Here is a 57,671-nt window from a genome sequence, read left to right as displayed (position 1 = left end):
CCGACCAGCAGGTCAAGATCCGCGGTTTCCGTATCGAGCCGGGCGAGATCGAGGCCGTGCTCACCGCGCACCCGGCGGTCGCCGGCGGCGCGGTCGTCCCGCGCACCGCCGAGGACGGCCTGACCCAGCTCGTGGCCTACGCGGTGCCCGCCGAGGAGGGCCGGGTGGACCCCGCCGGGTTGCGGGCCCACCTGGCGGCGCGGCTGCCCGCCTACATGGTCCCCGCCGCCTGCGTGCTCGTCGACGCGCTTCCCCTGACCGCCAACGGCAAGCTCGACACGGCGGCCCTGCCCGCCCCCGACTTCGGCGGCAGCACGGGCGGCGCCCCGCCCGTGACGCCCGAAGAGCGCCTGGTGTGCGGTTTGTTCGAGGAGGTGCTGCGGCTGCCCGCGGACTCCGTCGGCACCGGCGGCAACTTCTTCGATCTCGGCGGCCACTCACTGCTCGCGACCCGGCTGCTGGCCCGGCTGCGGGAGCGGACCGGCACGGACGTTGCGATCTCGGCGCTCTTCGACACGCCGACCCCGGCGGCCCTGGCCGGGCGCCTCACCGCCGGAGCGGACGCCGGCCGGCCGCTGCCCGCGCTCACGGCGTCCGAGCGCCCGTCCCTGGTGCCCGCCTCCTTCGCCCAGGAACGCATGTGGTTTCTCAGCCGCATGGACGGCGCGGCGGCCACCTACAACATTCCCCTGCCCGTCCCCCTGCGGCATCCGCTGGACCCGGACGCGCTGCGCGCCGCCCTGGGAGACGTCGCCGACCGCCACGAGAGCCTGCGCACCGTCTTCGGGGAGGTGGACGGTGCGATCCACCAGCGGGTCCTGCCACCCGGCACGCTCCGGCCCGAACTGCACGTGGTGGACTGCCCCGACGAGGAACGCGCCGCGCACGTGGCCGCGGCGATGGGGCGCTCCTTCGACCTGACACGTGACAGCGCGCTGTGGGCGGGGGTGTTCGGTACCGGTGACACGCGCACCCTGCTGCTCGTTCTGCACCACAGCGCGGCCGACGGCTGGTCGCTGCGCCCGCTCGCCGACGACCTCGGCACCGCCTACGCCGCGCGCCGCGCCGGTGCGGCGCCCGACTGGGTGCCGCCGGCCCTCCAGTACGCCGACTTCGCGCTCTGGCAGCGGCGGGTGCTCGCGCCCGCCCCGGAGGGGCCGGGGCGGCTGGAGCGGCTGACCTCGTTCTGGCGCCAGGCGCTGGACGGGCTGCCCGAGGAGAGTGCGCCGCCCCCGGACCGCCCCCGGTCGGCGGCCCCGTCCGGGCGCGGTGGCGGCGTGACCGTGCCCCTGGACGCCGGGACGCACCGGAAGCTGCTGCGCCTGGCCGACCAGGAGAACGTCAGCCTCTTCATGGTGCTGCACGGTGCGCTGGCCCTGCTGCTGAACCGGTGGGGCGCCGGGGACGACATCGTCGTCGGCACCCCTGTGGCCGGACGTACCGAGCCGGCGCTCGACGAGGTCGTCGGGCTGTTGACCAACACCCTGGTGCTGCGCGCCGACGCCTCGGGCGACCCCACGTTCCGCGAACTCCTGGCCCGGGTGAGGGCGTTCGACGTACAGGCACTGGACAACCAGGATCTGCCGTTCGACCGGCTGGTCGAGGAGGTGAACCCGCGCCGCCACCCGGCTCGGCACCCGCTGTTCCAGGTGATGCTGGCCCTGCAGAACAACGAGCGGGCCGTGCTCACGCTCGGCGAGGACCGGGTGCCGCTGCGCCCGGCCGCGACCGGCACCGCCAAGTTCGACCTCTTCGTCGACGTCCTGGAGCGGCACGGCGCGGACGGCACCGCCGACGGGCTCGACCTGCACGTCGAGTACGCGGCCGACCTCTACGACCCGGCCACCGCCGAGAGGTTCGCGGACGCGCTGCGCGACCTGCTGGCCGTGGTCTGCGCCGACCCCGAAGTGCGGCCCGGCGCCCTGCCGCGGGCGGACCGCCCCTCCCCCGCCTCGGCGGACACCACCGCCCGGGCCGGGGCGCTGACCCGCGCCGTCCTGGAGGTACCCGGGGTGGGGGACGCGGTCGTCCTGCCCGGTCCGGACGGGGAGCCCGCCACGGTGTACGTGGTGCCGAACCGGACAGGGGCGGCGGACCGGACCGAGCAGGTGGTCTCCTCCCTTGCGCCGGGGACACGGGTCGTCGCGGTCAGCGGCCTGCCCCGTTCGGCCGAAGGCGGCCTGGACGAGGGCGCGTTGAAGGAGCTCGCCGTCGTCGACGCGGTGGCGGCGGGTGCCTGGCGGGAGCGACTCGCCCAACTGCCGGGCGTCCGCGAGGCCGAGGTGGTCCTGGAGGAGGTGCCCGAGGAGCTGGAGCGCCGCCACGTGGGGCGTCCCCGGCCCGCCGGGGCCGAGGCCGGACCGGACGCGCCGCCCGTGGAGCGTCCGGGGTCCGTCCCCGCGCTCAGTGAGGGTCCCGCGCTGCCCGAGCCGTCGGTCTCCGGCTGGGCCGAGGCGCTGCTGCGCGCAGCGGGCCGCCCGGACGGCGAGGTCGTGCACGTGCGCGCGGACGGATCGGAGACCCGGCGTTCGTACGCGAGTCTCGTCCCCGAAGCCTCACGTGCCCTGGCGGGCCTGCGCCGACGGGGCCTCAGGCCGGGTGACCGGGTCATCCTCCAGTGCGAGGACACCGAGGACTTCGTCGCCGCGCTGTGGGGCTGCGTCCTCGGCGGCTTCGTCGCCGTCCCGCTGACGGTGCCCGTCTCCTATGCCACCACCTCGGCCGCCGTCAGCAAGCTCGAAGGCATCTGGGAGATGCTGGACCGGCCCTGGATCGTGACCTCGGCCGCCGGTGAGCCGGGGCTGCGGGAGCTGGCCGCTCGCCGCGAGTGGTCCGGGCTCCGGCTCACCACGGCCGACGCGCTGCGCGAGGAGCCCGAGGACCGCGACTGGTACGAGGCCCGGCCCGACGACCTCATCCTCATGCTGATGACCTCGGGCAGTACCGGTCTGCCGAAGGCCGTGCGGCTCACCCACCGCAACGTACTGACCCGCGCCGCGGCCACCGAGGCGATGAACGGGCTGGGTTCCGGTGACGTCTCCCTGAACTGGATCCCGCTCGACCATGTGACCGGCGTCGTCATGTTCCACCTGCGCGACGTCTACCTCGGCTGCCGGCAGATCCACGCGCCGACCTCCTGGATCCTGGAGGACCCGGTGAGGTGGCCGGAATTGGCCGACCGCCACCGCGTGAGCGTCACCTGGGCCCCGAACTTCGCGTTCGGGCTCCTCGCCGAGCAGGCCCACCGCTTCCAGGACCGCGACTGGGACCTCTCCGCCGTACGGCTGGTGATGAACGCCGGTGAGGTCGTCGTGGCCTCCGCGGCACGACGGTTCCTGCACGCCCTCGCGCCGTTCGGGCTGCCCCAGGACGTCATGCACCCGGGCTGGGGCATGTCGGAGACCTGCTCGGTGGTGACCGACAGCGTGCTGGCCTCCGAGGCGCCGGACCACGACGAGGCGTTCGTCAGCTGCGGCCTGCCCTACCCCGGATTCGCCATGCGCGTCGTCGACGACCAGGACGCGCTGCTCTCGGAGGGCGACGTGGGCCGGCTCCAGGTCCGCGGGACCTCGGTGACACAGGGCTACCACGACAACGCGCGGGCCAACGCCGAGTCGTTCACCGAGGACGGCTGGTTCGACACCGGCGACCTGGCGTTCCTGCGCGCGGGCGAGCTGTACATCACCGGGCGCGCCAAGGACGTCATCATCGTCAACGGCGTCAACCACTACAGCCACGAGATCGAGGCCTGCGTCGAGGAACTTCCCAGCGTCGTACGGAGTTTCACGGCCGCCGTCGCCGTCCGGTCCGACGCGTCGGCCGCCACCGACGAACTGGCGCTCTTCCTCCGTCTGGCCCCGGGCCAGGACCCGGCCGGTGCGCTCCGGGAGATCGCCGGCAAGGTCACCCGGGAGATCGGAGTGAGCCCCGCGTTCCTGATCCCCGTCGAGGCCGAGGCCATCCCGAAGACGGAGATCGGCAAGATCCAGCGGACCAAGCTCCGCAAGTCCTTCGAGGCGGGCGAGTTCGACGGCACCGTCCGCGAGACGCAGCTGCTGCTCGGCACGGCCGCCACCCTGCCGGACTGGTTCCTGCACCCGGTGTGGCGGCCCGCCGAGAACCTGCACGGGGCCGCGCTTCCGACGGGCCACCGCGTCCTCGTCCTCGCGGGTCCCGCGCCGCACGCCCACGCGGTGGCCGAAGAGATCGCCGCGGCGGTGCGCGACACCGGCGGACTGTGCACGGTCGTCACGGAGGGCCCGGCCCCTGAGCGGAACGGCGCGGCCTCCTACGGCGTACGTCCCGGCGAGGCCGGGGATCTCGCGGCGGTGCTGGAGAGGCTGGACGCGGACGGACGGACGCCGGACACCGTGGTGCACCTCGCCGCGAGGGACGACACGGAGGACGGAGCGGTCCCCGGAAGCGACGTGTCGCTGCTGGTGCTGGCCCAGGCACTCGCGGGCCGGACCGGCGGCGAGCGGCCGGTTGACCTGCTGTTCGTGACCGACGGCGCCCAGGCCGTGACGCCCGAGGACCGGCCCACGGCCTCGCACGCCGCGGCAGGGGCGCTGCTCAAGTCGTTGCGCGAGGAACTGCCGTGGCTGCGCGGCGTCCACCTCGATCTCTCCGGCGGGAGCGACGGGGACCGGGCGGCGGCGGTGCTGGCGGAGGCGGCCGGGTTCCCGGCCGACACCGAGGTCGCCCGGCGCGACGGCCTGAGGTACGTGCGGCGGCTGGCCCCGCTGCCCGATCCGCCGCCCCGGACCGAACCGGACCCGGCCAGCGGTTTTCACCTGGTCAGCGGTGGTCTGGGCGGCGTCGGCAGCGAGGTGGCCGCCCACCTGCTGAAGGAGCCCGGCACGCGGCTGCTGCTCATCGGCCGCACCGGGCTGCCCCCCGAGGACACCTGGGAGCGGCACCTGGCCGACGCGGGTCCCGCCTCGGCCCGTATCGAGGCGTTCCGGAGACTGCGACGGCTCGGCGAGGTCCGTTACGAGACCGCCGACGTCACCGACGACGCGCAGGTGCGGGCGGCCGTGCGGCGGGCCGCCGACGCCTGGGGCGTCCCGCTGGTGTCGGTGCTGCACCTGGCCGGCGTCTTCGACGAGCGGCCCGTCCGGGAACTCACCCCGCAGGAGTGGCGTGCGGCGCTGGCGGCCAAGGTCGACGGGGCGTGGGCCCTGCACCGGGTCGCCGCCGGCCACCCCGTCACCTCGTTCGTCACCTTCTCCTCCGTCAACGGGTTCTTCGGCGGCGCGATGAACGCGGCCTACGCGGCGGCCAACGCGGCACTGGACGACCTCGCCCTCCGGCGCCGGCGCGAGGGCCTGCCGGGGCAGAGCCTGGCCTGGAGCATGTGGCGCGAGCGGGGGATGAGCCTCGGCTACCAGCTCACCTCGCTCACCGAGGCGCGCGGCTACCGGGTGCTGGACGCCCAGGCGGCCCTGCGCTCCTTCGACCTCGCGCGCACGCTGGACCTTCCGCACCTGCTCATCGGCGCCGACCGCACCGCCCCCTGGGTGCGCTCGCACGTCCTCGCACCGGTACGGCAGGTGCGGCGCACGGCCGCCCGGGTCGTCCTCGACGAGGGCACCGATCTGGGCGCCCTGTACGGCGCGGCCGCGCGGGCGGCCGGACCGGAGGGCACGTTCGTCCTGCGGTCGGCCGGCTCCGCCGACCGGAGCGACGACACCGGCGGCGCGGACGAACTGCGGCGGCTGGAGGGCGAACTGGCCGCGGTGTGGTGCACGGTCCTGGGCCGCGACCGGGTGGGACGGGACGAGAACTTCTTCGACCTGGGCGGGAACTCGCTGCTGCTCGTGGCGGCGCAGACCGCTGTCAACAAGGCCCTCGGGTGCGAGCTGGGCGTCGTGGACCTCTTCTCCCGTCCCACCGTGCGGGCCCTGGCCCGGCACCTTTCCCAGCAGGGTGCGGCAGCCGCGCCACGGGACGCCGCGTCCGGGCCGGCCCCGGACGCCCCCGCTCCACCGCCCTCCGGGCTGGAGCGGGCCAAGCAGCAGGCAGAGCGGCAACGGGCGGCGCGCAGCGCCCGCCGGTCCGCGCAGCAGAGGAAGGACCGACGCCATGGATGACCCGCAGGCCCTGCCGCAGGACGAGGCACCCGCCGTCGCCGTGATCGGCATGGCGGCGCGCTTCCCCGGCGCCGACGACGTCGACGCCTTCTGGGACAACCTCGCCCGGGGACACGAGTCCGTACGGCCGGTCAGCGACGAGGAGTTCCTGGCGGCGGGCGGTGACCCGGACGACCTCGACGACCCGTCCCTGATCCGGATGGCGTCGGTGATCGAGGGCATCGACCGCTTCGACTCGGGCTTCTTCGGGTACAGCCCGGCCGAGGCGGCGGTCGTCGACCCGCAGCAGCGGCTGCTGCTGGAGACGGCGTACCACGCGCTGGAGGACGCGGGCCACCTCGGCGAGGACACCCCGTCCGCCACGACCGGGGTGTACGCGGGCAGCGGCGACAGCCGCTACTACCCCGCGCACGTGCACCCCCGGTTCGCCGGGCAGCCCGGCTCGGTGGCCCTGGTCCACGCGGCCACCGCCAACTCGCTGGGCACGCTCGCCACCCGGGTCTCCTACGAACTGGGCCTGACCGGGCCGAGCCTGTCGCTCCAGACCGCCTGCTCCACGGGGCTGGTCGCGTTGCACACCGCTTTCCAGGATCTCGTCGAGTACCGCTGCGACACCGCGCTGGCGGCGGCGGTCTCGCTGAATCCCTCGGCCCACCTCGGCTACCGCCACGTGCCCGACGGTCCGTTCTCCCCCGACGGTCACTGCCGCACCTTCGCCGACGACGCGGCGGGCACCTCGTCCGGGGACGGCGTGGGCGTGGTGGTCCTCAAGCGGCTGGAGGACGCGCTGACCGACGGCGACCGCATCCGGGCCGTCGTCCGCGCCACGGCCGTCAACAACGACGGCCGCCGCAAGGTCGGCTTCACCGCGCCGAGCACGCAGGGCCAGACCGAGGTGGTGCTGGCCGCGCAGGCGCAGGCCGGGATCGACGCGGACACCATCGGTCTGGTCGAGGCGCACGGCACCGCCACCCGCATCGGCGACCCCATCGAGGTGGCGGCGCTCACCGAGGCGTTCCGCGAGAGCACCGACCGGCGCGGCTACTGCGCCCTCGGCTCGGTCAAGACCAACATCGGGCACCTGGGCGCGGCAGCGGGCATGGCCGGGCTCGTCAAGGCGGTGCTCGCGCTGGAGCACCGCCGAATCCCGCCGAGCCTGCACTTCGAGCGGCCGAACCCGCTGATCGACTTCGCCTCCGGCCCGTTCCGTGTGCCGACCACGCTGGAGGAGTGGCGGGAAGAGCCCGGCCATCCCCGGCGTGCGGCGGTCAGCGCCTTCGGGGTCGGCGGCACCAACGCGCACGTGATCCTGGAGGAGGCTCCGCCGGTCGCGCCCGCCCCGCCACGCCCCTCGGAGGACGGCCGCCGGCTCGTCCTGCCGCTGTCGGCGCGGACCTCGGGGGCCTTGCGCGGGCAGGCCGACGCGCTCGCGCGCCGCCTGGAGGAGCGGCCCGGGCTGCGGCTGGACGACGTGGCGGGCGCGCTGCGCGCCGACCGGCCCGCGCTGCGGCACCGTCTCACCGTGTCGGCGTCGTCGGTGCCGGAGGCGGTGGAGGCGCTGCGCGCGGCGGTGCCGGCCGTGCCGCCGGTGCCCGACGAGCCGCCGAAGGTGGCGTTCCTGCTGCCGGGCGGCGGCACCCAGTACGTGGGCATGGGCAGTGGGCTGTACCGGGAGAACGACGTCTACCGGGACACCGTGGACCATTGTTCCGCGGTCCTGCGGCCGGCCCTCGGCGCGGACCTGCGCACCGCCCTGTTCGAGGAGGTGGAGCCGGGCAGCACGGCCGCCTTCCTGGCGCTGTTCGTCACCGAGTACGCGCTGGCCCGCACGCTGATGGAGGAGGGGGTCCGGCCCGACGCCCTGATCGGGCACTCGCTCGGCGAGTACACCGCAGCCTGTCTGGCCGGGGTGATGGAGATCGACGAGGCGCTGCCGGTGGTCGCCGAGCGCATCCGGCTCATCGCCTCCTCGGGCGGTGCCACCGTCGGGGTCGCGGCCTGTGCCGACACCGTCCTCCCGCTGCTGGGCGAGGGGCTGTCGCTGGCGGCGGTCAACAGCCCGGTGGCGTGCACGGTGGCCGGCGACACCGATGCGGTCGACCGGCTGGAGGCGGAACTGACCCGCCGCGACGTGCCGTTCCGCCGACTGCGCATGCCCGCCGCCGCTCACTCGCACGTGCTCGACCCGATCCTGAAGAGCTTCGCCGGTCACCTGCGCACGCTGACACTGCGGCCGCCGCGCATTCCGTACGTCACGAACGTGACGGGCGACTGGGCCACCGACGCGCAGGCGACGGAGGTCGGTCACTGGGTGGACCACACCCGGCGCACCGTCCGGTTCGCCGACGGCATCGCGGCGCTGTGGGAACGGGAGCGGCCGGTCCTCGTGGAGATCGGGCCCGGCGACAGCCTCACGAAGCTGGCGCGGGCGCGGCTCGACGGCGAGGGCCCGGTGACCGTGACGACCATGCGGCACGCCAAGGCGCGGGCGGCGGACGGCTTCGTGCTGGCCGAGGCGCTGGGGCGGCTGTGGAGCGCCGGTGTGGACGCCGCGCTCCCGCACGTCCCGCGGCCGCCGCGCGGAGCGGGCCGGGTACCGCTGCCCGGGTACGCCTTCGAGCGCCACCGCCACTGGATCGACGCGCCCGGGGCGCGCGCCCCGGAGGGGTCCGGCACCCGGCCGGAGGAGCCGGCCCGGGGCGGGGGAACGGGACTCGCGCCGCGTCCGCACCTGGCGACCGCCCACGTGGCTCCCAGCACCCCGCGCGAGCGGGCCGTCACCGAGCTGTGGGAGGAGGCCCTGGGGATCGGTGGCATCGGGGTCCACGACAACTTCTTCGACCTGGGCGGCGACTCGATGCGCGCCGTGCTCCTCGTGGGCAGGCTGCGACAGAAGGGTGTGCTGGACGTGCCGGCCGCCTCCCTGCTGGCCGCGCCGACGGTGGCGGGCCTGCTCGCCGCCGACGAACCCGCGGAGGACGCCGCCGCCGGGCCGGGCGCGCTGGCGCCGCTGCTGCCGCTGCGTCCCGAGGGCGCCCGGCGGCCCCTGTTCTGTGTGCACCCGGGCGCCGGAGTCTCCTGGCGGTACTCCGGGCTGCTGCCTCATCTCGGCGCGGACCAGCCGGTGTTCGGCCTCCAGGCCGCCGGCCTGGACGGCGCCGGGCAGCCGGCCCGCGACGCCCGGGAGATGGTCGAGGGCTATCTCCACCTCGTCCGCACGGTCCAGCCGAGCGGCCCGTACCGGCTCCTGGGCTGGTCGTACGGCGGTTTCGTCGCCCACGCGATGGCGTGCGCCCTGCAGGAGCGGGGTGAGGAGGTCGAGTTGCTGGCGCTGCTCGACGCTCCGCTCCCGCACGGGAACGCGCACGACCCGGGGACCGCGGAGAGGCAGGTCGCGGGACTGCTGTCGCGGGTGGCGGGGCTGCCGGTCGGCGCGGACGGCCCGCCCGGAGTCGAGGACGTGCTCGACCGCGTCGGTGAGGCCCACACCGCCGGCTCCTCACCCGTCTCCCGCGACGAGGCGGCCTCCATCGCCGCCGTGATGCGCAACAACCTGCGGATCGCACCGGAGTTCACGCCCGGCGTCTTCCGCGGCGACGCGCTGTTCTTCAGCGCCACGCGGGACCTCGTCCCGGCCGCCGACGCCGGAGACCTCTCGCTCGCCGCCGGCAAGGCCGACGCCTGGCGCCCGTACGTGCGGGGCGCCTTCGAGGACCACGCCGTGCCCTGCGGCCACTACGACATGACCGAACCCGACCCGATCGCCCGCATCGGCGAGGTCGTCGCCAAGGCCCTGCGCCCGGCCTCCGGCTGATCCGGTGCCCCGGAACCGACCCGTCCGCCCCGCTCCAGAAGGACTCCCCGTGACCGTGACCAAGGACCTCTACGAACTCGGCGACGCCCCACCCCTCGGCACCGCGCCGAAGCGGATGTACGCCTCCCTGATCCGCCAGGAACGCTACGGCCGGCCCGTGGACGCCTTCCGTACCGAAGTGGTGGACGTCCCGCCCGTGGGCCCCGGACAGGTGCTCGTCAAGGTGATGGCCGCCGGCGTCAACTACAACAACGTGTGGGCGGCGCTCGGTGAGCCGCTCGACGTGATCGCGGCCCGCCAGAAGCAGGGGGCCACCGAGGACTTCCACATCGGCGGCTCGGACCTGTCGGGCATCGTCTGGGCGGTCGGTGACGGCGTGCGCCTGAAGCCCGGTGCCGAGGTGGTCGTCCTGGCCTGCCGCTGGGACGAGTCGGCCCAGGACATCCGGCTGGGTGCCGACCCGGTGACCTCCTCCACCCAGCGGGTCTGGGGGTACGAGGAGAACTACGGTTCGTTCGCCCAGTTCGCCGTCGTCGACGAGTACATGTGCCACCCGAAGCCGCAGCGGCTCTCCTGGGCGGCGGCCTCCTGCTACATGGCCACCGCGGCGACCGCCTACCGTCAGCTCTTCGGCTGGGAGCCGCACACCGTGCGGCCCGGCGACCCGGTCCTGATCTGGGGCGGCGCCGGCGGCCTCGGCAGTATCGCCATCCAGCTCGTGCGCCATGTCGGCGGGATCCCCGTGGCCGTGGTCTCCAGCGAGGAGCGCGGCGAGTTCTGTATGCGGCTCGGGGCGAAGGGGTGGATAGACCGGCGCGAGTTCGACCACTGGGGCCGGCTGCCGGACACCACCGACGAGGAGGCGATGAAGAAGTGGCTGGACGGCGCCCGCGCCTTCGGCCGCCGCTTCTGGGAGGTGCTCGGGGAGCGCCGCGCGCCGCGCATCGTCCTGGAGCACTCGGGTGCCGACACCATCCCGACCTCGGTCTACATGGCCGACAACGCGGGCATGGTCGTGATCTGCGGCGGCACGACCGGCTACAACGGCGACGTGGACCTGCGGTTCCTGTGGATGCGGCAGAAGCGCCTGCAGGGCTCGCACGTCGCCAGCGCCCGTGAGGCGCGCGAGATCACGCGGCTGATCGACCAGGGCGCGATCGACCCCTGCCTGTCGCGGACGTTCGGCTTCGAGGAGATCGGGCTGGCCCACCAGCTCATCCACGACAACCAGCACCCCTCGGGCAACATGGCGGTGCTGGTGAACGCCACCGGGTAGCGCCGGCCGGCACGTACGAGGGCCGGTACCCCCGGCGGGGTACCGGCCCTCGTCTCTTCTCCGGTGGAGCGGTGCCGGGGGGCTCAGGCGCGCAGCGCCTTCTTGAGGATCTTCCCGGCGGGGTTGCGGGGCACCCGCTCGATGAACTCGAAGGTCCGGGGCCGCTTGTACGGGGCCAGGTTCTCGCGGACGTGCGCCAGCAGGGTGGCCGTGGTCGTCCCCTCCTCGACGACGACGTAGGCGAGCGGGACCTCGCCGTAGTCCTCGTCGGGCACGCCGACGACGGCCGCGTCGCGGACCTGCGGATGGGACGTCAGGGCGCGTTCGATCTCCGAGGGGTAGACGTTCTGACCGGCCCGGATGATGACGTCCTTGCTGCGGTCCACCAGGTGGATGCGTCCGCCCTCGTCGACGAAGCCCAGATCGCCGGTGCGGACCCAGCCGTCGGCCGTGACCTCCTCGGTGGACTCCGGGTCGTTCCAGTACCCCTGCATGACGCCGGGTCCCCGGACGACGATCTCGCCGATCTCGCCGCGCTCCACCTCCCGCCCGTCCTCGCCGACGGCGCGGGCGGACATGCCGGGGACGACGCGTCCGCAGGGGATGCGCGCGGTGACGTCGCCGGGCTCGGGGTGCTCGTCCGGACCCAGGGTGACGAAGGGTCCGCCGACCTCGGTCATGCCGTACACCTGGCGGAAGCCGCAGCCGAGCCGTTCGACGGCCTCCGCGTACACGTCGAGCGGCATGGGTGCGGCGCCGTACAGGATCTCCCGCAGGGAGCCGAGGTCGGTGCGGTGGGAGCCCTTGGCCTGGAGCATGAACCGCACCATCTGCGGGACCATCCACATGTGGGTGGCCCGGTTCTCCTCCACCGCGGCGAGAGCGCGTTGCGGGGTGAAACCGGGCATCAGCACGATGGTGGCGCCCGCGGCCATGTAGGTCAGGGAGACGACCATGCTGCCGTGGTACAGCGGGCAGCAGTTGACCATCACGATGTCGTCCGTGGGGCGGGCGAGGACGAGCCAGCCGAGGGCGATGGCGCGGAAGGAGCCGCCGTCGACGGTGACGCCCTTGGCCTGTCCGGTGGTCGCGGAGGTGTGCAGGATCGCGACGGGGTCGGTGTCGGCGACCTCGGGCAGCTCGACGGGCTCGTCCACCGTGCCGAGCGCGTCGAAGACGGGCTTGTCCAGCGGCATCCGGATGCGCACGGAGGCGGGGAGCGAGGTGTGCCGGTCGAGCAGGGCGGACTCCCCGAGGACGGCGACGGCGCCGACCCGCTCGATGATGCCGGCGACCTCGGGGACGGCCAGACTGTGGTTGAGCGGCACGAAGAGCGCGCCGAGCCGGGCGAGGGCGAAGTAGCTCTCCACCACCTCGATCCGGTCCTGGGCGAGGACGGCGACCCGGTCACCGCGCCGGATTCCGAGGGCGGCCAGGCCCCGGGCGAGTTCGACCGTGCGGTCGTGGAACTGGGCCCAGGTGACGCTACGCCGCTCGTCGACGAGGGCGGTGCGGTCGGGGTGGCACTGGCGGTTGCGCTCCGCCAACTGGGTCAGCCACATCAGGCACCGCCGGCCGTCCCGGCCGTCGTGCGCTCGGCGACGAACCGCTCGTAGTCGGCGATGGTCCGCAGTTCCTCCATGTCGTCCCCGGTGATCTCCACTCCCGTGCGCTGTTCGACCAGGAGGACCAGGCGCACCAGGTCGCCCGAGTCGATGCCGCTGCCGGCCAGGTCGACGTCGTCACCGAGGGTCTCGGCGTACTCGGTGGTGCCGGTGAGTTCGACCAGCAACTCCCTGATGGTGCTCATGCCTTCTCCTCTTCACTCAGCCGCGGCCGTCCGCCGGTCCCGGCCACACACGCGTGTTGTCGCAGAGGAAGAGGCGCGAGGAGGCGGCGGCAATCCCCCGGCCCCGTGGTGACGCTCGTCACGCGCCGGATCGGGAGGGCGAGGGATAGCGGGCCGGGGCGGACGCCTCTTCCCGGGTACGGAGGTTCCCCCCTTGGCAGCAGAGGATGTGATGCAGGTGCCCAGGCAGCGCGCGCAGACCGCCGTCGCGGTCCGCGACACCGGTCCGGTGTGGCCCCGGCCCGGGGACGGGGCCGTATGACCGGCGCACCGGCGCGGGGGACGGCCTCCCCCGCCGCCGACGAAGAGGCGGCGTCGCAGGCCCGGCTCACCGCCGAGTTCGAGGCGCTGCTCGCCGAGGGGGAGACGGTCGAGCCCCGGGACTGGATGCCGGACGGCTACCGCCGCATGCTGATCCGGCAGATCGCCCAGCACGCGCACTCCGAGATCATCGGGATGCAGCCGGAGGGCGCCTGGCTGACCCGGGCACCGTCGCTGCACCGGAAGTCCGTCCTGCTGGCGAAGGTCCAGGACGAGGCGGGCCACGGCCTGTACCTGTACTCGGCGGCCGAGACGCTGGGCGTGGACCGCGCGGAGTTGCTGGCGGCGCTGCACCGCGGCCAGCAGCGGTACGCGGCGACCTTCAACCACCCGGCACTGACCTGGGCGGACACCGGGGCCGTCGCCTGGCTGACGGACGGCGCCGCGGTCATCAACCAGGCGCCGCTGTGCCACACCTCGTACGGGCCCTACGCGCGGGCCATGCGCCGGGTGTGCCAGGAGGAGGCGTTCCACGTGCGGCAGGGGTACGACCTGATGAAGGCGCTCTGCGAGGGCACGCCCGCGCAGAAGGCGATGGCGCAGGACGCGGTGGACCGCTGGTGGCTGCCGGCGGTGGCGCTGATGTTCGGGCCGCCGGACACGGACGCGGCGGGCGGCGACGCGAAATCGGCCGCGCTGGGGGCGGCGGTCTCCCGCCGGGCCATCGCCTGGGGCATCAAGCGGCACACCAACGACGAACTGCGCCAGCGGTTCGTCGACCACTGCGTGCCGCAGGCGGAACGCCTCGGCCTGACCCTGCCCGACCCCGGCATCCGCTGGAACGAGGAGCGCGGGCACTACGACTTCGGTCCGGTCGACTGGGAGCTGTACCGGGGCGCCCTGGGCGACGACACGCACACCGCCCGGCAGCGGCTGGCCCACCGGGTCGCCGCGCACGAGGACGGCGCGTGGGTCCGGGAGGCGGCCGCCGCGTACGCGGCGCGGCAGTCCGGTGCGGACACGGCGGGCACGAGCACGGAGGCGGTGGCGTGAGCGGGCCGGCGGAGGGCGCCCCGGCGTCCTGGGAGGTGTTCCTGCGGCCCCGCCGCGGGCTGTCCCACCAGCACGTGGGGTCGGTACGGGCGAGCGATCCCGACATGGCGCTCTCCCACGCCCGCGACCTGTACACCCGGCGCGGCGAGCCGCTGTCGCTGTGGGTCGTGCGCTCGGACACGGTGTACGCGGCGTCGCCGGACGAACGCGACCCGTTCTTCAGCAACGCGCCGCACAAGCCGTACCGCTACCCGGAGGAGTTCGTACCGCTGTCGGAAGGGGGCGAGGGCGATGACTGAGACGGTGACCGGGTCGACCCGGCAGGGTACGGACGCCGCGCTGGCGCGGTACGCGGTGCGGCTCGGCGACGACGCGCTGGTGCTCGCGCAGCAGCTGTGCCGGTGGATCACCAGGGCGCCGGCCATCGAGGAGGACCTGGCGCTCTCCAACATCGCGCTCGACCTGGTCGGCCATGCCCGGACACTGCTGACCCTCGGCGGGCGCCTGGACGGCACCGGCCGCACCGAGGACGACTTCGCGTTCCTGCGCACGGAACGGGAGTTCACCAACGCGCTCCTCGTCGAGATCCCGGACGGCGACTTCGCCGGGACGGTGGCGCGACAGCTCGCCTACACGCACCACGCCGTGCTCCTGTACGAGGCCCTGGCCGCGAGTACGGACCCGGAGCTGGCGGCGTTCGCGGTCCGGGCGGCCAAGGAGGTCGCCTACCACCGGCGGCACGCCGACGACTGGGTGGTCCGGCTGGGCCTGGGCACCGCGGAGAGCGCGCGGCGGATGCGGGCCGGGCTGGAGCGGGTGTGGCCGTGCACGGCCGAACTGTTCGAGGAGGACGCGCTGGTGCGCGGGCTCACCGCGGCGGGTGCCGTCCCCGCACCGGGCCCGCTGCGCGAACGCTGGCACCAGGAGGTGGCGGCCGTGCTGGAGCGGGCCGGACTGCCGCTCCCCGCGCCGAAGTGGCACGCCACCGGAGGCCGCGACGGCCTGCACACCGAGGCGTTCGGCCCGCTGATCGCCGAACTCCAGTCGGTGCACCGGCAGTTCCCGGGAGGCACGTGGTGAGCGGTCCCCCGCACCCGGAGCCCTCCCCCGCCCCGCTGCCGGTGGCGGAGGTGGCGCGGCAGGTGGGCGAGGTGCCCGATCCGGAACTGCCGATGATCGGCCTCGGCGACCTCGGGGTGGTCGAGTCCGTGGCGGTCGCGGAGGACGGAATCCTCGAAGTGGCGATCCTGCCGACCTTTCTGGGCTGCCCGGCCCTGCCCGCGATCACCGCCTCCGTGCGGGAGGTGCTCGTGCGGTGCGGTCACCCCGAGGGCCGCGTCCGGCACGTGCTGGCGCCCGCCTGGAGTTCGGACCGGATCAGTGCGCGGGGCCGGTCCGCGCTGGCCGCGCACGGGATCGCGCCGCCCGCGCCCTCGGACGCCCCCGAGCCCGTACGGCTCGGTCTCGGTACGCCCTGCCCGTACTGCGGTTCCCTGGCCACCCGTCCGCGCAGCGCGTTCGGCCCCGCCCGCTGTCAGTCGATGCTCCACTGCGCCGGCTGCCGGGAGACCTTTCCCCTGATGACGGCGATGTGAGGCGACACCCCATGGACACTGCGGTTCCGAGGGCGGCGCAGGCGGCGCCGCCGCGCACCGGCTGGTACCCGCTGCCGGTCACCCTGCTGGACCGGCTCACCGAGGACACCATCGCGATCACCCTGGAGGTTCCGGACGGCCTGCGCGAGCGGTTCGCCCACCGGCCCGGCGCCCACGTCGTCGTCCGGCACCGGTCCGGAGGCCGGGAACTGCGCCGCAGTTACTCGGTGTGCCCGCCTCCCGAGGACCCGGCGGCGCTGCGGCTGGTGGTGAAGCGCAACACCTCCGACGGTTTCGGCGCCCACGCCCTGGAGCGGCTCGCGGCCGGTGACCTCCTGGAGGTGGGTCCGCCCGCAGGCCACTTCGGGCTGCCGCAGGTACGCGGCGCGCACCACGTGCTGATCGCCGGAGGCTGCGGCATCACGCCGCTGGCCCCGATGGCGGCGGCCGCCCTGCGGGAGGACCCGACGTGCCGGGTCTCCCTGGTGCACGCGGCGCGCACGGCCCGCGGCGCCCTGCTGGCCGACGAGACGGCCGTGCTGAAGGACGCGTACGTCGACCGCTTCACCGCGCTGTACGTGCTCTCCCGCGAGCGGCGCGAGACCGAGTTGTTCAGCGGCCGGATCGACGCGGACCGGCTGACGCGGCTGCTGACCCTCCTGGGCGCCCGGCCCGGCCCCGCGACCCGGTTCGCGGTGTGCGGACCGTACGGCCTGGTGGAGACGGTCCGCTCCACCCTCGAGAGGTGGGGGGCCGAGCCGGACACCGTCCGTTTCGAGCTGTTCTCCACCGACGGGGCGCCGCCGGAGCCGGAGCCCGAGGCCCCCGCCGTCCGCCAGGGGCGGGTCACCACCGTGCTCGCCGGGCGCACCGGCACGGTGACGACGGCACCGGAGGACACCACGCTCCTCGACACCGTGCTGCGGTCCCGCCCCGACGCGCCCTACGCCTGCCGTGACGGGGTGTGCGGGAACTGCCGCGCCAAGGTCGTCCGGGGGGCCGTGACCCTCGGCCGGCAGCACGCGCTGGACGCGGCCGACCTCGCGGCGGGCTACACCCTCGCGTGCCGGGCCCGGCCGCACACCGACGACGTGACGCTCGACTTCGACGCCTGAGTCCCCCTTCCACCCCTTCCACCCCTTCCACGAGGAGAGTCCCATGACCACCACCCAGCGGCACCAGGGCAGAACCGCACTCGTCACCGGCGGCAGCCGGGGCATCGGCCGCGCCATCAGCCGGCGGCTGGCCGCCGAGGGCGCTCTGGTGGCCGTCCACTACGGCCACGACCACGCGGCGGCCGGGCGGACGGTCAAGGAGATCGAGGCGGACGGTGGGCGTGCCTTCCCCGTCCACGCGGAACTGGGCGTGGACGGGGACGCCGCCACGCTCTGGGCGGCCTTCGACGAGGCGCTGTCGGGGACGGGTTCCCGGCCGGGGCTGGACATCCTGGTCAACAACGCCGGCATCACCCTGCCCCGTCCCATCGCCGCCGTCACCGAGGAGGAGTACGACCGGGTCTTCGCGGTGAACACCCGGGCGCCGTTCTTCATCGTCCAGCGCTCCCTGGAGCGGCTGCGTGACGGCGGCCGGATCATCAGCATCTCCTCCGCCGCGACGCAGACCGCCTACCCGGCGATCGTCGCCTACTCGATGAGCAAGGGCGCCCTGGACGTGCTCACGCCGGCCCTCGCCAAGCAGCTGGGCCCGCGCGGCATCACGGTCAACACGGTCGCGCCCGGATTCACCGAGACCGAGATCAACCCGACGCTGAGCAACCCGGAGATCCGCAAGGCCCTCTCCTCGGCGTCGGTCTTCGACCGGCTCGGCGCCCCCGCCGACATCGCCGACGTCGTCTCCTTCGTGGCGAGCGACGAGGCCCGCTGGGTCACCGGGCAGTGGATCGACGCCACCGGCGGTGTCGGCCTCGGTCTGTGACCGGCCGTCCCCGCGCCCCACACCGGTCTGTTCCTAGGAGCCCCGATGAACGACGGCCCGTCCGCTCTCGCGGATCCCGCCGAGGACACCCCGCTGACCCGCCCCTTCTCCGGCGCCAGCCCCTACGAGGAGTACGTCCACGCCTCCGTCCTCAACACCCTGCAACAGCCCCTCACCGAAGCCGCCGACGAGATGGGATTCCTCGTCACCACGCAGGTGATGGAGTTGTGGTTCACCCTGATCGTCCACGAGTGGCGCACGGCGCGGGAGGCGTTCGTCAAGGACGACCTGCCCGCCGCGCTCGACGCCCTGGTCCGCAGCCGGCGCGCCCTGTCCGCGCTCAACGACTCCTGGCAGCCGATCGCCGCGCTGACGCCCCGCCAGTTCGAGGGCTTCCGGACCGCGTTCGGCCGGGCCTCCGGTTTCCAGTCGGCGATGTACCGGCACATCGAGTTCCTGCTCGGCGAGAAGTCGCAGTCCCTGGTGAACGCCCATCGCGGGGACCCGGCCGTCCACGAGGCGCTGCGCGACGCCCACCGCGAGCCGTCCCTCTACGACGAGGTCCTGTGCTGCCTGCACCGCCAGGGCCTGCCCGTGCCCGCGCACGTCCGCGAACGCGACGTCTCCCTCTCCTACACCTCCGACCCGGCCGTGGTGGAGCTGTGGCGCGGCGTCTACGCCGGATCGCCGTACGAGGCACCGGCCCAGCTCGCGGAGGCGCTGACCGACATCGCCGAGCTGGTCGCCCGCTGGCGGTTCGACCACCTGACGGTGGTGCGCCGGGCCATGGGGGCCAAGCCCGGCAGCGGGGGCACCGCCGGAGTGGCCTACCTGGAGCAGCGCGCCCGGCGTGTGGTCTTCCCCGAGCTGTGGGAGGCACGCGGTGCGCTCTAGGGCCATCTCCGCGTTCGCGGCGGAGGAGGAGAAGCGTGTCCTCAGCCTGAAGCCGGTACTGGCGCCCCACCACGGCAGGTACGGCGACCACCCGCACCAGGTCTACGACGCCTGGCCGGCCGAGGACCCGGACGCCCCGCTGGTGATCCTGCTGCACGGCGGGTACTGGCGGTACGACCGGATGCATCTGACACCGTTCGCCGCCTACCTGGCCGGGCAGGGGCTCTCCACGGTGCTTCCCGGGTTCCGCAGGTCGGGCGGGGCGGGGGGATACCCCGAGACCTTCGACGACGTCGCCCGCCTCGTGGACACGCTGCCCGGGGGGCGGCCGTACATCCTCGCCGGGCACTGCTCGGGCGGTCATCTGGCCCTGTGGTGCGCCGCCCGCGGGCTGCTGCCGCCCGGGTCGCCGTGGCACACCTCCACGCTCCCCACGGGTGTCCTCGCCCTGGCGCCGCTCACCGACCTCGCGGCGACCCGCCGGGACGGGCTGAGCGACGACGCCGCGCTGCAACTGATGGGCGGCGAGGAGGGGTTCGCCGCGCACATGGCGTCCGTGGACCCGCTCACCCTGCTCAGCGGCGCGGGGACGACGGGGGTGCCGACCGTGCTGCTCCACGGCGAGGTGGACGAGGAGGTGCCGCTGACCCAGTTCTCCGACTACGCCGCCGTCCACCACGACCTGCGCACCGTCGTCCTGCCGGGCACGGGGCATTACACGCTCATCGAGCCAGGGGCGCCGGCGGCCCGCGAGGTCGCCGACACGCTGTGGCGGATGGCCTGCGAGCAGCGGGGGCCCGGCACCACGGCGGGCCCCACGGACCGGCGGGCCACGGCGAGGGGTGCCGGCCTCACCTGACGCCCGGTCCGCCCGGACCGCCCGGACCGGGCCGCCCGATCCCGACGGCGCCTCGCCGGGGCCGGCAGCCAGAGGTGCAGCCTCGCTGCCGGCTCCGTCGCCGCTCCGCACCGAACAGCCGCTGCGCCCGGCGGACTTCGAGCTGCCGTGGCGTCTGGACACTCACTTCGAGCCACGCGGGAGGCCGGCCGGGTCTTCCGGATCGGCTGGGACCCGCCTCTCCGGACCGTGCACTTCTCATGTTTTTCAGGTGTTTCCCTAATGGTGTTGCCGCACCGGACACGGACCCGCTCACCCGTGCCGCCACCTCCTGCGGCTCCCCGGACGCCGACGAAACCCCTCTCACGTGCGCTTTCGCGCCGAGGCCCGCTGGAACCACGGCCCTGAGGCGGTCTCGTGCCGTTCTCATTGCCTCGAACGACGCCCTGCGGGCCTCAAGTGCGTGACTCGTGAAGCCATGTGTCGGTCCATCACATCATCTACACAGTCACAGGCTTGACTTGGATGAATCTCGCGCCGACACCACCCGCCAAGCTACCCCGGAGGGTGGTCCGAAGGTCGCGAAATCGCCCATCAGGCCTGCAACCGCCCCCGCCGGCGCCGCGTTGAGGATTCACCGGTGATCCCGTGTGTGATCGAACTGAGGTGATCATGTGCGCTTGAGTGCTCTGAATTCTCAACACTGCGTACATCCGCGGTCACTGGCGAACACGTAGGATCAGGCCGCGCCATCGCTGCCCCGTCTGCCCTCTCTGTGACGATGCGCGCGGTGTGCCAGCTCCACCCCCCACTTCCCCCATCCCTAGGTATCTGCGTGTCACCGATACTCAACACCGGTTCCTGCGATGGAGCCGTTCAGTGAAAATCAATCGCCGCCTCACCCTGCTCGTGGCCGCACCCCTGGCGGTGGCCGTCACCTTCTCGGGGCTGGCCCTCGCTCCGGCGGCCAGCCAGGCGCTGCAGGCCGACCGGCTGGCCGACATGGTCGAAGCAGCCGCCGGAGCAGCGGAGTTGACCGAGCATCTGCAGCACGAACGGGTCGCGGCGACCGCGCTCGTCTCCGGCCAGGGAGACCTGGACACGTTCCGCGGGAGTTCCGAGACGACCGACCGGAGCGTCGCCCGGTTCCGTCAGGGGATCGCGGACCTGTCCGAGGTCCCCCAGAACGCCCAGGTCATGCTGGACCGCATCGAGCGCTCCGTGGAGAAACTGGTGTCCCTGCGCGCCCAGGCACGCTCGGGCAGCAGCACCATCTCCGCGCTCGCCTTCGGCTACCGGATCGTGATCGCCGACCTGATCGGCTACCGGGACGGCATCGCCCAGGCCGACGGTGTCGACGCCGACATCGCCGACCGGATCCGCGCCGCCGCCGCCCTCTCCGAAGCAGCCGAGTACACGGCTCAGGAGCAGGTCACGGTCATGCGTGCGCAGGCGACGGGCGGCTTCACCACCGCCTCACGACGGACCTTCGACGCCAGCCGCCTCGGCTACACCGAGTCCATCGGGACCCTGTACGGCCTCGGCCCCGGTGAGTGGCGGACCATGCTGGAGCGCACCCTCTCCGGCGAGAAGGCACTGGAGGCCCGCCGGCTGGAGGACCGCATCAGCCGCACCGGTGTCGACCAGGACATCGATGTCGCCCCGAAGGAGTGGATCAAGGCCTCGGCGGACCGGCAGGAGCTGCTGCGGTCGGTGGAGAAGCGGGTCGACGCCTCCGTCCACGAGACCGTCTCGGCCGAGCGCACCCTGCTGTTCTGGACGGCCGGCGGCGAACTCGTCCTGGTGGTGCTGACCCTGGTCGGCGCCGTGGTCGTGGCCTTCCGCCTGGGCCGGGTCATGATCCGCCGCCTGCACGGTCTGCGCAACGCGGCCCGTGGCGTCGCCCAGACGGGCCTGCCCGCGGTGATGAGCGAGCTGTCCCAGCCAGGAGCCCTGCGGGGCGCCACTCCCGAGGAGGTCGCGAAGCGGACCGCCGATCCGGTCGAGACCACGGGTGACGACGAGATCGGCGAGGTCGGTGAGGCGTTCAACGCCGTCCATCACGAGGCCGTCCGGCTGGCCGCGCAACAGGCGCACATCCACGCGCAGTTCGCCGAGACGCTGGTCGGGGTCGCGCGCCGTGGCGCCCAGCTCACCAGCATCATGGTGTCCGAACTGGACACGGTGCAGCGCGACGAGGCCGACCCCGAGCGGATGAAGACCCTCTTCGCCCTCGACCATCTCGCCGTCCGGATGGAGCGCAACACCAACAACATCCTGGTGCTGGGTGGTTTCGGGCACGGCCGGGTGCGGACCGACGATGTCGACTGCTCCACCGTCGTCATGGCCGCGGCCCAGCAGATCGAGCGCTTCGAGCGGGTGACGCTCGGCGTCGTCGAGGCCGATGTCGGAATCGCGGCGCGGGCGGTGCACGACGTGGCGCACATCCTCGCCGAGATCCTCGACAACGCGACCCGCTTCTCGTCCCCGGAGTCGCCGGTCGGCGTCACCGTCTGGCGGCTGGGCGAGCAGGCCGTCGTGCAGATCGTGGACGAGGGCGTGGGCATCCCGCCGGACCGCCGTGCCATCCACAACGCCGCGCTGCGCGAGCCGCAAGCGGGGGTCGGCGACGTCCGCTTCATGGGCCTGCACGTGGTGGCGCGGCTCGCCGCCCGGCACGGCATCGTCGTGGAACTGCGTGACTCCTCCGGCCCCGGCACCATCGCCGAGATCACCCTGCCCCCGGGCGTGCTGGTCACGATGGAGCGGAACACCGCCGCCTCACCCTGGGAGACCGGCACCCCACCCGGTGCGGAGCTCGCCGGCGGCCGTCCCCGGCCGGCCCGCCGGGCGGCCGGGACGACCGCGGTGGCGGAGCGCGAACGCGTCGCGGCGCCTCCCCCGCCCCCGGCGGGCGAGCCGGCCGACCGGATCGCCGGGGTCAGCGCGTCGGGTCTGCCCGTCCGCAAGCGCAACGCTCCGCAGCAGTGGCCCTCGGCCGGCAAGCGCGAGACCACCGAGCGGCGCCCCGGGACGAGCGGTCCCCGCAAGCCGCCGCGCCGCCGCGATTCCCGGCAGGTGTCCGACGTTCTGGCGGCCTACGCGCAGGGAGTCAACAGGAGCACGACCCACCGCGGTCGCTCCACCGACGACGGCAACACCGAACGGAGCAAGTGATGAACGAACCCACCGAACTGAGCTGGATCCTCCAGGACTTCACCGGTCGCGTCCCGGAGGTCACCCGGGCGATAGCCGTCTCTGTGGACGGTCTGGCACTGGCCTACGCCGGTCTGGACCGCGACGAGGCCGACCGGCTCGCCGCCATCGCCTCCGGCATCGTGAACCTGTTGTCCGCGGCCGCCCAGGCCACGGAGACCGACCCCGTGGAGCACAGCCTGACCGCCATGGAGGGCGGCTACATGTTCTCCATGGCCGTCTCCACCGGCGCCTCCCTGCTGGTGACGACCACCCGGGACGCCGACATCGGCGAGGTCAGCTACATGATGGCCGAGCTGATCAACCAGGTGGGCGACTCCCTCTCCCCGCAGCTCCGCGACCCGCACACCCAGCTCTCCAACTGACCGGGCCGCTCCGTCGGAACGCGGCGGCGCGTCACCTCCGTGCCGCCGTCCGACCGGGCGACCCGCTCGTGCCCCCGCCCCCTTTCCCCTGATTGGGAACCTCCATGTTCTTTCGCGCCTCTACCCCCCGCCGCAGAGCCCGGGCGCTCGGCGCCGCCGCCGTCGCCCTCGGCCTGGCCGCGGTCACCGGATGCTCCGGCGGCGGCGACGCCGGCGACGGCAAGCTGAAGGTCGGCCTCGTCGCCTCGCTCTCCGGCACCTACAAGCCGGTCGGCACCGAGTTGCGGGCCGGCTTCGAGCTGTACCTGGAGACGCACGACAACAAGCTGGGCGGCCGTGAGGTCGAGCTGATCGTCGCCGACGAGGGCGACGGCCCGCCGACCGCCGTGCCCGCGGCGACCAAGCTGGTCAAGAAGGACAAGGTCGACGTGTTGACCGGCTTCGTCAGCGGTGGCTCGGTCAACGCCGTCCTGCCCCTGGTCGAGCAGGCCAAGATCCCCTTCCTGGGGTCCAACGCCAGGCCGCCCGTCAAGGACCTCGAGTACATCTGGACGACGAGCTTCATGTCCGACGAGCCGGGCCGGGCGATCGCCCCGTACATCAAGGAGAAGGTGGACGGCCCGGTCTACGCGATCGGACCGGACTACCAGGGCGGCTACGACGAACTGCGCGGCTTCACCGACGAGTTCAAGCGGGTGAAGGGCAAGCTCGCCAACCCCGACGGCAAGACCACCTGGACGCCCTTCCCGAAGACCACGAACTTCATGCCGTACTTCGCGGAGATCGCCAAGACGGACGCCAAGGCGGTCTACTGCTTCTACGCCGGCAAGGCCGCGATCGACTTCGCCAAGCAGTACGCGCAGTCCGACATCGCCCATCTGCCGCTCTACACCGCGTTCGTGACCGAGGGCAGCGTGCTCCAGGCCCAGGGTGACGCGGCGAAGGACATCTACTCGGTCCTCAACTACTCGGCCGACCTGGACAACGACGCCAACCGCAAGTTCGTCGCCGACTGGACCGCCAAGCACGACTCCCAGCCCACCACCTACGCCATGTCCTCGTACGACGCGGCGGCCGTGCTGGACAAGGCGGTCGCGGACGCCGCCAAGGACGGCGAGGTGACCCCGCAGACCGTCAACAAGGCCATCGACGGACTGGGCCAGATCGACAGCCCGCGCGGCGCCTGGGAGTTCGGCGCGAAGGCGCACGCCCCCGTGCAGACCTGGTACCTGCGTCAGGTACGCAAGGACGGTGACCAGTTGGCCAACGTCATGGTCGAGGACCTGGCGACACTCGGCGGCTGACATGGGACTCCTCGACGCTCATCTCGTTCCGGCCGTGGACGGGGTGGCCTACGGTCTGCTGCTGTTCGTGGTCGCCTCCGGGCTCAGTCTCGCCTTCGGCACCGCAGGCGTGCTGAACCTCTCCCACGGCATGCTGTACGCGGTCGGTGCCTACACGGGGGCCGAGTTGAGCGACGGGACCTGGGGCGGCCTTCTCCTCGGGCTGGCCGCAGGGACCACCGCCGCCTGCCTGGTGGGTGCGGGGCTGTCCGCGGCCTCGTTCCCGCTGGCGCGGCGCGGGCATCTCGCCCAGGCACTTCTGACCTTCGGTCTCGCCCTGATCGGCGGTGACCTGCTCATCCAGTTCTTCGGGGCGGACGACCTGCCGGTGCGCGTCCCGGCGGCCCTGGACACCTCGGTGTCGCTGCTGGGCCACCGCTACCCGGCCTACCGGCTCTGCTTCATCGTGATGGCGGTGCTCCTGGCGGCGTTCGGCACCTGGGTGCTGGTCCGCACCCGGGTGGGCGCGGCGGTGCGTGCCGCCGCGGACGACCCGCAGATGCTGGCGGCCACCGGGTACAGCCCGCGGACGGTGCACCTCGGGGTGCTCGCCGCGGCGGGCGCGCTGGCCGGGGCCGCGGGGGTTCTGGGAGCCCCGATCATCGGCCCCGGCCCCGGTACCGCCGAGACCGTGCTGATGCTCTCCCTCGTGGTGGTCGTCCTGGGCGGGCTGCGCTCGCTGTGGGCGACCTTCTTCGCGGCGATCGGCGTCGGCGAGGTCCAGACGCTCGGTGTCTCCGTGGCACCGGGCCTCGCTCCGTACCTGTTGTTCGCCGCGATGGCGGCGGTACTGGTGCTGCGTTCCCGGTTCGCGGAGCCGGCCACCGGGCACGGCACGGACGGGCCCGTCCCGGACCCGCTGGGCCGGCTCGTCGGCCGCGTCGGCGCACGCCTGCGCCGGGTGATCCGCTCCGCCCGGCCGACGGCCGGCTCAGCATCGCCGCCTCGGCGTGGCAGGCTTCCGTCCGGCGCCGCCTGGCGGCGGGCGGCACCCCTGCTCGTCTTGTGCGCGGCTCTGGTGGCGCTGCCGGGGCTGCTCGACGCGTACACGATCTCGCTGGCCGGATCGGCGCTGGCGCTGGGGCTGCTCGCCGTCAGCGTCACCGTCCTCACCGGCTACGCGGGGCTGCCGACGCTGGGCCAGACCGCGCCCTTCGCCGTCGGCGCGTACACGACGGCCAATCTGGCGGCCGCCGGCTGGACCGTGGGCCCCGTGCAGATCCTGCTCTCGGCGCTCGCCGCCGCGGTGTTCTCCGCCGTCACCGGGCCCGCCGTGATCCGGGCCCGCGGCACGACCGTGCTCATGATCACGCTGGCCGTCGGCGAGCTGACGAGCGCCGCCGTCAACCAGCTCAAGTCCGTCACCGGCGGCGCCGACGGCCTCGTCGGCTTCCCGTCCACGCAGGCACTCTGGGGCGGGGAGGACCTGTTCGAGGAGAGCGAGCTGTACACCTACGCGCTCGTCGTGGCGGCCGTCGCGGTCGCCGCCACGCTCCTGGTGCTCCGCTCCCCGGCGGGGAAGCTGCTGACCGGGGCGCGCGGGGCGGAGGCGCGGATGCGCGCCTCCGGGCACCCGGTGTGGCGCTACCTGCTGGTGGCCTACATCGGCGCCGGGGCGCTGGCGGGCGTCGGCGGTTCGGTGATGGTCACCGTCCAGCAGTACCTCTCCCCGGCCGACGTGGGTTTCGAGATAGCGGCGTTCGCCCTGCTGGCGGCGGTCATCGGCGGGACGACCTCCGTGGTCGGCGCGCTGTTCGGCGCCGGGCTCATCGTCGCCACCCGGGACTGGGTGGCCGGCGCGTGGCCCGGCCACGGGCCGCTGCTGCTCGGGGTGCTGTTCGTCGCGGCCGTGTACCTCCTGCCCCGGGGCCTGGCCGGGCTGCGCGGCACCCCCTGCGAGCAGGAGGGCACGACCTCCTCCCCCGGCCCCCGGGACGAGCCTCCTGCCGTGTCCGCGCCCTCCTCCGCCCCCGCTCCGAGCCCCGTCGGAAAGGCCGGCCCATGACGCCCACGACGACCGCCGCCCGCACCGGGACGGCACTGGAACTGACCGGTGTCACCCGCGCGTTCGGCAGCCTCACCGCTGTCGACGACGTGAGCCTGCGTCTCCCTCCGGGGGCCCGGCACGCCGTCATCGGACCGAACGGCGCCGGCAAGACCACCCTGCTCAACCTGATCGCGGGAACCGACCGCCCCGACCGGGGCTCGATCGTGCTGGGCGGGGCGGACATCACGCGTACGAGCACCGCCCGGCGCAGCCGCGCCGGCATCGCCCGGAGCTTCCAGCAGCCCACGGTGATCGGCGCGCTGACCGTGCTGGACAACGTGGTGCTGGCGGGCTGGCCGCACGGCGGCCTCGGCGCGGCGTGGCGCCGGCCCGCGCGCCTGCGGGAGCGGGCAGCGGCGGCGGGCTCCCACCTGGAGGCCGTCGGGCTGGCCGACGCCGCGCACTGGCCGGCCTCCCGGCTCTCCCACGGGCAGCGGCGCATGCTCGACCTGGCCGCGGCGCTGGCGGGTGAGCCCCGGCTGCTGCTCCTGGACGAGCCGGCGGCCGGACTGACCGACGGGGACATCGGGCGGCTGCTGACCCTCCTCGACTCGCTGCCGAAGAGCGTCGCGGTGATCCTCGTCGAGCACCACGTCGAGGTCGTCGCGCATTTCGCGCAGACGGTGACCGTCCTGGCCGCCGGACGCGTCCTGGTCACCGCGCCGACCGGGGAGGCACTCGCCCACCCGTCGGTCCGCGACGCCTACCGCGGCACCGTCACCAAGACCGCGCCCGACACGAAGACCGGAAGGTGACCACGCCATGCTCGAAGTGACCGGCCTGACCGCGGGCTACCACGGCGGCACCGTCCTGCACGGGCTCGACCTGTCGGTCCCCGCCGGCACGGTGCACGCGGTCGTAGGGCACAACGGCGCGGGCAAGACCACCCTGGTCCACTCCGTGGCGGGTCTGATGCGTCCGGGCTCCGGCACCGTGCGGCTCGGCGGCCGGGACGTGACGGGGCTGCCCGCGCACCGGATCGCCCGTGCGGGGATCGGTCTGGTGCCGCAGGGCCGCAGGGTGTTCGCGGGGCTCACGGTCGCCGAGCACCTGCGGCTCTCCCACCGCCCGCCGCCCTCCGGTGGCGCCTCGCGCCCCAGCGTGTGGACGCCCGCGCGTGTCCTGGAGCTGCTGCCCCGGCTCGGCGAGCGGCGCGGCCACCGCGGCGCCAGCCTGTCCGGCGGTGAGCAGCAGATGCTGGCGCTGGCGCGAGCCCTGCTCGCCTCGCCGAGCGTGCTGCTCCTGGACGAGCCGACCGAGGGCCTGGCCCCCGCCCTGGTCCAGCAGGTGTACGACCTGGTCACCACCTTGGCCGGGGAGGGAATCGCCGTGCTTCTGGTCTCCCCCAGTCCGGCGCAGGCGGTCCGCTGCGCCGACCGTCTCACGGTGCTCACCTCGGGGCGGGCGGTCCTGCGCTCGGACGGCGACCAGGCACGTGCCGACCCCACGGCACTGAACGCCGCCCTCGAACTGGCCCCGGCAAAGGCCTGAGACGACGGACGGGGCCCGGGTGCCCGCGCACGCGGGAAGGGGCGGCGGCCGGACACTCCGGCCGCCGCCCCTCACGTACGACGCCCTCGGCTAGCTGGGCTTCAGGCTGTGTCCGCCGAAGCCGCTGCGCCGGTCGGAGCCGTTGTTCTGCTCCTGCCACCACGCGTCGAACTCGGTCTGGCCCATCGCGGACCAGTCGGGGGTCTCCTCGACCTGGGCACTGCCCATCCGGCGGGCGAGCCCCACCATGGCCGTGCCGACGGGACCCCGAGCCGCGTGGTACCCCTCCAGGATCTCCTTCCAGCTGTCCCCGGCCACCCAGGCGGCCTCCAGCGCGGTGGCGTCCTGGAGTGCCTTCACGCTGCCGGCGCCGAGGTGCGGCCGGGCCACGCTCGCGGCGTCCCCGATGAGCACCATCCGGTCGGTGGCGTAGTGCGGCACGTCCAGGTCGTAGATGGGCTGGATGAAGGTGGTCTCGGCCGGGGTGGAGAGGAGCTTGGCGGCCCAGAAGGGCGGGAAGTGCGCCGCCACCAGGGCGCGCAGGTGCTCCGTCAGTTCCGCGTTGAGCCGGCCCGGCGGCAGGGACGTGGGGGTCCGCAGGTCGGGGTGGAGGCCGTCGATCCGCGGGGGCGCCGTGTAGAGCACCCAGTTGAGGCGGTGGCCGCCGGAGCCGTCCGGGATGCGGTAGGCCATGCAGTGGCCGCCGGGGAAGGTGATGTTGTGCGCGTCGAGCCCGTCCGAGGGAAGACCTGAGACGTCCGGGGAGGTTCCGCGCCAGCCGATGTAGCCGGCGTACGCGGCACCGGTGCCCGGATACATGGCCTCACGGACCACGGAGCGGTAGCCGTCGGCGCCTATGACCAGGTCGAAGCGTTCCGGCGCGCCGTCGGCGAGGCGTACCGTGACCCCGTCGGTGTCCTGTTCCACCGCTTCCACCTTGGCGCCTGCCCGGTAGGTGGCGGTCTCGGGCACCCGGCGGCGCAACTCGCTCCACAGCGAACCCCAGTTGTAGGCCCGGAAGGGGAACGGCTGGGTGCCGATGGTTCTGCCGTGCTCCGCGTCGCCGTCGCGGACGCTCCACACCCTGCGGTTCAGCGGCGCCCACGGCATCTCGTCCGCCATGTAACCGGCGTCGCGCAGTTCGGCGTACCGGGCGTCGTGGACACCGATGCCCACTCCCCTGTCGCGGAGTCGCGCGTCGGCGCGTTCGAAGACGGTGATCCTCTCCGCCCCGCCGCGCGACGCCGCCAAAGCGGCGGCACACCCCGCGATACTGCCGCCGACGACGGCCACACTGCCTCCACGCATACTGACTCTCCACTTCTTCGCGCGACGGTGCCCTTTCCGGACTTTCCCGCAGGGGCGCGTCGGACCGGCGATCCGCCGTCCATGACTTGTCCGCCCTTTCCCGCGGTGAGGACACCCGCGAAACCCTATCGAGGTGGGTGCCGGGCACGGCGAGGGCATTCACCGGCCCGTCAGGCCGCCCTGGACGCAGGCGTATACGCGGGGCCTGGTGCATTCACCGTTCCCGGCGCGGATGGGCCTGCCTCTCCTGACCGCGCACACGGCCCGCGACGCCGCGATGCACACGAGATCATTCCTTCCTGCTTCCGCTTTCGCCACATGCCTTGCAGGGAAATGTCCGGGTGCTGCCGAAAGGAGAGCGGGCGGGCGAATGGCGAATGGCGAATGCCAGGGCGGCATGGAAGGAACAGGCGATCGACTGTCCGCCCAGGGACGCATGCCGGAGCGGCGGATCGGAGCGCCCCGGCGCCGGCGCCCCGTCAGAGCGGGGAGCCGGGAAGTGCCTGGTAGATCTCCGCGAGCCGGGTCACCGACGGATGGGCTGCCGGGAACGCACGGTCGTCGATGCCGGTGACGGGACGGACCCCGACGGCGGCGTTGGTCGCGAACACCGCCTCGACGGAGTCGAGGTCCGCGAGGCCGACCAGCTCGGTGGGACCGTCGGTGGCACGCCGCAGGAGTTGCCGGGTCGTGCCGGCCAGCACCTCTCCGCCGGGCCAGACCACCTCTCCGTCGCGCACCAGTCCGATGTTCCAGGTGCCGCCTTCCAGGAGGTCGCCGTCGGCTCCCGTGAACAGCACGTCGTCGTAGCCGGCCCGCTGGGCCTGCCTGCGCAGCCGCAGGGTGGGAAAGAGGCCGACCGACTTCACCTCGGGAAGGTCGCGGCGGTGGACCACCGAACGTACCCGCAGCGGACCGGGGGGCTTGTCGGGGGCGGGCCGGGAGGTCACCAGGATGCCCGGCCGGGCGTCCGCGGCGATGTTCCCCAGGTTCAGCGCCGGGTCGAAGACGGTGACACGGACGGTCGCCCGGCCGTGTTCCGGTGCCGCCCGGCGGGCGAGCTTCCGCACCCGGTCCGGGTCGAGCGCCGCGTCGAAGAGGGTCCGGCAGTCGCGGATGAGGCGTTCCAGGTGGAGCTCGAGCCCGCGCACCCGGCCGTTCTCGACGAGCAGCGTGGTGAAGTGGCCGTAGTTGGTGAGGGCGAGCGAGGCCAGCGCCCCGGGCCCGGCGGGTTCCCCGTCCAGTTCGATCATGACGTCACCCTGTCACTGTGCCCGCCGTACCGTGCGCGGAGCGCGCGACGGGGACGAGCGGGGGTGCGGACCGGCGGCCGGGCGGCCGCCGGCGGAGCACACGGCGTACGGATCACTTGATGAAGTCCTCGACGACCTTCGGCGGCCAGGTGCCGACCTTGAGGACGCCCATGGAGTAGGCGCGGGAGACGAGGGCGGCGCGGTTGGGCACCTTGAGCTTCCGCAGCAGCCCGGTGACGTGGTACTCCACGCCCTGGCGGCTGAGGTAGAGGCGCGAGGCGAGCGGAATGGTCGAGACCCCGGCGGCTATGCCCTCCAGGATGCGTGCGTCGATCTCGCTGAGGAGCTTCTTGCGGGGCGCCATGACGTCCGCCTCCCCGGCCTCCTCCTCCGCGGCGTTCATCACCACGAGGATCGCGGCCACGTCGGGCGTACGACCACCGCGTACCGCGAGCGCGTTCAACGGCAGCGTGGACGCCGTGCGTTCCTGGTCGACCGCGATGACCTCGGTGGCGAAGCGGTGCCGCTTGCCGTCCAGCATCCGCGCGAACTGGTGCATGAGGGGCTGCTGGACGCTCGGGTGGACGAGGTCGCAGAAGCGGCTGCCGCAGAGTTCGGAGGACGAGCCGCCGAAGCGGCGCTCGAACTCCTGGTTGACCTGCTGGATCGTGAGAGACGGGTCGAGGCAGGCGACATAGGCGCCGGCCCGGTCGAACCCGTCCGCGAGAACGGCGGCCCGTCCGGGCGAGCCGGTCGGGTCGGCCGTCGGCGCGGGATCCATGAGCGTGCTGTGGGGGGTGGCGGGCATCAAGGAACTCGTGACCTTTCTTCGTTTCGCATTACGGGGGTGGGGTGGCGCGGCCGACGCTGATTAGAAGGCGACCGCGCCCAGGGCTCTTGAGAAAGGGCCAGCGACGAGAAAGAAGATGTTTTGGATCCTACGAAAGCGGCTATCGGCGGTCAACGCGGCCCAGGGCTGACCAGCCAATACTGTGGTAGCCCCTTCGGTAGGTACGGTCCCGTACCGAAGAGGTTCGGTCGGGACGGTTCGGTGTACGTACCTCACCGCCTTGCACCGCTCCGGCCTGCGAGGAAGGCCCGAATTCGAGCGACCGTCCCCCACCTGGGGACCGGATGGCCCTTGTCATCCCCTCGCCGTGGTCCCGCACCCCGCAGAAATGGTGACGAACGTTCATCCAGATTTCCCGGCCGAGGACACAGACGGCTTTCGGAAGGCCGCCGGGGTCCAGGCAGAACAATGGCCGGAAGCAAGGAAGCCCGGCCCCCTCCGCGCATACGCAGCGGAAGGAGTCGGGGTATTTCCCTTGGCGCGTATTACTCGCCGGTCCCCGCGTATTCCGCGCGCGAGAAGAGGACGATCAGTTCCCGGCGGCCGGAGATGCCCAGCCGCCGGTAGGCGTGGGTCAGGTGCTTCTCGACGGCGCGCGAGCTGACCCCGAGGGCGCCGGCGATCTCCTGGTTCGTCAGCCCCCGGCAGGCCAGCCCGACCACGCGGCGCTCGGTCGGGGTGAGCACGTTCTCCGGCGTGGCCGGCGGTCCGGAGCGATGACCGGCACCCCGGGCCGCCCGTTCGGCCAGGCCGGGGGCGCCGCACGAGGTGGCCAGGGTGGCGGCTTCCCGGGCGAGCGCCTCGGTCTCGGCGCCACCGCCCAGGCGTTCGGCGAGGGAGGACAGGGCGCGGGCCAGTTCGAGCTGGTTGGCGGAGCCACGCAGCACGGTGACGGCCTCGCGCAGCAGACCGATGCCCCGGCCGCCGTCCTCCAGGCGGCCGAGCAGCCGCAGCGCGCGGCCCACCCCGACGGGAGCGCCCCACTGCTCGGCCCGCGCGTACTCCTCCTCGGCGAGGCTTCGGGCGGTGCGGATGTCACCCAGGCGGCGGTGGACGCCGACGGCCCAGGGGCGCCAGGGGAAGAGCACCGGGTTGTGCCAGCCGGCGGCCTCGAGCTGGCGGCCGCAGGAGTGCAGCGAGTCGAGGGCTCCGGTCTGGTCGCCTGCGGCGATCTCCCGGGTGGCCTCCAGCAGGCGCAGGATTCCGGTGAGGGTGAGGCCCTGCGACCGGATGCGGCTCGCGCGCCGCAGCACCTTCTCGGCGAGCGAGGGGTCGCGGGACTCCAGCGCGACGATGGCGTGCGTCATCGTCGCCGCGGTGTCCAGGCCCTGGTGCGCGGGCTCCGTCATCCCGAGGGCCGTCTCGGACTGCTCGCGGGCCTGGGCGAGCCGGCCGCGCCCGAGGTGGACGAGGGCCTGCTCGATGTGGACCAGGGCGTTGGCGGGGGTGGCACCCCGCTCGTTGGCACGGTGCTCGACGGCGAGCCAGGAGTCGACGGCCTCCACCGAATCGGCGGCGATCATCGTGATGATCGCCAGCGGGAGGGTGGAGTGGATGCGGGCGGAAGTGGCGGGCTCGCGGTCCAGGACGCGCCCGGCGAGGCGCACCACCTCGGAGGAGGGCAGGTGGCAGCCGAGGGTCGCGGCACCGAGCAGCGCGATCGTCAGCTCCCTCTCGCCTCCGGTGCCCACCGGGGGCTCGGGGCCCAGTTCCTTCAACCGGTGCGCCGAGGCGGCGAGTTCGTGGGGGTCCTCGTGGCCGCAGTGGCGCAGCCTGGCTTCCAGGCGGAGCGCGAGATCGCGGTCGGTGCCGGTGAGCCCGTCGGCGGGCCCGAGATCCTCGGCGGCCTGGCGCAGCAGGTCGACGGCGGTGAGCGGGGCGGGGCCCAGCGCGGTCGGGGAGATGCGCAGGGCGGCGACGGCCCGGTCCCGGGGTTCGGGGAGCAGGGTCATGGCCTGGGCGATGTGGCGTTCGCAGGCGAGGGGGTCGAACCCTCTCTCCGCGGTGCCCAGTTCGACGAGGAGACGGCCTCGGCCGACGCCCGCGGCGGGGCTGTCCAGCAGGGCGCGGCACAGGTAGCCGGCGGCGGTGTCGGGGGCGCCGCGGCGCAGCGCGGTGTCGGCGGCGGCCCGCAGCACGTCGACGGCCCACGGCTGGCGCCTGGTGACGACGGCCATGAGCTGGGCGGCGACCTGTTCGGCCGGGGAGCCGGCGGCGTAGAGGAGGGCGGCGGCCTCGTCGTGCATCCGCTCCCGCTGGACCATGGTGAGGGTGGACTCGGCGGCGTCGCGGACGGACCGGTGGATGAAGCGCGGTTCGTCGGGGGCGGCGAGGGCACCGAGCGCGCCGAGGGCGCGCAGGGCCCCCGCGTAGCCGATCGAGTCGAGCCCGGCCAGTCTGGCCAGGGTGGGCGCGTCGCTCTGTTCGCCGAGGATCGCGATGGCGGCGGCGAGGTCGCGGACCGGGGCGGGCTGGGTGCGCAGGATGCTGGCGAGCCGTTCGCGCAACTGGGAAGGGCGCAGCCGGCGTGCCGTCTCGGCGTGTTCGGCGAGCGGGCGGCGGCCGAGGAAGCCGGTGCCGACGAGGATCGACATCAGGAAGAGCGGGTTGCCGACGGACGCCTCGTGGCAGGCCTGGACGAACTCGTCGTCGCCCGCCTCGCCGAAGTGCTCCCGGACCAGCTCCTGGGTGGCCGTCAGGCTGAGGGAGGCGGGGCGCAGGGTCTGGGTGGCCGCCTCACGGATCTCGCGGACGAGGGTGTGGTGGCTGCGGGGGTCCCCGTCGCGCAGGGCGCAGACGACGACGGCCCGCAGTCCGTGCAGCCGCTTGGCGAGGTAGGTGAGCCAGCGCAGCGAGGGCACGTCGGACCACTGCAGGTCGTCGACGAGGATGAGCAGGCGGCTGTCGGCGCTCACGTTGGCGAGCAGGGAGAGCAGTCCGTGCAGGACGGCCTCGGTGGCGGCGATGGCCTGGTCGGCCCCGGGCGGGGCGGCGTCGTCGGCCAGGACGTGGCGGGCGAAGGAGGCGTGGGCGTCCATCCAGCGGTCCCGGGCGTCCTCGGGCGAGTCGCCGAGCAGGGTCTCGAAGAGCTGCCGTACGACTCCGAAGGCGAAGTCCTGTTCCATGGGGGCCGCGTGGGCCCTCAGCACCCGGACGTCGTCCCGGTCGTCGGCCAGGCAGGACAGCCGCTGCAGAAGGGCGGAGCGGCCGATGCCGAGGGGGCCGGTGAGGAGGACGAGGGAGGACCTGCCTTCGGTCGCGGCGCCCAGGGCGGCGTCGACCAGGGCGATCTCGGTGGTGCGCTCCAGCAACATGCGATCAGCTGCCCTCCGCTTCTTGGACGAGTGCGCGCAGTTCCTCACGTCCGCGGATGCGGAGTTTGCGGTAGACGCCGCTGAGGCGCAGCTCCACGGCGCGCGTGGTCACGGCGAGTTCCGTGGCGATCTCCCGGTTGCCCAGGCCCTGGGCGGCGAGGGCCGCGGTCTCCCGTTCGACGGTGGTCAGGCCGTGCCAGACGGCGGCGTCGTGGCCCGGGGCCTTCGCGGTCCGCCGGCCGGTCAGCACCGCCGGGCGCGGGCCGGGGGGCCGGCCGAGGGGCCGGGCCGCGGAGGGGACGTGCGGACCAGGGGGTGGGACGACCGGCGGGAGCACCGTGGCGGCCGGGCCGAGGGCGACGGCGGTCCGGCGCTCGTTCTCCTCGCGCTCGGCGGCGGCCAGTTCGATGACGGCCCGGGTGTAGGCGGTGCGGGCGGGTGCCGCGCTGAGGGTGGCGACGGCGGCGCGGAGGTTCTCGACCCGGTTCTCCTCGGTGACGACGGCGAGGCTGAGCTGTGCGCGGCCGAGGGGCGCGGCGGCACCCCAGCGGCGGGCGAGGCGGACCTCCTCGTGGACCAGCCGGCCGGCCTCCTCGGTGTCGCCGAGGGTGTGGGCGGCCTCGGCGGCGAGGGAGCGCCAGGGCTGGACGGCGGGGTTGACGCAGCCGTGCCGCAGGAGCCAGCGACCGCAGGCGCGGAAGTGTTCCCTGGCCTGGTGGGGCTCGTCGGCCGTGCGGGCCAGCACCCCCCGGGCGAAGAGCAGTTGGGCGGTGGTGGCGCTCTCGTGGGCGAGCGGCGGCAGCGGCCGGGCGGCGGTCTCGCGGGCCCGTTCGGTGTGGCCGTTCTGGAGATCGGTGATCATGCTCAGGGCGAGCCAGTACGGGAGGAAGAGGGGGTGGAGGCGGTCCAGCGGGAGTTCCGCCTGGGCGGCGGCCAGGTCACGGGCGGCGGCGTCGGGGCGGCCGTGGCGGATGTGCAGTTCGGCGCGGACGGTGAGGATGTGGGCGACCGAGATCGCCGCGCGCTCCCGGTGGGACTCGTCGAGCAGGGCACCGAGGTGGTTCTCCGCCTCGTCTCCGTCGTCGGTGAGCAGGAGGGCGCGGCAGCCGAGCAGCCGGGGTACGACGAGGAGCGGGCGGCCGGTGGCGGCGGGGACGAAGGCGGAGCGGGCGAGTCTGCGTACTTCCTCGCGGTGGAGGCCGACCACGCCGTGTTCCCAGGCCCAGACCCCCGCGACGGCCGGGTTGTGCACCGCGTCGGGCAGGGCGGGGACAGGGAGGACGTCGAGGTCGGCGTCGTCGTGGCGGAGGAAGGAGGCGACGCGGCACAGGACGGTCAGTTCGTGCCGCTCGGCGACGGCCGGGTCCTCGTCCGGTCCGGCGGTGTCCGGTCGTCCTACGGCCTCGGGACCGGACGAGCGGGGGCCGTCGTGGGCGCGGGGCCTGCCGGGGAGGTCCGGCGCGGCGGATCTTCTCCCGTCCGGCCCGGCGGCGCCGGGCGGGGTGCCCGCGTAGGGACGGTGAGGGACGAGGTGGGTGCGGGGAGTCGACGGGGGCTCCGCCTCGGGCGGGACGGCCGGGGCGCCGGTCGGGCCACGTCGTGGTTCGGGGGCGGCCGGGGCCGAATCGATGGCTCCGGCGAGGGCGTGGCGGGCCGCACGGGTGTCTCCGCCGAGGAGGCACAGGTCGGTGGCGCGGGCCCGCAGTCCGGCGCCGGGGCCGGGCCGGGTGGCGCGGATGAGCCCGCCCAGGCGGCGTTCGGCGGCCGCGGGGGCGGTGACCATCTCCACGGAGGCCAGCTGGAACTCGATCCGGGCGCGGTCCTCGGCTGCCAGTGGTTCGTCCAGGGCGCGCGCCAGGTAGGCGACGGCCAGGTCGCGGCGGCCGCCGCGCAGCGCGGAGGTGAAGCCCCGCCGCAGGGTGTCGACGGCCCAGGGGTCGCCGACGGGGCGGGCCAGCAGCAGCAGGTCGGCTATGCCCTGGTCGTCGGCGGCGACGCGCTGGGCGAGCCCGGCGGCGCGTGCGTACAGCTCGGCCCGGTCCGCGACAGGCATCTCCTCCAGGACGCGGGCGCGTACGACGGCGTCCTGGACCCGGGGGTGGCCGTCGCGCAGGGTGGTCAGACCGCTGGCCGCCAGGGCGGCGCGCAGGCGGGACTCGGAGACGGAGTGCGGTCCGGCGAGCGTGCAGACGAGGGGGAAGTCGAGGAGGTCGCCGCAGACGGCGAGGGCGCGCAGGGCGTCGACGGCGGCCGGGTCGCGAAGGTCGCTGAGGGCGCGGGTGGCGTGGTCGCCGACGACCTCCGCGGTCAGGGCGCGCAGTGGGTCGATCCGGTCGGCCCGGGGGCTGTGCCCCGCGCGGGCGAAACGGTCCAGCACGTCGTGGACCACGGCCGGGATGCCCCGGGTCGCCTCGGCGAGGGCCTCGGTGAAGGCGGGGTCCCCCGGGGCGCCGAAGGCCCGCAGGACGGCGGTGGCGGTGCCGCTGGAGGTGAGGGGCGGCAACGCCAGCTCGATGGTGGTGGCCAGTCCGGTCAGGGGGGTGCCGACGCTCCACTCGGGCCGGGTGAGGGCGGTGCCGGTGGTGCTGGTGAGCAGGGCGACCGGGGCGCGGGGCAGCCGCCGGGCGAGGGCTTCCAGCCAGCGCAGGGAGGCCGGGTCGAGCCACTGGGTGTCGCGTACCACGAGCAGGGTGGGCCGGTCGCGGACGGCGTTGAGCAGGCCGTTGAGGCCCGGCAGCCCGCCGGGCTGCTCGTCGGTGAGGAAGAGGCGCGGGGCGAGTGCGCGGTTCTCCTCCGCGAGGAGCTGGGCCACCACGCCGTACCGCACCTCGTGTTCGGCGGGGGTGGCGTGGGCGCCGAGGACGCGCAGTCCGGCGTCGGTGGCGTACGCGGCCGCCCAGCGCAGCAGATCGTTCTGGCCGAGCCCCGGTTCTCCGGTCACCGTCACCACCGCGGGGCGGCCGGATCCGAGCTCGCCGATCACGGCGGAGAGGGCGGCCAGTTCGCGGTCGCGCTCCAGGAGCGGGAGCTCGATGGGCGGCATGTGAAGATCATACATTTGCGCAGTGCAGCAGGTGAGCGTATGTAACCCACTGTTCTTCCTATGGATTTCTCCGCTTCGCATGTCCCGGCCGCCTCTCCGCAGCCGGCCGAGCGGTGGCGCCGGCCCCGCGCAGGGCCTCGGTCAGATCGGCCCGGCGCGCGACTCCCAGTTTCCGGTAGACGCTGGTGAGGTGGAGTTCCACGGTCCGCACGGTGACGAAGAGGGACTCCGCCACTTCGCGGTTGCCGGCGCCCGAGGCGACCAGCCCGGCCACGGTGCGTTCGGTGCCGGTGAGCATGTCCAGCGGTGAGGCGGTGACCTCGCGCATCCGCCCGCCGGCCGCGATCAGCTCGTCGCGGGCGCGCCGGGCGAGGGCGACGCACCCGCACCGCCGGGCCAGCCCGACGGCCTCCCGCAGATGCTCCCGGCCCTCCCGCACGGCTCCGTCCTCCACCAGGGCGCGTCCCAGCAGCAACAGGCCGCGGGCGTGCCCGCTCCGCGCGGGCGAGTCCGCCAGCAGGGCGACCGCCTCACGCAGCGCCCCGGTACGCGCCGCGCCGCGCGCCGCCGCGCCCCGGGCGAGCGCGGCGTACCCCAGGGCCCGGCGGGTGCCCCAGCGTTCGGCGAGCCGGGTGCCGTGTGCGGCGGCCCGCCCCGCCTCCTCGCCGCGTCCGGCCTCGCCCAGCAGACAGGCCGTCTCCAGCCACCACGGCGCGAGGACCGGGTTGGTGAGTCCGGCCTCCGCCATCGACGCGCCGCAGGCCCCGAAGACCTCCAGGGCTCCGTCCACGTCGCCGTCGGCGGCCAGCGCCCGGCCCCGCACCATCAGGTACCAGTGGTACTCCCAGACGAAGCGGTCCAGGTGGGGGCGTTTGATGGCGCCCAGCGCCTCCAGCGCGCGCCCCGGATCACCCCGCTCGGTGAGGACAGAGGCGTACGCCGTGTGCGGCATCGTGGCGGTGTCGCCCCAGCGTTCCTGGCCGAGGATCTCCAGCGCGGTCTGCGCGTCGGCCATCGCGTCCGGCACCGCCCCGTTCTCCAGGCGGAACAGCGACCGGGTGGACAGCGCGAGCACGTACGTCCAGACCGCGGCGGTGTCGCCGCTGCCGCGCAGCACGGTCTCCAGAACCTCCTCGGCGGCCTCGTTCTCGTCGGCCAGCGACAGGGCGAGCGAGGTGGGCAGCAGTGACCACACGCCCAGCGGCACCCCGGGGGCGCGCAGCGCGCGACGGGCCCGGCGTACGGTCTCCTCCGCTCCCCCGCCCTCGGCGGCGGAGAGCACGCTCAGCATGGCGAGTTGCTGACGCTGGGCGGGGGTGTCTCCCGGCTGCGGGGTGAGGCAGGAGGTCCGGCGCAGGACGTCGGGCAGGGTGGCCTTCTCGTCGGAGCCCACGATCAGCAGGGCCGACTCCGTGAGGGTGCGCAGTTCGCGGTCGGCGGGTTCGGGTTCGGGGCCCAGCTCGGCGTCGAGGGCGTCCAGCGCCTCGGTGAGGACCCGGGCGCCGTCCGGCGACTGCTGCACGGCGAGGCAGGTCAGGCCCAGCTGAACCGCCGTGGCGGCGCGGGCGCGGACGTCCGCGGTCAGGGAGTGGGCCTCGTGCAGCAGGGTCACCGAGCGGGCCGGGTCGGTCTCGGCCAGCGCCTTGCCGAGCCGGGAGAGGACGTCGGGGTCCTTCGGCTCGGCCTCGCGTACGCGCTCCAGGTAGCGGGCGGCGGCCTCACAGGCGCCGCGCTGTTCGGCCTGGGCCGCGGCGTCGCGGAGCACGGAGACCGCCCAGTCGTCGGCGGTGCCCGGAACCAGCAGCAGCTGCGTGGCGATCTCCTCGGGGGACCGTCCGACGTCGCTGAGGAGCCGGGCCGCGCGTCCGCGCAGGACGGCGACGCCCGGCGCGCCGACGGCGTCGAGGACCGCGGCGCGCACCAGGTCGTGGGAGAGCTCCAGGCGGCCGGGGTGGATCAGCCCGGCGTCGCGCAGGATCTCCACGGCCTCCTCCACGTGGACGACGGAGACCCTGCCGAGGGCGGCCAGGTACGTCGGGTGCTCGTCGCCGAGCACGGCCACGGCCCGCGCCACCTGGCGCACCCAGTCCGGTTGGTGTTCCAGCACGCCCCGGACGGAGGCGGCGACGACCTTCCCGCCGGCCTGGGCGAGGCGTGCCGTCCCGGCGTCGTCGGGGCCCAGTCCGGCGGAGCGCAGGTCGCGCAGGAGCCGGACGATCTCCAGCGGGCTGCCGCCGGTCACGGAGAGAAGGCGGCCGACGAACGACGGCAGGGGGTCCTGCTCCGGGAAGGAGTGAGCGGTCAGCTCCGCCACCTCGGCGGTGTCCAGCGGGCCGATCCCGAGTGAGGCCGGCAGGTGGTGGGCGACCAGGTCGGCGAGGGCGTCGGGAGCGGTGAGGCCGGTGCCGGTGCGGTGGGCGGCGACGACGAGGAGCGGCAGGCCGTCGGCGCGGCGCAGCAGGAAGTCGAGCCAGCGCAGGGACCGCTCGTCGCACCAGTGGACGTCGTCGAGGACGAGCACCAGGGGGCCGTCCGCCATGAGGTTGGCCGCGAGCCAGTACAGGCCCTGGAGGACGGAGAAGGTGCTGCCGGGATCGGCGTCCAGCTCCCCGGGGTCGGCGGCCAGGGCGGGCAGCGCGCGCCGGGCGCCGCCGGCGAGGAGCGGGGAGGTACGGCCCTTGCGGCCGGTCAGGCCGAGTCCGCCGAACAGGGCGCGGACCCCGCTGTAGCCCGTGGCGACGTCGACGGCGCGGCAGGAGCCGTAGAGGGTGGTCATGCCGGCGAGGGGGCCGTCCTCGGCCAGGGCGGCGCGCAGCAGGGCGGTCTTGCCGATTCCGGCAGGGCCGTCCAGGAGCACCAGGCGGGGTCTGCCCGCGCGGGCGGCGTCCGCGTGCCGGGCGAGGGCATCGAGCTGGTGGGCCCGGCCGACGAGGGGCGGGGCCGGGGGCACGGCACGGGACCGGTGAGGCATGGGGCTTTCCCTCGCGTCGGACGGGGCCAGGGACGGCGGCCCGGCGGAACCGGGCCGGTCCCGGGGCGGCGCCCCGGGACCGGTCACCTGCCCCACCGGACCCACATCTACGCACACCCGGGTGGCCGGCGCAGCGGCCCGGCGCCGAATCTAAGGATTTCCCCGGTGCCGGACGTGAGATCAAGTGGTGGTGCGGTCGGGGCCGCCCCTGTCCGGCCCGGCCGGCGGGCGGCATCCGCCACCGCCCCGCGCCCGTCCGCGCGTGACCGGCGGGCCGCGGCGACTGTCGCCGTCACTTCGTGAAAGGGCTCCCATGGACTCCGCCGCCCGGCCGATCCTCTTCGTCAGCCTCCCCGAGAGCGGGCTGCTCAACCCGTTGCTGGTGCTGGCCGGGGAGCTTGCCCGGCGCGGTGTGCCGGACCTGTGGTTCGCCACCGACGAGCACCGGCGTGCGGAGGTGGAGGCGCTGTCGGACGTCTCCAAGGTGTCGTTCGCCTCGCTGGGCGAGGTGGTCCCCGAACTGTCGGCGGTGACCTGGGACGACGAGGTGTACCGCGAGGTCACCCAGTCCTCCCGCTTCAAGGCCCACCGCGCGGTCGTCCGGCAGTCCTACCGGCCCGCGCTCCAGGCGCGCAAGTACCGCGAGCTGGAGCAGGTCGTCGACGAGGTGCGGCCGGCGCTGATGGTCGTCGACTGCGTCGCGGGCTTCGGCGTCGACCTGGCCCTGGCCCGGGGCATCCCGTACGTGCTGAACGTGCCGTTCGTCGCCAGCAACGTCCTGACCTCGCACAACCCGTTCGGCGCCTCGTACACCCCCAAGACCTTCCCGGTGCCCAACTCGGGGCTGCCCGCGCGGATGTCGGTGCGGCAGAAGCTGGCCAACACGCTGTTCAAGTGGCGGACGCTCGGCATGTTCCTGCACCCGGACATGGCGGCGCTGCTGCGGGAGGACGCCGCGATACGCAAGGAGCTGGGCATCGCCCCGCCGAACGCCATGACCCGGGTCGACGAGGCCGCCGCCGTGGTGTGCTCCTCCGTCGCGGAACTGGACTATCCCTTCGACATCCCGGACCGGGTGAGCCTGGTGGGCGCCGTGCTGCCGCCGCTGCCCGAGGCACCGGACGACGACGAGGTCACCAGGTGGCTCGACGCGCAGTCGTCGGTGGTCTACATGGGCTTCGGCACCATCACCCGCCTCACCCGCGAGGAGGTCGCGGCGCTGGTGGAGGTGGCCCGGCGGATGTCCGGCACCCACCAGTTCCTGTGGAAGCTGCCCAAGGAGCAGCAGCACCTGCTGCCCGAAGCCGGGTCGCTGCCGGACAACCTGCGGGTGGAGAGCTGGGTGCCCTCGCAGCTCGACGTGCTGGCCCACCCGAACGTCTCCGTCTTCTTCTCGCACGGCGGCGGCAACGCCTACCACGAGGGCGTCTACTTCGGTAAGCCGCAGGTCGTGCGGCCCCTGTGGGTGGACTGCTTCGACCAGGCGGTCCGCGGCCGCGACTTCGGCATCAGCCTGACCCTGGACAAGCCGCACACCGTCGACCCCGACGACGTGGTGGACAAGCTGACCCGGGTCACCTCCGACCCCTCCTTCCGTACCGAGGCCGAACGCCTGGGCGCGCTGCAGCGGGCGGCCGGAGGCCGTGAGGCCGCCGCCGATCTCGTGACCGGCCTGCTCCCGGCGGCATGACAGCGGCCGCGCCCGAGGCCGCCTGACCCATCGACCGACAGCAGCGAGGACCCCATGGCCTTCACCCATCCCGTCTCCCGGCCCGCTCTGGACGGCCGCGAACTGGAGTACGTATCCGACGCCGTCTCCGGCGGCTGGATCTCCTCCCAGGGACCGTACGTCCGGCGTTTCGAGGACGCCTTCGCCGAGTGGAACGGCGTGGCGCACGGTGTGGCCTGTTCCTCCGGCACCGCCGCCCTCACCCTGGCGCTGCGCGCGCTGAACATCGGTCCGGGTGACGAGGTGATCGTGCCGGAGTTCACGATGGTCGCCTCCGCGTGGGCGGTGACCTACACCGGCGCCACCCCGGTCTTCGTGGACTGCGGTGACGACCTGAACATCGACGTCACCCGCATCGAGGAGAAGATCACTCCGCGCACCCGGGCGGTCATGCCGGTGCACGTCTACGGCCGGCGCTGCGACATGGACGCCGTGATGGACCTCGCCCTGCAGTACAACCTGCGGGTGGTGGAGGACTCGGCGGAGGCGCACGGGGTCCGCCCGGTCGGCGACATCGCCTGCTTCTCGCTCTTCGCCAACAAGATCATCACGGCCGGCGAGGGGGGCGTCTGCCTCACCGACGACCCCCGGCTCGCCGAACAGCTGGCCCATCTGCGGGCGATGGCCTTCACCCGCGACCACAGCTTCCTGCACAAGAAACTGGCCTACAACTACCGGATGACGGCCATGCAGGGCGCCGTCGCCCTGGCCCAGACCGAGCGGCTCGACGAGATCCTCGCCACCCGCCGGGAGATCGAGGCCCGCTACGACGCGGGGCTCAAGGACATCCCCGGCATCACCCTGATGCCTGCCCGCGACGTCCTGTGGATGTACGACCTGCGTGCCGAGCGCCGCGAGGAACTCCGCGCCCACCTGGACGAACGCTCCATCGAGACCCGGCTGTTCTTCAAGCCGATGAGCCGCCAGCCCGGCTACCTCGACCCGGTGTGGCCGACGCTCAACGCCCACCGGTTCAGCGAGGACGGGCTGTACCTGCCCACCCACACCGGGCTGACCGCCGCCGACCAGGAGTACATCACCGGCGCCGTCCGGGACTTCTACCGCGCGGGCTGACCGACGGCCCGCGCAGACCGCCCGCCGCCGGCCCGACCGGGCGCGGCAACAGCCGACGCAGGACGAGAAACGAGGAGCGGACATGACGACCAGCCCCGGCCCGACGGTGGTCGACTTCCCACGGCGCACGCCCCGGGAGCCGCTGCCGCTGTCCCAGTACGCCGAACACCGGAAGCAGAACGGCCTGGTCCAGACGCACCTGCCGAACGGCCGGCCGATCTGGCTGGTGACCCGGCACGAGGACGTGCGCGCGGTCCTCACCCATCCCCGGATCAGCGCGAATCCCGACAACGAGGGCTTCCCCAACGTCGGCGAGACGATGGGGGTGCCCAAGCAGGAGCAGATCCCGGGCTGGTTCGTCGGTCTGGACTCCCCCGAGCACGACCGTTTCCGCAAGGTGCTCATCCCCGAGTTCACCGTGCGCCGCGTCCGTGAGCTGCGGCCGGCGATCGAGCGGACCGTGGACGAGCGGATCGACGCGATGCTGGCCGGGGGAAACACCGCGGACCTGGTGAACGACTTCGCGCTGCCCGTGCCGTCCCTGGTCATCTCCTCGCTGCTGGGCGTGCCGTCGGCGGACCGGGACTTCTTCGAGTCCCGCACCCGCACGCTGGTCGCCATCCGCACCTCGACCGACGAGGAGCGCGCCGAGGCCACCAGGCAGCTCCTGCGCTACATCAACCGGCTCATCGTCGTCAAGAAGAAGTGGCGCGGCGAGGACCTCATCAGCCGCCTGCTGTCGACCGGCCAGCTCTCGGACGAGGAGCTGTCGGGGGTCCTGCTGCTCCTGCTGATCGCGGGCCACGAGACCACGGCGAACAACATCGGGCTCGGCGTCGTCACGCTGCTCTCGCACCGGGAGTGGATCGGCAACGACCGGCTCGTGGAGGAGCTGCTGCGCCTGCACTCGGTGGCCGACATGGTGGCGCTGCGGGTGGCCGTGGACGACGTGGAGATCGCCGGCCAGACCATCCGCAAGGGCGAGGGCATCGTGCCGCTGCTCGCCTCCGCCAACCACGACACCGAGGCGTTCGGCTGTCCGCACGCCTTCAACCCGGAGCGCACGGAGCGCCGTCACGTGGCGTTCGGCTACGGCGTCCACCAGTGCCTGGGCCAGAACCTGGTCCGGGTCGAGATGGAGATCGCCTACCGCAAGCTCTTCGAGCGCATCCCGACGCTGCGGCTGGCCGTGCCCGAGGACCAGCTCGCCTACAAGTACGACGGGATCCTGTTCGGGCTGCACGAGCTGCCGGTGCGCTGGTAGCCGGGCGTCGCCGACGGACCCCCCATCCACCGAGGAGCCAACGATCATGCGTGTCACCGTCGACAGCGAGCAGTGCGTAGGAGCGGGCCAGTGCGTCCTGAACGCGCCGGAGGTCTTCGACCAGGACGACGACGGCGTCGTGGTCCTGCTCCGCGCGGAGCCCGACGAGCGGGACCACGAGGCGGTCCGCACGGCGGGCGATCTGTGCCCGTCGGCCTCGGTCGTCCTCCAGGAGGACTGAACCAGCCGGGCGCGAAGGCCGGCACCGGTGCACCGTCCGGCCCGGCCGTCGCACCCGCGGACCCGCCGCCGGCGGAACACCGACCGGCGACAGAACCATCGAAGGGACTCCCCCGTGACCACCGCTGACGACACCGCGGCCCGCTGGCTGCGGCGGTACCACCCGGCCGGCGCCGACGCGGTACGGCTGGTGTGCTTCCCGCACGCCGGCGGCTCCGCCAGCTTCTACCACCCGGTCTCGGCGCGCTTCGCGCCGGGCGCCGAGGTCGTCTCGCTCCAGTACCCGGGTCGGCAGGACCGCCGCAAGGAGCCCTGTGTCCCGGACCTCGGCACGCTGGCCGACCTGATCACCGAGCAACTGCTCCCGCTGGACGAGCGGCCCACCGTCTTCTTCGGGCACAGCATGGGGGCCGCGCTCGCCTTCGAGACGGCGTGGCGGCTGGAGCAGAAGGGCGCCGGGCCGCGCACCGTCATCGCCTCCGGCCGACGCGCCCCCTCGACCACCCGCGCCGAACGGGTCCACACGAGGGACGACGACGGGATCGTCGCGGAGATGAGGCGGCTGAACGGCACGGCGGCCGGGGTCCTCGGCGACGAGGAGATCCTCCGCATGGCGCTGCCCGCGCTGCGCGGCGACTACCGCGCCATCGAGACCTACACCTGCCCTCCGGACCGCCGGCTGGCCTGCGGGCTGACCGTGCTGACGGGTGAGGACGACCCGCTGACCACCGTCGAGGAGGCCGAGCGGTGGCGCGACCACACCACCGGGCCGTTCCGGCTGCGGGTCTTCGGGGGCGGGCACTTCTTCCTCACCCAGCACCTCGACGCGGTCAACGCGGAGATCGCCCAGGCCCTCCACCCCGACCGGGCCGCCCCGACCGCCTGAGCGTCCGGCCCGGCCGGCGGCGGAACCGCCGGCCGGGCAGGCGCTGGAGCCGTGACCGACGCACCGCCGACTGCGCACACGCGTACGCGGCGGATGTCGTCCGCACCACCGGAGAGCCCGCACAGGCCCGGACGGCGATCCCGTCCGACCGCCTCCCCCGTCACTTTCCGCTCACGCGCCTGAGGGACAAGGACAGATGCGCACCCTTCTCGTCGACAACTACGACTCGTTCACCTACAACCTCTTCCACTACCTGTCCCGGGCCAACGGCCGGGAACCCGAGGTCATCCGCAACGACGACCCGGCCTGGCGACCGGGTCTGCTCGACGCGTTCGACAACGTCGTGCTCTCCCCCGGGCCGGGCACCCCGCACCGCCCGGCCGACTTCGGCCTCTGCGCCCGGATCGCCGAGGAGGGCCGGCTGCCGGTGCTCGGCGTCTGCCTGGGCCACCAGGGCATGGCGCTCGCCCACGGCGCCCGGGTGGGGCGGGCCCCCGAGCCCCGTCACGGCCGTACCTCGGCGGTACGGCACGACGGCACCGGGCTCTTCGAGGGGCTGCCGCAGCCGCTGGAGGTGGTGCGGTACCACTCCCTCGCGGTGACGGAACTGCCGCCGGAGCTGGAGGCCACCGCCTGGTCGGCGGACGGGGTGCTGATGGCGCTGCGCCACCGCACGCTGCCGCTGTGGGGGGTGCAGTTCCACCCCGAGTCGATCGGCACCCAGGACGGCCACCGGCTGCTGGCCAACTTCCGCGACCTCACCGAGCGGCACGGGCGAACACGCCGCGGCGGCCGGGCCGGAGGCGGCACGCTCCCGCCCTGCGCGCCCGCCCGGGAGACGACGGCCACCACCGGGACGCCACGGCGGCTCCGGGTGATCGCCGAGTCGCTGCCCACCCGCTGGGACGCCGAGGTCGCCTTCGACTCGCTGTTCCGCACCGGTGACCACCCCTTCTGGCTCGACAGCAGCCGCCCCGGGGGCGAGCTGGGACAGCTCTCCGTGATGGGCGACGCCTCGGGCCCTCTCGCCCGGACCGCCAGGGCCGACGTGCACGCCGGGACGGTCACGGTGACCGCCAACGGCGTGAGCAGCACGGTCGAGAGCGCCTTCCTGACCTGGCTGGAGAACGACCTGGCGGGGCTGCGCACGGAGGTGCCCGGACTTCCCTTCGCGTTCGCGCTCGGCTGGGTCGGCTGTCTGGGCTACGAGTTGAAGGCCGAGTGCGACGGCGACGCCGCGCACCGCTCGCCCGATCCTGACGCCGTGCTGGTCTTCGCCGACCGGGCCCTGGTGCTGGACCACCGCACCCGCACCACGTACCTGTTGGCACTGGTGGAGGACGATGCCGAGGCCGGGGCGCGCGCCTGGCTCGCGGCGGCCTCCGCCACCCTGGACGCCGTCGCCGGGCGGGAGCCCGAACCGTGCCCCGAGGCGCCCGTCTGCACCACGGGGCCGGTGGAGCTGCGCCACGACCGGGACGGCTACCTGAAGCTGATCGACGTCTGCCAGCAGGAGATAGCCGCCGGGGAGACCTACGAGGTCTGCCTGACCAACATGGCCGAGGCGGACACCGACCTCACCCCGTGGGCGGCCTACCGCGCGCTGCGCCGGGTGAGCCCCGCCCCGTTCGCCGCGTTCCTGGACTTCGGTCCCATGGCCGTGCTCAGCAGCTCCCCGGAGCGGTTCCTGCGCATCGACCGGCACGGGCGGATGGAGTCCAAGCCGATCAAGGGCACGCGGCCGCGCGGTGCCACCCCGCAGGAGGACGCCGCGCTCGTACGCGCCCTGGCCACCTGCGAGAAGGACCGCGCCGAGAACCTGATGATCGTCGACCTGGTCCGCCACGACCTGGGGCGGTGCGCCGAGGTCGGCTCGGTCGTCGCCGACCCGGTGTTCCAGGTCGAGACCTACGCGACCGTCCACCAGCTGGTCAGTACCGTCACGGCGCAACTGCGCGGGGACAGCAGCCCGGTGGCGGCGGTCCGGGCGGCCTTCCCCGGCGGGTCGATGACCGGGGCGCCGAAGATCCGCACCATGCAGATCATCGACCGGCTGGAAGGCGGGCCGCGCGGTGTCTACTCGGGCGCCATCGGCTACTTCTCCCTCACCGGCGCGGTGGACCTGTCCATCGTGATCCGCACGGTGGTGCTCAGCGGCGGCAGGCTGCGCTACGGCGTCGGCGGCGCCGTCATCGCGCTCTCCGACCCGGCCGACGAGTTCGAGGAGACGGCGGTCAAGGCCGCCCCGCTGCTGCGTCTCCTCGACACCGCGTTCCCGGGCCGTGAGGCTCCCGGCAAGGATCTCGGCGGGGAACCGGACGACGGCTCGGACGCGGGTGCTTCCAAGGACCTCGTCCTGCCCCGGTGACCTCACGGGGTTTCCCGGCGGCCCGGCGGGCCGCCGGGGCCCCGCGCGGCCGGCACCGGCCGCATCTCTAGGGAAAACACGGGCCGCGTGGCAAGAGCCTGGAACCGTTTCCCCCCGACGGCGACGCTCGACATCCGGGAGTGATGGTGCCCGTCCACGCACACGACTACGTGACCGATCCGCCCGGCACCACCGGCAGGGCCCTGGACGGGCTGACGCTGCCACGGGTGTTCGCCGACGCCGTGCACCGGGGCGGCGACGCCGTGGCCCTGGTGGACGGAGCGTACGCCCTGACCTGGAGTGCCTGGCGGACGGCGGTGGACGCGCTGGCGCGCGGCCTCCAGGAGTCCGGCGTCGGCTCCGGTGACGTGGTGGCCCTGCACCTGCCCAACAGCTGGGAGTACCTGACGCTCCATCTGGCCGCCGCCTCGGTCGGGGCGGTCACGATGCCGGTGCACCAGGGCAACGCCCCCTCGGACGTCCGGGCCCTGCTGGAGCGGGTCCGGCCCGCCGCCGTCGTCCTGCCGGCGCGGACGCAGGAGGGTGGGGGGCCGCTCACCGGCCCGGCGCTGCGCGAGGCCCTGCCCGAGCTGCGCGCCGTGCTCGTCACGGGCGACCTGGCGGGCGAGGGCACCGAGACGGTGACCGAGATGCTGGAGCGGTGGTCCGGAGCGGACCCGCTGCCCGTCGAGGTGCGCCCGGACTCGCCGTTCCTGCTGCTGCCGTCCTCGGGCACCACCTCGGAGCGGCCCAAGATCTGCCTCCACTCGCACGAGGGGCTGCTCACCAACTCCCGGGCCGCCACCGAGGACACCGCGGACGCCTACGCGGGCACCCTGCTCACCGCGTGCCCCCTGACCCACTGCTTCGGCCTCCAGTCGGCGTACTCGGCGCTCTTCCGCGCCGGCCGCCAGGTGCTGCTGTCCGGGTGGGACGCCGGCGGGTTTCTGGAACTGGCCCGCCGGGAGCGGCCGAGCGTGGTGGTCGCGGTCCCCGCCCAGCTGCACGACATGGTCGCCCGGGTGCGCGAGGACGCGGACGGGCCCGGCTTCCGGCCCGACCGGATCCTCACCGCCGGGGCCGCCCTGCCCCCTGCGCTCGTCCGCGACGTGCGGGAGGCCCTGGACACCACACTGGTGGTGGTGTGGGGCATGTCGGAAGTCGGCAACGGCACCAGCAGCCTCTCCGCCGACGCGCCGGAGGTGGTCTCCCGCAGTGTCGGCCGGCCCACCCGCGACGCCGAGATGCGCGTCCTGGACGAGGACGGCGCCCCGTGCCCGCCCGGGCAGCCCGGCGAGCTGTACTACCGCAGTCCCAGCATGTTCCGTGGCTACTTCGGCGAGCCGGAGCTGACCCGGTCGGTGGTGTCGGAGGACGGCTGGCTGCGCACCGGCGACCTCGCCTCGACCGGCGAGGACGGCCTGGTCACCTTCCACGGCCGGTCGGCCGAACTGATCAACGTCGGCGGCCGCAAGTTCAACGCGGTGGAGATCCAGGCGCTCCTCGCGGACCTGCCGGACATCGGCCCGCTCGCCGTGGTCGCCGCGCCCGACCCGCGTCTGGGCGAGTATCCGGTACTGGTGGTCACCGAACGACCGGCCGCCCCACCGGCGGACGGTACGGCACCGCGCCCGCGCGCCACGGTCGGGCTCGACGAGGTGACGGCTCATCTCCGGGGCCTGGGCACCGCCGAGTACAAGATCCCGCTGGAGCTGGTGGCACTTCCCGAGCTGCCCCGCACTCCCGCGGGGAAGATCAACCGGCGGGCGCTGGAGCAGTACCTCGCCGAGGCCGCCGAGCGGACCGCCGTCTCGCCCGCCGGGGCGCCGCGCCCCGGTCTCCGGACAGCCCTGGAGCTGGTGGTCGCCGCGGTTGCCGAGGTGCTGGCCGACGTGCCCGTCGAGGACGGCGCGCTGCCTGCCGCTGCCGGTCCGATCGGGCCGGACACCACCTTCCGCGCCCACGGCCTGGACTCGGTCGCCTCCGTACGGCTGCGCAACGCGCTCGCCGAGGCCACCGGGCTGCCGCTGCCCGCCGGCCTCGCCTTCGACTTCCCCACCCCGGCCGCCCTCGCCCGGGAACTGGCCGGGCTCTCCTCCCCGGCCGGGGAGGAGAGCTCCGCTACGGCCGCCTCCGAGGACGAGCCCGTCGCGATCGTCTCCATGGCCTGCCGCCTGCCCGGCGGCGCCACCTCCCCCGAGGCGCTGTGGGAGCTGCTGCGCGAGGGCGTCGACGCGGTGTCCGGCTTCCCCGAGGACCGTGGCTGGGACCTGGACGCCCTCTTCGGTGACGATCCCGACGCTCCGGGCACCTCGGTGGCGCGCGAGGGCGGGTTCCTGCGCGACGCGGCCCACTTCGACGCCGGCTTCTTCGGGATGTCCGCGCGGGAGGCCCTCGCCACCGACCCGCAGCAGCGGCTGCTGCTGGAGACGGCGTGGGAGGCCGTGGAGCGCGCCGGCATCGCCCCGCGGACCCTGCGGGGAAGCCGCACCGGTGTGTTCACCGGTGCGATGTACCACGACTACGCGGCCGGCGCGTCCGACCCGGCCGGGGAGCTGGAGGGCCTGCTGCCGGTGGGCACCGCGGGCGGCGCGCTCTCCGGGCGGATCGCCTACACCCTCGGGCTCAGCGGTCCGGCGCTCACCGTGGACACCGCCTGCTCGTCCTCGCTGGTCGCCCTGCACCTGGCCTGCCGCTCGCTGCGCTCCGGCGAGTCGGACCTGGCGCTGGCCGGCGGCGTCGCCGTGATGGCCACCCCGGCCGCGTTCGTGGGCTTCTCCCGGCTGCGGGGCCTCTCCCCCGACGGCCGCTGCAAGTCCTTCGGCGAAGGAGCCAACGGAGCCGCCTGGTCGGAGGGGGCCGGCCTGCTGATGCTGGAGCGGCTCTCCGACGCCCGCCGCAACGGCCACCCGGTCCTCGCGGTGATCCGCGGCTCCGCCGTCAACCAGGACGGCGCCTCCAACGGGCTCACCGCCCCCAACGGCCCGGCCCAGCGCCGGGTCGTCCGGCAGGCACTTGCCGACGCCGGTGTCCGCGCCGCCGAGGTGGACGTGGTCGAGGCGCACGGGACCGGTACCGCCCTCGGCGACCCCATCGAGGCCGAGGCGCTGCTCGACACCTACGGGCGGGACCGGCCGGAGGGCCGTCCGCTGTGGCTGGGTTCGGTGAAGTCCAACCTGGGACACACGCAGGCCGCCGCCGGCGCCGCCGCCGTGATCAAGATGGTGCTGGCCCTCCGGCACGACCTGCTCCCGGCCACCCTGCACGCCGGCAACCCCACCTCCCGGGTGGACTGGTCCCCCGGCACCGTGAAGCTGCTGACGCGGGCCCGCGACTGGCCCCGCGAGGAAGGCAGGCCGCGCCGCGCGGGCGTCTCGTCCTTCGGCATCAGCGGCACCAACGCCCACCTCGTCCTGGAGGAGGCACCCGTGCCCGCCGCCGGCACGGAGCGGAGCGCGGACGCGCGGGCCGCCGCCCCCCGGGCCGCCGTGCCGTGGCTGGTGTCGGCGAAGGACGCGGACGCGCTGCGTGGCCAGGCCCGGCGCCTGGCCGCACACGCCGCCGCGCACCCGGAGGTGTCCGCACGCGACCTCGCGTACTCCCTGCTCACCACCCGGGCGCTGCACCCCCGCACCGCCGTGCTGACCGGCGGCGACCGGGACGCGCTGGTCGCGTCCGCCGACGCCTTCGCCCGTGGCGAGGCACCCGGGAGCGTCGTCCGCGGCCCGCTCGGCCCCGCCCCGGCGACCGCCTTCGTCCTCACCGGACAGGGCAGCCAGCGGCTCGGCATGGGGCGCGGGCTCGCCGCCGCGTTCCCGGTCTTCGACACGGCTCTGCGCGAGGTGTGCGCACTCCTCGACCCGCTGCTGGAACGGCCGCTGACCGAGGTCATGTGGGCCGCGCCGGAGAGCGACGAGGCGGGGCTCCTCGGCGGCACGGGGTACGCCCAGCCCGCGCTCTTCGCGTTCGAGGTCGCCCTGTACCGGCTTCTGGAGTCGTGGGGGATCGTCCCCGACCGGCTGGTGGGTCACTCCGTCGGCGAGATCGCCGCCGCCCACGTGGCCGGAGTGCTCTCCCTGGCGGACGCCTGCGCCCTGGTCGCCGCGCGGGGGCGGCTGATGCAGGCACTGCCGCCGGGCGGCGCCATGGCGGCGGTGCGCTGCTCCGAGGCGGAGATCCTGCCGCTCCTGGCGGGACGCACCGCCGGGATCACCGTCGCCGCCGTCAACGGCCCGCGTTCCGTGGTGCTGTCGGGCACCGAGGGAGCCGTGGCCGAGGTCGTCACGGAGATCTCCGCCGCCGGGCACAAGACGCGTCGCCTCATGGTCAGCCACGCCTTCCACTCGCCGCTGATGGAGCCGATGCTCGCGGAGTTCCGGGCGACGGTCGCCGGGCTGTCGTTCACCGCGCCCGAGGTGCCGCTGGTCTCCGGCGTCACCGGACGGCCGCTCACCGCCGAGGAGGCCCGCGACCCGGACCACTGGGTACGTCATGCCAGGGACACCGTCCGGTTCGCCGACGCGATCAGCCATCTGGCGGAGGAACGCACCGAGATATACGTCGAGTTGGGCCCGGAGGCCGCACTCACCCCGATGGTCGAGGAGTGCCTGGGCGAACCGGAGGCCGGCGACGGTCCCGCCGTGGAGCCGGTGGTGCGGGGAGACGCGGACGAGGAGCGGGCGGCACTGGCCGCCGCCGTACGACTGCACGCGCTCGGCCTGGACGTGGAGTGGCGGGCGGTGCTGCCGGAGGCCCGCGCGGTGCCGCTGCCGACCTACGCCTTCCAGCACGAGGCGTACTGGCTGGCCTCGTCCGGTTCCGCGGTCGCGAAGCTGTCCCTGCCGGGCGGCCGGGCGGCCGGCACCGGTCCGGGCCTGGCCGAACGGCTGGCGGGACTGTCCGACAGCGAGGCGGAGGCGCTGGTCACCGAGGTGGTGCGGACCGAGCTGGCGGCGGTGACCGGCGGTGAGATCTCCCGCGCCGGGACCGGCACGGCCTTCACCGAACTGGGCGTCACGTCCGTCACGGCGGTGGAGCTGCGCAACCGGCTGACCGCCGTCACCGGCGTGCGGCTTCCCCCGACCCTGATCTTCGACCACCCCACCCCCACGGCCGTGGTCCGCCTCATCGGCGAGACGCTGCGGGGGAGTGCGGTCCCGGGCCGCCGGGACGCCGTGTCCCTGGTGGACGAGTTGGAGGCGCTGCTCGTCTCGGGCGCCGAGGTCGACTCGGACACGGCGGCGCGGCTGCGGTCCCTCGCCGGCCGGTGGGCTCCGTCGGCCACCGGAACGGCGGCCGTCGCGAGCGGTCCGCTGGATCTGGACGACGCCTCGGACGAGGAGCTGTTCCGCCTCATGGACGGCGGGGCCCCGTGACTCTCCCCGCCCGACGGCTCGTCGGCGGCGTTCGCCCCGGGCGAGCCGTCGGGGACCTCTGACCGACCACGTTCCGGACGGGTCCCGTTGCTCCGGCGCCCCAACCGGAACGCGGCCCCGCCAGGCGGTCCGCCGGTCGCCCACCCTTCACAGACCCACGAGCGGAAGTACCCCTCATGAACGGGCTCCACCTGCCCCCCGCCACCCTGCCCGCCCCGGGCGTGAGCGCCGCCGGTTCCGGCGATCTGATGATCGAGGCCGAGCGCGTCAGCAAGGCATACGGCACGGTCCACGCGCTGGACTCGGTCAGCCTCGCCGTCCCGAGGGGCACCGTGCTGGGACTCCTCGGTCACAACGGCGCCGGGAAGACCACCCTGGTCGACATCCTCACCACGGCGCTGCCGCCCACGTCGGGGCGGGCGAGGGTCGCCGGGTACGACGTGGCCGACAAGCCGGCCGAGATCCGCCGGCGCATCGGGCTCACCGGACAGTTCGCCTCGGTGGACGCGCAGCTCAGCGGGTACGACAACCTCGTGCTGATCGCCCGTCTGCTGGGCGCCGGGCGCCGGGCGGCCCGCGTGCGCGCGAGGGAGCTGCTGGAGCTGTTCCGGCTGACGGAGGTCGCGGACCGGCGTGCGAGCGGCTACTCGGGCGGGCTGCGGCGGCGCCTGGACCTGGCCGTGTCGCTGGTCGGCGCGCCGGAGGTGCTCTTCCTCGACGAGCCCACCACCGGCCTGGACCCCTCCAGCCGCATCAACCTGTGGGAGATCGTCGAAGGGCTGGTCGAGCAGGGCACCACGGTGCTGCTGACCACGCAGTACCTGGAGGAGGCCGACCGGCTGGCGGACCGGATCGCGGTGCTCTCGGCGGGCCGGGTCGTCGCGGCGGGCACGGCGCCCGAGCTGAAGGCCACCGTGGGGCGCCGCACGGTGACGCTCACGCTGGAGACGGGCGAGGAGGTGAGCGCGGCGCGCACGGCGCTGCGCGGGGCGGGATTCGCCCCGGTCGACGGCGAGGCCCGCACCGTGGTCGTCCCGATCGACGCCACACGGGAGATCGCCGACATCATCAGGAGCCTGGACCAGGCCGGCGTCGAGGCGAGCGAGCTGAGTTTCGGCGAACCGACGCTCGACGACGTGTATCTGACCCTCGCCGAGCAGGCCGCCGTCCGGGCCCGGGCATGACGGCGCGGAACCCCGTCCGCCGCGGGCCCCCCCTCCCACGCCCCGACATCCCGGCGGGCGCTGCCGCCGGCCGACGACGCCTTTCACGGAGGACCCCTTGACCACTCAGCTCGCCCCGCCGCTGCCTCCGGCCGTGCCACGGCCCGCGGCGGTGCCGGCCTTCGGCGGGAGTTCACTCCTCACCCAGATCCGGGTGCTCACCGGGCGGTCCCTGCGGGCCATGGTGACCGACCCCGGCATCGTGCTCTTCGGCCTGATCCAGCCGGTGGTCATCCTCTTCGTGCTGACCCAGGTCTTCAGCAAGATGGGCATGCCGCCCCACTTTCCGGACGGCGTCAGCTACCTGGACTACGTCCTGCCCGCTGTCCTGGTGGACAACGCCGCCCAGTCGGCGATGCAGTCGGGCGTGGGCCTGGTGGAGGACCAGAAGAACGGCATCGTGGCCCGGCTGCGTTCCCTGCCCGTCCACCCGGGCGCGCTGCTGGCCGCCCGCAGCCTGGTCGGCCTGGTGCGCAGCGCCGTACAGATCGCGGTCATCATGGCGCTGGCGATGACCGTCCTCGGCTACTCCCCCAACGGCGGGGCCGCCGAACTGGCCCTCTCCGCGGGGCTGACGCTCTTCATCAGCTTCTCGCTGGGCTGGGCGTTCATCGCGGCCGGTGCCTGGCTGCGGCGGGCGGAGCCGCTGCAGAACCTCGCCCTGATCGTGATCTTCCCGCTGATGTTCGCCTCCAGCGCCTACGTCCCGGTCGCGGACCTGCCCGCCTGGCTGGGCGCGGTCGCGAGCGTCAATCCCCTGACGTACGCGATCGACGCGACCCGGGCACTGGCGCTGGACGTGCCCGGCCTGGACCACGCGATCCCGGCGGTGGTGATCTGCGCCGTGATCGCGCTGGCCGGCATGGCAGCCGCCGTACGCGGCTTCCGCCGGCCTCTCTGACTCCCCGCACGAACTCCCCCCGTGTGTGCGGGGACGGGGCCCGTGGACGCCTCTCGCGTCCACGGGCCCTCTTCCTTGCCCGAAGGAGGCTGAGACAGCGCCTGGCAGGAGGACACAGGCGGCTCCGGACCGTACCTGGCTCCCCGACGGCGCCCGTCCGGACCACAGCGCGGGCACCCGAACGGGCAGCGCACGGTGGTCGGCGCGGTCCGCGGCTGCGGAACGCCGGAGCGTACCGAGGTGTGCCCCGGTGCACCGGTCCCAAACGGCGGGCAAAAACGGGCATGGTTCCGCGCCCAAACGGATCGAGAGACTCCGATATCTGTCCCGTTTCTGTCAGGAGCGCTCGTCCGGAGTCCCTGAGAGGGCCTCGGCGCCCGGCTCAACGGCGTCCGGAACCCACTGCGGCGACCCCGGAACCGGGCGGTGGTGATCCCCACCGCGAGGCTGGAGCCGCTCGGTCACTCCCTGCCCGCAACGGGCACGGCTCACGTGCCGGGGGGCGCACGGAACGCACACGGCCACGCCCGAAACTCCCTGACCAGCGGGGCAGGCTCCGCATCCCCACAGAGAAGCAGTCCGCGTCAGGTCGAGAACGGGCAGAATCGGGCCCCATCGGTTCCGGACGGCGGGCAGGAGAACGGCCCTGGGACCGGCACCGCGGTGCCGGTCCCAGGGCCGTTCGTTCTCGAACTCTGCGGTCAGGAGAGTCCGAGTTCGTTGTCGAGCATGTCGAACATGTCCTCGTCGGAGGCGGAGTCGAAGTCGAAGGACTCCTCCTCCGCCTTATCGGCACCCTTGAGTGCCTCGGCCCGCAGCTCCTGCCACTTGCTGCGGAGCACCTCCAGCCGGCCCGCCACCTGGTCGAAGAGCTCGGCTCCGACCTCGGCGCCCGCGAAGGCCCTCTCCAGCTTGTCCAGTTCCGCCAGGACCACCGCCGGCCCGCCGGCCGGTGCCGGGGCCACCCGCGTGTACAGGTGGGCGACGAGTTCGCCGGGCGTCGGGTAGTCGAACAGCAGCGTGGCCGGGAGCCGCACGCCGGTGAGCGCGCCGAGCCGGTTCCGCAGTTCGACCGAGGTCAGCGAGTCGAAGCCCAGGTCCTGGAAGGCACGGGTGGATTCGACGTCGGCCTGGCCCGCGTGGCCCAGTACGGTCGCGGTCTGGCCGCGTACCAGGTCCAGCAGGACCTCCTCGCCCTCGGCCCGGGTGAGGCCGGTGAGGCGCCGGGTGAGGCCGGCGGCGGCCGCCGCTCCCCCGTCGGAGGCGGCACGGCGGGCCTGGGTCCGGATCAGCGACCGGAACAGCGGCGGCACCTCGCCCAGGGAACGCAGGGCCCCCAGGTCGAGCCGGACCGGTAGGACGGCAGGCTCCTGCTCGGCGGCACCGGTGACCGCGTCGAACAGGGCCAGGCCCTGCTCGGGGTCGATCGGGGGCATGCCCGCCCGCGCCATCCGGGCGGTGTCCGCCTCGGTCAGCTCGCCGGTCATGCCGCTCCCCCGGGTCCACGGGCCCCAGGCCATCGACACCGCGGGCAGTCCACGGTCCCGGCGGTGGCGTGCCAGCGCGTCGAGGAAGGCGTTGCCCGCCGCGTAGTTGGCCTGTCCCGCGCTGCCGAGCGTGCCGGCGACGGAGGAGAAGAGCACGAAGGCGTCGAGCGGGAGCCCCGCGGTGGCCTCGTGGAGGTGCCAGGCGGCGTCCGCCTTGGGCCGCAGCACGGCGGCGAGGCGTTCCGGGGTGAGGGAGTCGAGGACCCCGTCGTCCAGGACGCCGGCCGCGTGGATCACCGCCCGCAGCGGGCGGTCG

General features: G+C 74.1%; 35 protein-coding genes (2 of these 35 cut by a window edge). 26 read left to right on the top strand and 9 right to left on the bottom strand.

Annotation, left to right across the window (positions count from 1 at the left end):
* The 3 genes in view from OIM89_RS29400 to ccrA are tightly spaced (at most 49 nt apart) and all read left to right on the top strand, a layout consistent with a single transcriptional unit that may run on beyond the window.
* Positions 1-6,092, top strand: the 3' portion of a protein-coding gene (locus OIM89_RS29400; RefSeq protein WP_264491750.1) for a non-ribosomal peptide synthetase. Its footprint begins 2,602 nt before the window's first position; 6,092 of the gene's 8,694 nt are visible here — the last part of the coding sequence; the start codon falls outside the window, past its left edge; it ends in the stop codon at positions 6,090-6,092.
* A complete protein-coding gene (locus OIM89_RS29395) occupies positions 6,085-9,906 on the top strand; it encodes a type I polyketide synthase (RefSeq protein ID WP_151170307.1) in 3,822 nt (1,273 codons plus the stop codon). Before OIM89_RS29400 ends, OIM89_RS29395 begins: the two co-directional genes overlap by 8 nt.
* Positions 9,907-9,955: 49 nt before the next feature.
* Entirely contained in the window at positions 9,956-11,182 is a 1,227-nt protein-coding gene (gene ccrA / locus OIM89_RS29390; RefSeq protein ID WP_030696833.1) for a crotonyl-CoA carboxylase/reductase, read from the top strand.
* 83 nt (positions 11,183-11,265) lie between these two features.
* Here the strand turns inward: ccrA and OIM89_RS29385 are convergent, their stop codons facing one another.
* Together OIM89_RS29385 and OIM89_RS29380 are read right to left on the bottom strand one after the other, a co-directional pair.
* Complete coding sequence (locus OIM89_RS29385) at positions 11,266-12,744, bottom strand: class I adenylate-forming enzyme family protein (protein ID WP_030696832.1); 1,479 nt, start codon at positions 12,742-12,744, stop codon at positions 11,266-11,268.
* Positions 12,744-12,992, bottom strand: a complete 249-nt coding sequence (locus OIM89_RS29380) for an acyl carrier protein (protein ID WP_030696831.1) — start codon at positions 12,990-12,992, stop codon at positions 12,744-12,746. The genes OIM89_RS29385 and OIM89_RS29380 overlap by 1 nt, the downstream gene beginning before the upstream one ends.
* A 297-nt stretch (positions 12,993-13,289) precedes the next feature.
* Between OIM89_RS29380 and paaA the strand changes: the two genes are divergently transcribed.
* From paaA to OIM89_RS29310, 14 genes are all read left to right on the top strand, one after another.
* Complete coding sequence (paaA, locus tag OIM89_RS29375) at positions 13,290-14,345, top strand: 1,2-phenylacetyl-CoA epoxidase subunit PaaA (protein ID WP_030696830.1); 1,056 nt, start codon at positions 13,290-13,292, stop codon at positions 14,343-14,345.
* On the top strand, positions 14,342-14,644 hold the full coding sequence (paaB, locus tag OIM89_RS29370; RefSeq protein WP_030696829.1) for a 1,2-phenylacetyl-CoA epoxidase subunit PaaB: 303 nt from the start codon (positions 14,342-14,344) through the stop codon (positions 14,642-14,644). The genes paaA and paaB overlap by 4 nt, the downstream gene beginning before the upstream one ends.
* Positions 14,637-15,425 carry a 1,2-phenylacetyl-CoA epoxidase subunit PaaC gene (paaC, locus tag OIM89_RS29365; protein ID WP_030696828.1) on the top strand — a complete coding sequence of 263 codons (789 nt, stop codon included), beginning with the start codon at positions 14,637-14,639 and terminating at the stop codon, positions 15,423-15,425. Before paaB ends, paaC begins: the two co-directional genes overlap by 8 nt.
* Positions 15,422-15,940: a 1,2-phenylacetyl-CoA epoxidase subunit PaaD gene (gene paaD / locus OIM89_RS29360; protein WP_226964896.1), complete on the top strand. Its 519-nt coding sequence runs from the start codon at positions 15,422-15,424 to the stop codon at positions 15,938-15,940. The genes paaC and paaD overlap by 4 nt, the downstream gene beginning before the upstream one ends.
* An 11-nt stretch (positions 15,941-15,951) precedes the next feature.
* A complete protein-coding gene (locus OIM89_RS29355; protein ID WP_030696826.1) occupies positions 15,952-17,055 on the top strand; it encodes a 2Fe-2S iron-sulfur cluster-binding protein in 1,104 nt (367 codons plus the stop codon).
* A 43-nt stretch (positions 17,056-17,098) separates the two neighbouring features.
* Positions 17,099-17,875, top strand: coding sequence for an SDR family oxidoreductase (locus OIM89_RS29350; protein ID WP_030696825.1), 777 nt, complete (start codon positions 17,099-17,101; stop codon positions 17,873-17,875).
* Between the two features lie 45 nt (positions 17,876-17,920).
* A complete protein-coding gene (locus OIM89_RS29345) occupies positions 17,921-18,769 on the top strand; it encodes a tryptophan 2,3-dioxygenase (RefSeq protein ID WP_264491749.1) in 849 nt (282 codons plus the stop codon).
* A complete protein-coding gene (locus OIM89_RS29340; RefSeq protein ID WP_264491748.1) occupies positions 18,759-19,628 on the top strand; it encodes an alpha/beta hydrolase family protein in 870 nt (289 codons plus the stop codon). The genes OIM89_RS29345 and OIM89_RS29340 overlap by 11 nt, the downstream gene beginning before the upstream one ends.
* A gap of 858 nt (positions 19,629-20,486) precedes the next feature.
* Complete coding sequence (locus OIM89_RS29335; protein ID WP_030696822.1) at positions 20,487-22,784, top strand: sensor histidine kinase; 2,298 nt, start codon at positions 20,487-20,489, stop codon at positions 22,782-22,784.
* Positions 22,784-23,188 (top strand): roadblock/LC7 domain-containing protein, encoded by a 405-nt coding sequence (locus OIM89_RS29330; protein WP_030696821.1) that lies wholly within the window; start codon positions 22,784-22,786, stop codon positions 23,186-23,188. The genes OIM89_RS29335 and OIM89_RS29330 overlap by 1 nt, the downstream gene beginning before the upstream one ends.
* A gap of 104 nt (positions 23,189-23,292) precedes the next feature.
* On the top strand, positions 23,293-24,492 hold the full coding sequence (locus OIM89_RS29325) for an ABC transporter substrate-binding protein (RefSeq protein ID WP_030696820.1): 1,200 nt from the start codon (positions 23,293-23,295) through the stop codon (positions 24,490-24,492).
* A gap of 1 nt (position 24,493) precedes the next feature.
* Complete coding sequence (locus OIM89_RS29320; RefSeq protein WP_264491747.1) at positions 24,494-26,536, top strand: ABC transporter permease; 2,043 nt, start codon at positions 24,494-24,496, stop codon at positions 26,534-26,536.
* Positions 26,533-27,333 (top strand): ABC transporter ATP-binding protein, encoded by an 801-nt coding sequence (locus OIM89_RS29315; protein ID WP_047470943.1) that lies wholly within the window; start codon positions 26,533-26,535, stop codon positions 27,331-27,333. The genes OIM89_RS29320 and OIM89_RS29315 overlap by 4 nt, the downstream gene beginning before the upstream one ends.
* Before the next feature lie 7 nt (positions 27,334-27,340).
* Entirely contained in the window at positions 27,341-28,069 is a 729-nt protein-coding gene (locus OIM89_RS29310) for an ABC transporter ATP-binding protein (protein ID WP_030696817.1), read from the top strand.
* A gap of 90 nt (positions 28,070-28,159) precedes the next feature.
* Here the strand turns inward: OIM89_RS29310 and OIM89_RS29305 are convergent, their stop codons facing one another.
* From OIM89_RS29305 to OIM89_RS29280, 6 genes are all read right to left on the bottom strand, one after another.
* The gene (locus OIM89_RS29305) at positions 28,160-29,377 is read right to left on the bottom strand and encodes an FAD-dependent monooxygenase (protein WP_151170302.1); all 1,218 of its coding nucleotides are present in this window, start codon (positions 29,375-29,377) and stop codon (positions 28,160-28,162) included.
* Positions 29,378-29,856: 479 nt separating this feature from the next.
* Positions 29,857-30,630, bottom strand: a complete 774-nt coding sequence (locus tag OIM89_RS29300) for an aminotransferase class IV family protein (protein WP_030696815.1) — start codon at positions 30,628-30,630, stop codon at positions 29,857-29,859.
* 112 nt (positions 30,631-30,742) lie between these two features.
* A complete protein-coding gene (locus OIM89_RS29295; protein WP_030696814.1) occupies positions 30,743-31,438 on the bottom strand; it encodes a PAS and helix-turn-helix domain-containing protein in 696 nt (231 codons plus the stop codon).
* A 527-nt stretch (positions 31,439-31,965) separates the two neighbouring features.
* A complete protein-coding gene (locus OIM89_RS29290) occupies positions 31,966-34,794 on the bottom strand; it encodes an ATP-binding protein (protein ID WP_030696813.1) in 2,829 nt (942 codons plus the stop codon).
* A 4-nt stretch (positions 34,795-34,798) separates the two neighbouring features.
* Positions 34,799-37,837 carry a helix-turn-helix transcriptional regulator gene (locus OIM89_RS29285; protein ID WP_264491746.1) on the bottom strand — a complete coding sequence of 1,013 codons (3,039 nt, stop codon included), beginning with the start codon at positions 37,835-37,837 and terminating at the stop codon, positions 34,799-34,801.
* A 58-nt stretch (positions 37,838-37,895) separates the two neighbouring features.
* Positions 37,896-40,808, bottom strand: coding sequence for a helix-turn-helix transcriptional regulator (locus OIM89_RS29280; RefSeq protein WP_217467649.1), 2,913 nt, complete (start codon positions 40,806-40,808; stop codon positions 37,896-37,898).
* Between the two features lie 313 nt (positions 40,809-41,121).
* On the opposite strand from OIM89_RS29280, the gene OIM89_RS29275 reads away from it, so the two are divergent.
* The 9 genes from OIM89_RS29275 (at position 41,122) to OIM89_RS29235 (ending at position 55,868) form a co-directional block, all read left to right on the top strand.
* On the top strand, positions 41,122-42,498 hold the full coding sequence (locus OIM89_RS29275) for a glycosyltransferase (RefSeq protein WP_047470956.1): 1,377 nt from the start codon (positions 41,122-41,124) through the stop codon (positions 42,496-42,498).
* Between the two features lie 54 nt (positions 42,499-42,552).
* Positions 42,553-43,611 carry a DegT/DnrJ/EryC1/StrS family aminotransferase gene (locus OIM89_RS29270; RefSeq protein WP_030696809.1) on the top strand — a complete coding sequence of 353 codons (1,059 nt, stop codon included), beginning with the start codon at positions 42,553-42,555 and terminating at the stop codon, positions 43,609-43,611.
* An 82-nt stretch (positions 43,612-43,693) separates the two neighbouring features.
* Positions 43,694-44,875 carry a cytochrome P450 gene (locus OIM89_RS29265; RefSeq protein ID WP_030696808.1) on the top strand — a complete coding sequence of 394 codons (1,182 nt, stop codon included), beginning with the start codon at positions 43,694-43,696 and terminating at the stop codon, positions 44,873-44,875.
* Between the two features lie 46 nt (positions 44,876-44,921).
* Positions 44,922-45,116 (top strand): ferredoxin, encoded by a 195-nt coding sequence (locus OIM89_RS29260; RefSeq protein WP_008414609.1) that lies wholly within the window; start codon positions 44,922-44,924, stop codon positions 45,114-45,116.
* Between the two features lie 114 nt (positions 45,117-45,230).
* Positions 45,231-46,001, top strand: a complete 771-nt coding sequence (locus OIM89_RS29255; RefSeq protein ID WP_047470958.1) for a thioesterase II family protein — start codon at positions 45,231-45,233, stop codon at positions 45,999-46,001.
* A 196-nt stretch (positions 46,002-46,197) separates the two neighbouring features.
* The gene (gene pabB, locus OIM89_RS29250) at positions 46,198-48,369 is read left to right on the top strand and encodes an aminodeoxychorismate synthase component I (protein ID WP_047470959.1); all 2,172 of its coding nucleotides are present in this window, start codon (positions 46,198-46,200) and stop codon (positions 48,367-48,369) included.
* Positions 48,370-48,512: 143 nt separating this feature from the next.
* Positions 48,513-53,744: a type I polyketide synthase gene (locus tag OIM89_RS29245; RefSeq protein WP_226964899.1), complete on the top strand. Its 5,232-nt coding sequence runs from the start codon at positions 48,513-48,515 to the stop codon at positions 53,742-53,744.
* Positions 53,745-53,920: 176 nt separating this feature from the next.
* Positions 53,921-54,928 (top strand): daunorubicin resistance protein DrrA family ABC transporter ATP-binding protein, encoded by a 1,008-nt coding sequence (locus tag OIM89_RS29240; protein WP_030696804.1) that lies wholly within the window; start codon positions 53,921-53,923, stop codon positions 54,926-54,928.
* A 97-nt stretch (positions 54,929-55,025) separates the two neighbouring features.
* Complete coding sequence (locus OIM89_RS29235) at positions 55,026-55,868, top strand: ABC transporter permease (RefSeq protein ID WP_030696803.1); 843 nt, start codon at positions 55,026-55,028, stop codon at positions 55,866-55,868.
* Positions 55,869-56,569: 701 nt separating this feature from the next.
* Here OIM89_RS29235 and OIM89_RS29230 read toward each other — a convergent pair.
* Positions 56,570-57,671, bottom strand: partial view of a type I polyketide synthase gene (locus tag OIM89_RS29230; RefSeq protein WP_264491745.1) — the end only. 30,791 nt of this gene lie beyond the right edge of the window; only the last 1,102 of its 31,893 coding nucleotides appear in the window; the start codon falls outside the window, past its right edge — the gene reads right to left on this strand; the stop codon is at positions 56,570-56,572.

Source organism: Streptomyces sp. BI87 (assembly GCF_025957665.1).
In the GTDB taxonomy this organism is placed as follows: domain Bacteria; phylum Actinomycetota; class Actinomycetes; order Streptomycetales; family Streptomycetaceae; genus Streptomyces; species Streptomyces albidoflavus.
The sequence above is the reverse complement of the archived record's forward strand: the minus strand, read 5'-3'. Positions and strand labels throughout refer to the sequence as shown.

What these genes read in the sequence shown, in the direction of transcription:
- OIM89_RS29305 (WP_151170302.1), bottom strand. Translation starts at nt 29,377, where the DNA reads ATGCGTGGAGGCAGTGTGGCCGTCGTCGGCGGCAGTATCGCGGGGTGT.
- OIM89_RS29315 (WP_047470943.1), top strand. Translation starts at nt 26,533, where the DNA reads ATGACGCCCACGACGACCGCCGCCCGCACCGGGACGGCACTGGAACTG.
- paaA (WP_030696830.1), top strand. Translation starts at nt 13,290, where the DNA reads ATGACCGGCGCACCGGCGCGGGGGACGGCCTCCCCCGCCGCCGACGAA.
- OIM89_RS29275 (WP_047470956.1), top strand. Translation starts at nt 41,122, where the DNA reads ATGGACTCCGCCGCCCGGCCGATCCTCTTCGTCAGCCTCCCCGAGAGC.
- paaC (WP_030696828.1), top strand. Translation starts at nt 14,637, where the DNA reads ATGACTGAGACGGTGACCGGGTCGACCCGGCAGGGTACGGACGCCGCG.
- OIM89_RS29270 (WP_030696809.1), top strand. Translation starts at nt 42,553, where the DNA reads ATGGCCTTCACCCATCCCGTCTCCCGGCCCGCTCTGGACGGCCGCGAA.
- OIM89_RS29395 (WP_151170307.1), top strand. Translation starts at nt 6,085, where the DNA reads ATGGATGACCCGCAGGCCCTGCCGCAGGACGAGGCACCCGCCGTCGCC.
- OIM89_RS29260 (WP_008414609.1), top strand. Translation starts at nt 44,922, where the DNA reads ATGCGTGTCACCGTCGACAGCGAGCAGTGCGTAGGAGCGGGCCAGTGC.
- OIM89_RS29325 (WP_030696820.1), top strand. Translation starts at nt 23,293, where the DNA reads ATGTTCTTTCGCGCCTCTACCCCCCGCCGCAGAGCCCGGGCGCTCGGC.
- OIM89_RS29240 (WP_030696804.1), top strand. Translation starts at nt 53,921, where the DNA reads ATGAACGGGCTCCACCTGCCCCCCGCCACCCTGCCCGCCCCGGGCGTG.
- OIM89_RS29265 (WP_030696808.1), top strand. Translation starts at nt 43,694, where the DNA reads ATGACGACCAGCCCCGGCCCGACGGTGGTCGACTTCCCACGGCGCACG.
- OIM89_RS29350 (WP_030696825.1), top strand. Translation starts at nt 17,099, where the DNA reads ATGACCACCACCCAGCGGCACCAGGGCAGAACCGCACTCGTCACCGGC.
- OIM89_RS29280 (WP_217467649.1), bottom strand. Translation starts at nt 40,808, where the DNA reads ATGCCTCACCGGTCCCGTGCCGTGCCCCCGGCCCCGCCCCTCGTCGGC.
- OIM89_RS29320 (WP_264491747.1), top strand. Translation starts at nt 24,494, where the DNA reads ATGGGACTCCTCGACGCTCATCTCGTTCCGGCCGTGGACGGGGTGGCC.
- OIM89_RS29300 (WP_030696815.1), bottom strand. Translation starts at nt 30,630, where the DNA reads ATGATCGAACTGGACGGGGAACCCGCCGGGCCCGGGGCGCTGGCCTCG.
- OIM89_RS29380 (WP_030696831.1), bottom strand. Translation starts at nt 12,992, where the DNA reads ATGAGCACCATCAGGGAGTTGCTGGTCGAACTCACCGGCACCACCGAG.
- OIM89_RS29345 (WP_264491749.1), top strand. Translation starts at nt 17,921, where the DNA reads ATGAACGACGGCCCGTCCGCTCTCGCGGATCCCGCCGAGGACACCCCG.
- OIM89_RS29245 (WP_226964899.1), top strand. Translation starts at nt 48,513, where the DNA reads ATGGTGCCCGTCCACGCACACGACTACGTGACCGATCCGCCCGGCACC.
- OIM89_RS29330 (WP_030696821.1), top strand. Translation starts at nt 22,784, where the DNA reads ATGAACGAACCCACCGAACTGAGCTGGATCCTCCAGGACTTCACCGGT.
- OIM89_RS29285 (WP_264491746.1), bottom strand. Translation starts at nt 37,837, where the DNA reads ATGCCGCCCATCGAGCTCCCGCTCCTGGAGCGCGACCGCGAACTGGCC.
- OIM89_RS29385 (WP_030696832.1), bottom strand. Translation starts at nt 12,744, where the DNA reads ATGTGGCTGACCCAGTTGGCGGAGCGCAACCGCCAGTGCCACCCCGAC.
- OIM89_RS29310 (WP_030696817.1), top strand. Translation starts at nt 27,341, where the DNA reads ATGCTCGAAGTGACCGGCCTGACCGCGGGCTACCACGGCGGCACCGTC.
- OIM89_RS29295 (WP_030696814.1), bottom strand. Translation starts at nt 31,438, where the DNA reads ATGCCCGCCACCCCCCACAGCACGCTCATGGATCCCGCGCCGACGGCC.
- OIM89_RS29290 (WP_030696813.1), bottom strand. Translation starts at nt 34,794, where the DNA reads ATGTTGCTGGAGCGCACCACCGAGATCGCCCTGGTCGACGCCGCCCTG.
- OIM89_RS29355 (WP_030696826.1), top strand. Translation starts at nt 15,952, where the DNA reads ATGGACACTGCGGTTCCGAGGGCGGCGCAGGCGGCGCCGCCGCGCACC.
- pabB (WP_047470959.1), top strand. Translation starts at nt 46,198, where the DNA reads ATGCGCACCCTTCTCGTCGACAACTACGACTCGTTCACCTACAACCTC.